This is a genomic window from Pseudomonas sp. SED1 (assembly GCF_034044025.1).
Lineage (GTDB): Bacteria > Pseudomonadota > Gammaproteobacteria > Pseudomonadales > Pseudomonadaceae > Aquipseudomonas.
This window is the reverse complement of record NZ_JAXCIS010000060.1, coordinates 1-55,125: the sequence shown is the minus strand read 5'-3', so window position 1 is coordinate 55,125 and position 55,125 is coordinate 1. Positions and strand designations below refer to the sequence as shown.

60 protein-coding genes and 1 tRNA gene (1 of these 61 only partly in view) are annotated in these 55,125 nt (G+C 60.2%); 24 read left to right on the top strand and 37 right to left on the bottom strand.

Annotated elements, in window-relative coordinates; all coding sequences use genetic code 11:
- The 11 genes in view from sctW to sctU are tightly spaced (at most 10 nt apart) and all read left to right on the top strand, a layout consistent with a single transcriptional unit that may run on beyond the window.
- A protein-coding gene (sctW, locus tag SNL23_RS09060; RefSeq protein WP_318302065.1) for a type III secretion system gatekeeper subunit SctW crosses the window boundary here: on the top strand, positions 1-710 show its 3' portion. The gene continues 385 nt to the left of window position 1, outside the view; the window shows 710 of its 1,095 coding nt (coding positions 386-1,095); the start codon falls outside the window, past its left edge; the stop codon is at positions 708-710.
- Entirely contained in the window at positions 707-2,803 is a 2,097-nt protein-coding gene (sctV, locus tag SNL23_RS09055; RefSeq protein WP_318302064.1) for a type III secretion system export apparatus subunit SctV, read from the top strand. The genes sctW and sctV overlap by 4 nt, the downstream gene beginning before the upstream one ends.
- 10 nt (positions 2,804-2,813) lie before the next feature.
- Positions 2,814-3,713, top strand: a complete 900-nt coding sequence (locus SNL23_RS09050; protein WP_178124300.1) for an FHA domain-containing protein — start codon at positions 2,814-2,816, stop codon at positions 3,711-3,713.
- Positions 3,710-5,068, top strand: a complete 1,359-nt coding sequence (locus SNL23_RS09045; RefSeq protein WP_318302063.1) for a FliI/YscN family ATPase — start codon at positions 3,710-3,712, stop codon at positions 5,066-5,068. The genes SNL23_RS09050 and SNL23_RS09045 overlap by 4 nt, the downstream gene beginning before the upstream one ends.
- Positions 5,055-5,495 (top strand): type III secretion system stalk subunit SctO, encoded by a 441-nt coding sequence (gene sctO, locus SNL23_RS09040; RefSeq protein ID WP_318302062.1) that lies wholly within the window; start codon positions 5,055-5,057, stop codon positions 5,493-5,495. Before SNL23_RS09045 ends, sctO begins: the two co-directional genes overlap by 14 nt.
- Positions 5,467-5,919 (top strand): type III secretion system HrpP C-terminal domain-containing protein, encoded by a 453-nt coding sequence (locus SNL23_RS09035; protein WP_318302061.1) that lies wholly within the window; start codon positions 5,467-5,469, stop codon positions 5,917-5,919. The genes sctO and SNL23_RS09035 overlap by 29 nt, the downstream gene beginning before the upstream one ends.
- Positions 5,916-6,929 (top strand): FliM/FliN family flagellar motor switch protein, encoded by a 1,014-nt coding sequence (locus SNL23_RS09030; RefSeq protein ID WP_318302060.1) that lies wholly within the window; start codon positions 5,916-5,918, stop codon positions 6,927-6,929. Before SNL23_RS09035 ends, SNL23_RS09030 begins: the two co-directional genes overlap by 4 nt.
- Positions 6,926-7,579: a type III secretion system export apparatus subunit SctR gene (gene sctR, locus SNL23_RS09025; protein WP_076014952.1), complete on the top strand. Its 654-nt coding sequence runs from the start codon at positions 6,926-6,928 to the stop codon at positions 7,577-7,579. Before SNL23_RS09030 ends, sctR begins: the two co-directional genes overlap by 4 nt.
- Before the next feature lie 7 nt (positions 7,580-7,586).
- Positions 7,587-7,850 (top strand): type III secretion system export apparatus subunit SctS, encoded by a 264-nt coding sequence (gene sctS / locus SNL23_RS09020; RefSeq protein WP_010177045.1) that lies wholly within the window; start codon positions 7,587-7,589, stop codon positions 7,848-7,850.
- A 10-nt stretch (positions 7,851-7,860) separates the two neighbouring features.
- Positions 7,861-8,649, top strand: coding sequence for a type III secretion system export apparatus subunit SctT (sctT, locus tag SNL23_RS09015; RefSeq protein ID WP_318302059.1), 789 nt, complete (start codon positions 7,861-7,863; stop codon positions 8,647-8,649).
- Positions 8,646-9,743, top strand: a complete 1,098-nt coding sequence (sctU, locus tag SNL23_RS09010; protein WP_076014954.1) for a type III secretion system export apparatus subunit SctU — start codon at positions 8,646-8,648, stop codon at positions 9,741-9,743. Before sctT ends, sctU begins: the two co-directional genes overlap by 4 nt.
- Here sctU and SNL23_RS09005 read toward each other — a convergent pair.
- The 19 genes from SNL23_RS09005 to SNL23_RS08915 all read right to left on the bottom strand — a co-directional run bounded on the left by SNL23_RS09005 (position 9,740) and on the right by SNL23_RS08915 (position 24,259).
- Positions 9,740-10,102 carry a transcriptional regulator gene (locus tag SNL23_RS09005; RefSeq protein ID WP_076014955.1) on the bottom strand — a complete coding sequence of 121 codons (363 nt, stop codon included), beginning with the start codon at positions 10,100-10,102 and terminating at the stop codon, positions 9,740-9,742. The two genes, sctU and SNL23_RS09005, sit on opposite strands and share 4 nt — an antisense overlap.
- Before the next feature lie 5 nt (positions 10,103-10,107).
- On the bottom strand, positions 10,108-10,311 hold the full coding sequence (gene hrpT / locus SNL23_RS09000; RefSeq protein WP_167665416.1) for an HrpT family type III secretion system protein: 204 nt from the start codon (positions 10,309-10,311) through the stop codon (positions 10,108-10,110).
- Positions 10,308-12,446 (bottom strand): type III secretion system outer membrane ring subunit SctC, encoded by a 2,139-nt coding sequence (gene sctC, locus SNL23_RS08995; protein ID WP_167665417.1) that lies wholly within the window; start codon positions 12,444-12,446, stop codon positions 10,308-10,310. Before sctC ends, hrpT begins: the two co-directional genes overlap by 4 nt.
- A gap of 15 nt (positions 12,447-12,461) precedes the next feature.
- Entirely contained in the window at positions 12,462-12,866 is a 405-nt protein-coding gene (locus SNL23_RS08990; protein WP_318302058.1) for a type III secretion protein, read from the bottom strand.
- A complete protein-coding gene (locus SNL23_RS08985; protein ID WP_076014959.1) occupies positions 12,853-13,089 on the bottom strand; it encodes a hypothetical protein in 237 nt (78 codons plus the stop codon). The genes SNL23_RS08990 and SNL23_RS08985 overlap by 14 nt, the downstream gene beginning before the upstream one ends.
- Before the next feature lie 104 nt (positions 13,090-13,193).
- Positions 13,194-13,784 (bottom strand): type III secretion system stator protein SctL, encoded by a 591-nt coding sequence (gene sctL, locus SNL23_RS08980; RefSeq protein ID WP_167665465.1) that lies wholly within the window; start codon positions 13,782-13,784, stop codon positions 13,194-13,196.
- Positions 13,762-14,247 carry a type III secretion protein gene (locus SNL23_RS08975; protein ID WP_178106615.1) on the bottom strand — a complete coding sequence of 162 codons (486 nt, stop codon included), beginning with the start codon at positions 14,245-14,247 and terminating at the stop codon, positions 13,762-13,764. Before SNL23_RS08975 ends, sctL begins: the two co-directional genes overlap by 23 nt.
- 88 nt (positions 14,248-14,335) lie before the next feature.
- Positions 14,336-15,115 (bottom strand): type III secretion system inner membrane ring lipoprotein SctJ, encoded by a 780-nt coding sequence (gene sctJ / locus SNL23_RS08970; protein WP_076014962.1) that lies wholly within the window; start codon positions 15,113-15,115, stop codon positions 14,336-14,338.
- Positions 15,116-15,119: 4 nt separating this feature from the next.
- On the bottom strand, positions 15,120-15,491 hold the full coding sequence (locus SNL23_RS08965) for a hypothetical protein (RefSeq protein WP_178124299.1): 372 nt from the start codon (positions 15,489-15,491) through the stop codon (positions 15,120-15,122).
- A gap of 78 nt (positions 15,492-15,569) precedes the next feature.
- On the bottom strand, positions 15,570-15,737 hold the full coding sequence (locus tag SNL23_RS08960; RefSeq protein ID WP_159442634.1) for a hypothetical protein: 168 nt from the start codon (positions 15,735-15,737) through the stop codon (positions 15,570-15,572).
- Between the two features lie 268 nt (positions 15,738-16,005).
- On the bottom strand, positions 16,006-16,929 hold the full coding sequence (locus tag SNL23_RS08955) for a sigma 54-interacting transcriptional regulator (protein WP_167665419.1): 924 nt from the start codon (positions 16,927-16,929) through the stop codon (positions 16,006-16,008).
- 420 nt (positions 16,930-17,349) lie between these two features.
- Positions 17,350-18,450 (bottom strand): redox-regulated ATPase YchF, encoded by a 1,101-nt coding sequence (gene ychF / locus SNL23_RS08950; protein WP_076014965.1) that lies wholly within the window; start codon positions 18,448-18,450, stop codon positions 17,350-17,352.
- Positions 18,451-18,473: 23 nt separating this feature from the next.
- Entirely contained in the window at positions 18,474-19,058 is a 585-nt protein-coding gene (pth, locus tag SNL23_RS08945; RefSeq protein ID WP_318302057.1) for an aminoacyl-tRNA hydrolase, read from the bottom strand.
- 165 nt (positions 19,059-19,223) lie between these two features.
- Positions 19,224-19,823, bottom strand: coding sequence for a 50S ribosomal protein L25/general stress protein Ctc (locus SNL23_RS08940; RefSeq protein ID WP_076014966.1), 600 nt, complete (start codon positions 19,821-19,823; stop codon positions 19,224-19,226).
- Positions 19,824-19,961: 138 nt separating this feature from the next.
- A complete protein-coding gene (locus SNL23_RS08935) occupies positions 19,962-20,903 on the bottom strand; it encodes a ribose-phosphate pyrophosphokinase (protein ID WP_003208392.1) in 942 nt (313 codons plus the stop codon).
- A gap of 45 nt (positions 20,904-20,948) precedes the next feature.
- Positions 20,949-21,023 (bottom strand) — tRNA-Gln (locus SNL23_RS08930).
- A 36-nt stretch (positions 21,024-21,059) separates the two neighbouring features.
- On the bottom strand, positions 21,060-21,911 hold the full coding sequence (gene ispE / locus SNL23_RS08925; RefSeq protein WP_076014967.1) for a 4-(cytidine 5'-diphospho)-2-C-methyl-D-erythritol kinase: 852 nt from the start codon (positions 21,909-21,911) through the stop codon (positions 21,060-21,062).
- A gap of 1 nt (position 21,912) precedes the next feature.
- Positions 21,913-22,530, bottom strand: coding sequence for a lipoprotein insertase outer membrane protein LolB (gene lolB, locus SNL23_RS08920; RefSeq protein WP_318302056.1), 618 nt, complete (start codon positions 22,528-22,530; stop codon positions 21,913-21,915).
- Between the two features lie 4 nt (positions 22,531-22,534).
- Complete coding sequence (locus SNL23_RS08915) at positions 22,535-24,259, bottom strand: tetratricopeptide repeat protein (RefSeq protein WP_076014968.1); 1,725 nt, start codon at positions 24,257-24,259, stop codon at positions 22,535-22,537.
- A gap of 303 nt (positions 24,260-24,562) precedes the next feature.
- On the opposite strand from SNL23_RS08915, the gene hemA reads away from it, so the two are divergent.
- The 6 genes from hemA (at position 24,563) to SNL23_RS08885 (ending at position 29,928) form a co-directional block, all read left to right on the top strand.
- Complete coding sequence (gene hemA, locus SNL23_RS08910) at positions 24,563-25,852, top strand: glutamyl-tRNA reductase (protein WP_076014969.1); 1,290 nt, start codon at positions 24,563-24,565, stop codon at positions 25,850-25,852.
- Complete coding sequence (prfA, locus tag SNL23_RS08905; RefSeq protein ID WP_003208405.1) at positions 25,849-26,931, top strand: peptide chain release factor 1; 1,083 nt, start codon at positions 25,849-25,851, stop codon at positions 26,929-26,931. Before hemA ends, prfA begins: the two co-directional genes overlap by 4 nt.
- On the top strand, positions 26,932-27,762 hold the full coding sequence (gene prmC / locus SNL23_RS08900) for a peptide chain release factor N(5)-glutamine methyltransferase (RefSeq protein ID WP_318302055.1): 831 nt from the start codon (positions 26,932-26,934) through the stop codon (positions 27,760-27,762).
- Positions 27,756-28,511 carry a molybdopterin-synthase adenylyltransferase MoeB gene (locus SNL23_RS08895; protein WP_318302054.1) on the top strand — a complete coding sequence of 252 codons (756 nt, stop codon included), beginning with the start codon at positions 27,756-27,758 and terminating at the stop codon, positions 28,509-28,511. Before prmC ends, SNL23_RS08895 begins: the two co-directional genes overlap by 7 nt.
- Positions 28,504-29,298: a glutamate racemase gene (gene murI / locus SNL23_RS08890; protein WP_318302053.1), complete on the top strand. Its 795-nt coding sequence runs from the start codon at positions 28,504-28,506 to the stop codon at positions 29,296-29,298. The genes SNL23_RS08895 and murI overlap by 8 nt, the downstream gene beginning before the upstream one ends.
- A gap of 111 nt (positions 29,299-29,409) precedes the next feature.
- Positions 29,410-29,928: an acyloxyacyl hydrolase gene (locus SNL23_RS08885; RefSeq protein WP_076014973.1), complete on the top strand. Its 519-nt coding sequence runs from the start codon at positions 29,410-29,412 to the stop codon at positions 29,926-29,928.
- Positions 29,929-30,064: 136 nt separating this feature from the next.
- On the opposite strand, the gene SNL23_RS08880 is transcribed toward SNL23_RS08885, so the two are convergent.
- From SNL23_RS08880 to SNL23_RS08825, 12 genes are all read right to left on the bottom strand, one after another.
- The gene (locus SNL23_RS08880; protein WP_063033124.1) at positions 30,065-30,370 is read right to left on the bottom strand and encodes a YkgJ family cysteine cluster protein; all 306 of its coding nucleotides are present in this window, start codon (positions 30,368-30,370) and stop codon (positions 30,065-30,067) included.
- Positions 30,371-30,424: 54 nt separating this feature from the next.
- Positions 30,425-30,916 carry a DUF2878 domain-containing protein gene (locus SNL23_RS08875; protein ID WP_076014974.1) on the bottom strand — a complete coding sequence of 164 codons (492 nt, stop codon included), beginning with the start codon at positions 30,914-30,916 and terminating at the stop codon, positions 30,425-30,427.
- Positions 30,909-32,180: a cyclopropane-fatty-acyl-phospholipid synthase family protein gene (locus SNL23_RS08870; RefSeq protein ID WP_318302052.1), complete on the bottom strand. Its 1,272-nt coding sequence runs from the start codon at positions 32,178-32,180 to the stop codon at positions 30,909-30,911. Before SNL23_RS08870 ends, SNL23_RS08875 begins: the two co-directional genes overlap by 8 nt.
- On the bottom strand, positions 32,167-32,973 hold the full coding sequence (locus SNL23_RS08865) for a DUF1365 domain-containing protein (protein ID WP_318302051.1): 807 nt from the start codon (positions 32,971-32,973) through the stop codon (positions 32,167-32,169). The genes SNL23_RS08870 and SNL23_RS08865 overlap by 14 nt, the downstream gene beginning before the upstream one ends.
- Positions 32,970-34,217 (bottom strand): NAD(P)/FAD-dependent oxidoreductase, encoded by a 1,248-nt coding sequence (locus tag SNL23_RS08860; protein ID WP_318302050.1) that lies wholly within the window; start codon positions 34,215-34,217, stop codon positions 32,970-32,972. Before SNL23_RS08860 ends, SNL23_RS08865 begins: the two co-directional genes overlap by 4 nt.
- Positions 34,214-34,996, bottom strand: coding sequence for an SDR family NAD(P)-dependent oxidoreductase (locus tag SNL23_RS08855; RefSeq protein WP_076014978.1), 783 nt, complete (start codon positions 34,994-34,996; stop codon positions 34,214-34,216). The genes SNL23_RS08860 and SNL23_RS08855 overlap by 4 nt, the downstream gene beginning before the upstream one ends.
- Positions 34,993-35,415 carry a nuclear transport factor 2 family protein gene (locus SNL23_RS08850; RefSeq protein WP_076014979.1) on the bottom strand — a complete coding sequence of 141 codons (423 nt, stop codon included), beginning with the start codon at positions 35,413-35,415 and terminating at the stop codon, positions 34,993-34,995. The genes SNL23_RS08855 and SNL23_RS08850 overlap by 4 nt, the downstream gene beginning before the upstream one ends.
- Entirely contained in the window at positions 35,408-36,853 is a 1,446-nt protein-coding gene (phrB, locus tag SNL23_RS08845) for a deoxyribodipyrimidine photo-lyase (protein WP_318302049.1), read from the bottom strand. The genes SNL23_RS08850 and phrB overlap by 8 nt, the downstream gene beginning before the upstream one ends.
- Positions 36,854-37,783 carry a MerR family transcriptional regulator gene (locus SNL23_RS08840; RefSeq protein WP_076014981.1) on the bottom strand — a complete coding sequence of 310 codons (930 nt, stop codon included), beginning with the start codon at positions 37,781-37,783 and terminating at the stop codon, positions 36,854-36,856.
- 3 nt (positions 37,784-37,786) lie between these two features.
- Positions 37,787-38,758 carry a YbgA family protein gene (locus SNL23_RS08835; protein ID WP_318302048.1) on the bottom strand — a complete coding sequence of 324 codons (972 nt, stop codon included), beginning with the start codon at positions 38,756-38,758 and terminating at the stop codon, positions 37,787-37,789.
- A 112-nt stretch (positions 38,759-38,870) separates the two neighbouring features.
- Positions 38,871-39,086 carry a TIGR02450 family Trp-rich protein gene (locus SNL23_RS08830; RefSeq protein WP_003208432.1) on the bottom strand — a complete coding sequence of 72 codons (216 nt, stop codon included), beginning with the start codon at positions 39,084-39,086 and terminating at the stop codon, positions 38,871-38,873.
- Positions 39,083-40,069, bottom strand: coding sequence for an NAD(P)/FAD-dependent oxidoreductase (locus SNL23_RS08825; protein WP_076014983.1), 987 nt, complete (start codon positions 40,067-40,069; stop codon positions 39,083-39,085). The genes SNL23_RS08830 and SNL23_RS08825 overlap by 4 nt, the downstream gene beginning before the upstream one ends.
- Before the next feature lie 209 nt (positions 40,070-40,278).
- On the opposite strand from SNL23_RS08825, the gene SNL23_RS08820 reads away from it, so the two are divergent.
- Together SNL23_RS08820 and hemH are read left to right on the top strand one after the other, a co-directional pair.
- Complete coding sequence (locus SNL23_RS08820) at positions 40,279-41,178, top strand: TIGR01777 family oxidoreductase (RefSeq protein ID WP_318302046.1); 900 nt, start codon at positions 40,279-40,281, stop codon at positions 41,176-41,178.
- Between the two features lie 14 nt (positions 41,179-41,192).
- Positions 41,193-42,218, top strand: coding sequence for a ferrochelatase (gene hemH / locus SNL23_RS08815; protein WP_076014985.1), 1,026 nt, complete (start codon positions 41,193-41,195; stop codon positions 42,216-42,218).
- Positions 42,219-42,358: 140 nt separating this feature from the next.
- Here hemH and SNL23_RS08810 read toward each other — a convergent pair whose 3' ends face one another.
- The 3 genes from SNL23_RS08810 to algW form a co-directional block, all read right to left on the bottom strand.
- Complete coding sequence (locus tag SNL23_RS08810; protein WP_318302044.1) at positions 42,359-43,078, bottom strand: DUF4198 domain-containing protein; 720 nt, start codon at positions 43,076-43,078, stop codon at positions 42,359-42,361.
- Between the two features lie 12 nt (positions 43,079-43,090).
- Positions 43,091-45,202, bottom strand: a complete 2,112-nt coding sequence (locus tag SNL23_RS08805; protein WP_167665429.1) for a TonB-dependent siderophore receptor — start codon at positions 45,200-45,202, stop codon at positions 43,091-43,093.
- Positions 45,203-45,310: 108 nt separating this feature from the next.
- Complete coding sequence (gene algW / locus SNL23_RS08800) at positions 45,311-46,465, bottom strand: Do family serine endopeptidase AlgW (RefSeq protein WP_063033109.1); 1,155 nt, start codon at positions 46,463-46,465, stop codon at positions 45,311-45,313.
- A 102-nt stretch (positions 46,466-46,567) separates the two neighbouring features.
- On the opposite strand from algW, the gene SNL23_RS08795 reads away from it, so the two are divergent.
- The 3 genes from SNL23_RS08795 (at position 46,568) to cysN (ending at position 50,441) form a co-directional block, all read left to right on the top strand.
- On the top strand, positions 46,568-47,326 hold the full coding sequence (locus tag SNL23_RS08795; RefSeq protein ID WP_010177002.1) for a Nif3-like dinuclear metal center hexameric protein: 759 nt from the start codon (positions 46,568-46,570) through the stop codon (positions 47,324-47,326).
- Positions 47,327-47,615: 289 nt separating this feature from the next.
- Positions 47,616-48,533: a sulfate adenylyltransferase subunit CysD gene (gene cysD / locus SNL23_RS08790; RefSeq protein WP_016971196.1), complete on the top strand. Its 918-nt coding sequence runs from the start codon at positions 47,616-47,618 to the stop codon at positions 48,531-48,533.
- 9 nt (positions 48,534-48,542) lie between these two features.
- Positions 48,543-50,441 (top strand): sulfate adenylyltransferase subunit CysN, encoded by a 1,899-nt coding sequence (gene cysN / locus SNL23_RS08785; RefSeq protein ID WP_318302043.1) that lies wholly within the window; start codon positions 48,543-48,545, stop codon positions 50,439-50,441.
- Positions 50,442-50,615: 174 nt separating this feature from the next.
- Here the strand turns inward: cysN and SNL23_RS08780 are convergent, their stop codons facing one another.
- From SNL23_RS08780 to SNL23_RS08770, 3 genes are read right to left on the bottom strand one after another with little or no spacing between them, the layout of a single operon-like run.
- Positions 50,616-51,509, bottom strand: coding sequence for an acyltransferase (locus SNL23_RS08780; protein ID WP_076014989.1), 894 nt, complete (start codon positions 51,507-51,509; stop codon positions 50,616-50,618).
- Positions 51,510-53,609: a phosphate acetyltransferase gene (gene pta, locus SNL23_RS08775; protein ID WP_017476010.1), complete on the bottom strand. Its 2,100-nt coding sequence runs from the start codon at positions 53,607-53,609 to the stop codon at positions 51,510-51,512.
- Between the two features lie 60 nt (positions 53,610-53,669).
- Entirely contained in the window at positions 53,670-54,008 is a 339-nt protein-coding gene (locus tag SNL23_RS08770) for a DUF3565 domain-containing protein (protein WP_167665432.1), read from the bottom strand.
- Here SNL23_RS08770 and SNL23_RS08765 point away from each other — a divergent pair.
- Both SNL23_RS08765 and SNL23_RS08760 read left to right on the top strand, forming a co-directional pair.
- The gene (locus SNL23_RS08765) at positions 53,977-54,462 is read left to right on the top strand and encodes an FKBP-type peptidyl-prolyl cis-trans isomerase (RefSeq protein ID WP_003208457.1); all 486 of its coding nucleotides are present in this window, start codon (positions 53,977-53,979) and stop codon (positions 54,460-54,462) included. The two genes, SNL23_RS08770 and SNL23_RS08765, sit on opposite strands and share 32 nt — an antisense overlap.
- 135 nt (positions 54,463-54,597) lie before the next feature.
- On the top strand, positions 54,598-55,080 hold the full coding sequence (locus SNL23_RS08760; RefSeq protein WP_076014991.1) for a glutathione peroxidase: 483 nt from the start codon (positions 54,598-54,600) through the stop codon (positions 55,078-55,080).
- Positions 55,081-55,125: the final 45 nt, after the last annotated feature.

Here is a 55,125-nt window from a genome sequence, read left to right as displayed (position 1 = left end):
CCGAGGTGCGCAGCAACGAGGCGAAGCTGGCTCGTGAGGCGCTGGTGAAGCTGGAGATGCGCTTCAAGCCGCAGATCCAGGCGGGCCTGAACACGGCATTGGCGCTGCAGGCCAGCAGTGATGACCCTCAACTGCGGCAGGCGGTGCGCGGTGTGTATTACGCCAGCGTGGTTACCCGGCAATCTCTGGCAACAATGTTGCAGGCGCTGCTGGGGTTGTTCGGTGGCGATGAATTTGGCTTGGGGCTGAAGCTGATGCGCCGTGCCCTGGCCGACGATATTGCGGCGCTGACTCCTTCGATTGCTTCGGCAAAATTACTCACGCTGCTGGTGGGGTTGCGCGGCTGCGACCAACTGGGTGGCATCTTATGTAATTGCCGGGACCTGATCGAGCGCCTGGCCCTCACCTATCCCGCGGTGACACGGGACGCGGTGGCGCTGCTCCAACGCTTGCTGGCCTACTCGAACACCGGGATTGCGGCTGCCGAGATCCAGCGTCTGGCCAATGAATTGGGCGGTGCTGACGTACTCAATCAAGTGATTTCACTCAATAGCGTTTACCCCGTTCTCAAGAGCCTGCCGCTGGCAGTGTGGCGTGATACGAGGGGCCGTGAAGAGTGCCTGAACAGCTTTTTGCTGGTGATGGACGAGTACGCACGCACCGAGCGCGGCGTCCGGCAGGGTATGGCCTTGCAGGGCCCCGATGCATGAGCGCGTTACGGGTCATCAATGGCGTGCTGCTGAAGGTTGCACAACGTGCCGAAGTCTTGGGCGCGGTGGTCATCATGGCCATTGTGTTTATCTTTATTGTGCCGCTGCCCACCTGGCTGGTGGACATCCTGATTGCCCTCAATATCTGTATCTCGTGCCTGTTGATCGTGCTGGCGTTGTACCTGCCGGGGCCGCTGGCGTTTTCCTCGTTTCCGTCGATCCTGTTGCTGACCACGATGTTTCGCCTGGCCCTCTCGATTGCCACCACGCGATTGATTCTGCTGGAGCAGGACGCCGGCGATATCGTCGAGGCCTTCGGCAATTTCGTGGTGGGCGGCAACCTGGCGGTGGGGTTAGTGATCTTCATGATCCTGACCATCGTCAACTTCCTGGTGATCACCAAAGGTTCCGAGCGTGTTGCTGAAGTGGCGGCGCGGTTCAGCCTGGACGCCATGCCCGGCAAGCAAATGTCCATCGACAGTGATTTGCGTGCCGGCCTGATCGATGGCGAGCAGGCCCGGGACAAACGTGAGCAGTTGTCCCGCGAGAGCCAGCTGTTCGGGGCCATGGACGGGGCCATGAAATTCGTCAAGGGCGACGCGATTGCCGGGCTGATTATCGTGGTGATCAACTTGCTGGGCGGTTTCTCCACCGGCATGTTCCAGCACGGCATGAGCGCCGGCGATTCCATGGCGTTGTACTCGGTATTGACCATCGGTGACGGCCTGATTGCGCAGATTCCCGCGCTGCTGATTTCCTTGACCGCCGGCATGATCATCACCCGTGTGGCACCGTCCGGGCGTAACAAGGGCTCCAATAACATGGGCGCCGAGATCGCCCGGCAAATGACCAGCGAACCCAAGAGCTGGATCATCGCCTCGGTCGGGATGCTCGCGTTTGCGGCGCTTCCCGGGATGCCGACGATGGTATTCATCCTCATTTCATTGATCACCGGTTCCCTGGGTTATTACCTGGTACGCAAGCGCCAGCGGCTAGAGCAGCCGGAGCAAACGAATGCCGATACGGTCGCCCCGCAAGACAATGGTGAAGAAGACTTGCGCGGCTTTGATCCGTCGCGGCCTTACCTGTTGCAGTACCCCGCAGCTTTGCACGGCAGTGCGCAGGTGGCGCAGGTCACCCATGGCATTCGCCAGGCGCGCAATGGCCTGGTCACGCAAATCGGCCTGACGCTGCCGCCGTTTGAAGTCGAGTTCGCACCGGCACTGGCCGACGATGAGTTCCGCTTTTGCGTGCATGAAGTGCCGATGATCAAGGCCACTCTTGGCAATCGCATGGCGGTGGTCCGTGACACCCTGGCCGCTGAGCCCGAAGACGGCGCCAAGGGACTGCCTGAGCGCGACGAACAGGAATGGGTGTGGTTGGCGCCCGATGATCCATTGCTTGACGATGAGCAATTGGAGCGCTTCACCGCAGAGAGCTTGATCATCGAGCGCATGACCCGCGCGATGCTGCTGAGCGGGCCGCAGTTCCTCGGGATTCAGGAGAGCAAGTCGATCCTCAGTTGGCTCGAATTCAACCAGCCGGAACTGGTGCAGGAACTGCAACGCATCATGCCGCTTTCACGTTTCTCGGCGGTGTTGCAGCGCCTGGCCAGCGAGGGTGTTCCGCTGCGTGCCGTGCGTCTGATCGTCGAGGCCTTGATCGAGTACGGCCAGCATGAACGTGAGCCGGACGCCTTGGCCGACTACGCGCGCATCGCCCTCAAGTCGCAGATTTTCCATCAGTACAGCGAAGCCGATGGCCTGCATGCCTGGCTGTTGTCGCCCCACACCGAAAACGTGCTGCGCGATGCATTGCGCCAGACCCAGACCGGAGTGTTCTTTTCCCTCGACAACGACAGCAGTGCGGTGCTGGTCAGCCTGCTCAAACAAGCCTTTACCGTGCGGGCCAAGAGCAAGAGCGTGCTGTTGGTCGCGCAGGATTTGCGCAGCCCTTTGCGTACCTTGCTGCTGGAAGAATTCAACCATGTGCCGGTGCTGTCGTTTGCCGAGTTGGGCAGCTCCTCGAAGGTGAAGGTACTGGGGCGTTTTGATCTGGGTCAGGATGATCTGTTGCACGGCGCAGTGGCATGAGGGCTTGATGATGTTTGAGTTGCGCGTGCTGGATGGCCAGCACCAGGGGGCGGCGTTGCCGCTGTTTGGCGAGCAGTGGAGTATTGGTGCCGCTCCTGACGCGGACCTTTCGCTGTTCGACCCGGGCATTGCCGAGTGGCACGTGTGGTTGCGCCTTGCAGGCGGGCAATGGTTGCTGCAGGCCGAGCAAGGGCTGGTGCAGAACGCCGAGGGTCAGCTCGTCGCTCAGATCAGTGACTTGCCACTCAACGTGCCTTTTTCGATTGGCCAGATTCGGCTCTGCGTCACCCGGGCCGATCAGCCCTGGCCCAAGGCGCCTGTCGTTACGGCGACGGAGCCGGCATCCGTCAGTGAGACGCCGCCGACGCTGACGTTGTCCTCGATTTCGAGGTCGCAGCAGAAGCGTTTGATCAGCCTGGTGGTGGTGGGGGCGGTCATCATCACGGCGATCGGTATGGCTACCAATGGTGAACGCCAGGCACAGGCATCGCTGATGCCACCAGAGGTCCGCAAGCCCGAATTGGGCTCGCCCTACGAGGTGCGTCAGCAGTTGCTCAAGATGCTCGGCGAGCGAGAGTTGGGCCACCGTGTGAGCCTGCAAGTGATCAATGGCCAGGTCAGCCTCAACGGCGATGTGTCCCGGGACGACGTGGAATTGGTATCGCGCATGCTCAGCCGTTTTGGTGAGCAGTTCGAAACCTCGGTGCCGGTGCTCAGCCGTGTCAGCGAACGCAACAGTGAACTGCCCTTCAAGATTTTGCAGATCGTCGGCGGGCCTCATGGGCATGTGGTTCTGGAGCAGGGCAACCGGCTGTTCGTCGGTGACGAGGTGGAGGGTCTGCGGCTGGTGCTGATCGACAACACCAAAGTGGTATTCGATGGCAAGCAACGGTTCGAGGTGCGCTGGTGAGTGAGCAGATACAGGCCCGTCTTGAGGCTTGGCAGCAGCGCCAGTCGAGTGCGCTGGCCAGCTTTGCGCCGGTGGCGGTGCGCGGTCGTATCCAGCGGGTCAACGGCATGTTGCTGCAATGCCGGCTGCCTCAGGCGCGCATCGGCGATTTGTGCCAGGTCGAAAAAACCGTGGGCGATTACATGCTCGCCGAGATTATCGGGTTCGATCAGCAGGATGCCGTGCTCAGTGCCCTGGGCAACCTGGAAGGCGTGCGGGTGGGCGCCAGCGTGCAGCGCCTTGGGGTGCCGCATCGGGTGCGGGTCGGGGACGATCTTTTGGGGCAGGTACTGGATGGCTTTGGCCGGCCGATTGCGGGCGAAGGGCCGAGCGCCTTTGTCGAGGATGACGCGGAGGATGCGAGCCCTGTGTTGTGCGAGGCACCCTTGCCCACCGAGCGGCCGCGGATCAACCGGGCGCTATCCACCGGGGTGCGCTCGATCGATGGGTTGGTGACGCTGGGGGAAGGTCAGCGTGTCGGCCTGTTCGCCGGAGCGGGCTGTGGCAAGACCACCTTGCTGGCCGAGATCGCCCGTAATGTGGAGTGCGATGTGATTGTGTTTGGCCTGATCGGAGAGCGAGGTCGCGAGCTGCGCGAGTTTCTCGACCATGAGTTGGACGATCAGCTACGCGCCAAGGCAGTGCTGGTGTGTGCGACTTCCGATCGTTCCAGTATGGAGCGGGCGCGCGCCGCCTTCACGGCGACCGCATTGGCCGAAGGGTTTCGACGCAAGGGCAAACGTGTGTTGCTGCTGATTGACTCCCTGACCCGGTTCGCCCGGGCCCAGCGCGAGATCGGCCTGGCCGCCGGTGAGCCACTGGGCCGTGGCGGCCTGCCGCCGTCGGTGTACAGCCTGATGCCGCGCTTGGTGGAGCGCGCCGGGTTGACCCGCGACGGGGTGATCACCGCGATCTACACCGTGCTGATCGAGCAGGACTCGATGAACGACCCGGTGGCCGATGAAGTCCGCTCGCTGCTCGATGGCCATATCGTGTTGTCCCGCAAGCTGGCCGAGCGCGGCCACTACCCGGCGGTGGACGTGTTGGCCAGCCTTTCCCGAATTTTAAGCAACGTGGCTGAGCCCGTGCACATCAAGGCCGGCACCGCATTGCGGCGTTTGTTGTCGGCCTACCAGCAGATCGAGCTGATGCTCAAGCTGGGCGAATACCAGCCTGGCAGCGATGCCCTGACAGACCTGGCGGTGAACAGCCGCCAGGCAGTCGATGGTTTCCTGCGCCAGGACTTGCGTGAGCCGGCGCCGATGCAAGCCACCCTTGATCTGCTGATGGAGCTGACCTGCGATGTCCCTTTCTGAAATAGACACCCTGCGGCGCCTGCGCAAGCATCGGGCTGATCGCGCCGAGCGCACGTTGCGGGCGGCCAAGCGGCTTCAGCAAGCGCTGCTGTTGCAGATCCAGCAGGCACAGGAAGCGCTTGAACACACCCGCCAGGAGGAGGCGCGCAAAACCGCAGAGCTGTTGGGCAAGCATCAAGGGCAAGTGATCTCGTTTCGCGACCTCAAGTCCTGGAATACCCAAGAGCGCACGTTCTCGGCCGAGACCCGGCGCGAGGAAGGGCAGTTGCATGCGTTGCACGGTCAGCGCGAGGAACAACTCACCCATGTCGACAGCGCACAGCGGCACGTTACCCAGTGTTTGCGCGAAGTTGAAAAACTCCAGGAGCTATCCCTTTTGTTGGTGCAGGAAGAGAGCGATGACGCAAGTTCCAGTGAACAAACCTGAGCGTCCGCGTGAGCCCCGGGAAGAACGTGAGCCCGGCACGGGGGCGTTTGTGTCCGTAGAGCAGAGACTGTTATTTACCCAGCTGTTTACCCGCGACCGTGACGGGGGGGGCTATGGCTCCTCCCGCACGGCACTGATGGCGCCAACCGAAGCGCTGATGATCGAGGCGATGACCGAACAATTGGCGCCCCGTTTACAGGCCGCTACGCAGTGGCCGTTGCAAGCGATGTTGTACCTGCCGCGTTTGGGGCGGATCAACGCGAGCGTGCGTCGCGAACAAGGCGCCTGGAACGTTGAGCTGACGGCTGAGGAAACCCACACCGCACATTGGCTGCCCGGCGTGCGGCAACGGCTTGAAGATGGCCTGGCCGGTGCACTGGCGCAGCCAGTGCACGTGCATCTGGCAGACAGGGTCCCGGCATGATCATGCCGGTCTTGAATGTGCCTGTGGTCAACGCAAAAACAGTGGCGGCGCGGCGCAGATTAGGGCGTGGCATGCGCATGCCGTTTCGGGTCTCGGGGCAGCACGGCGAGTTGTTGATGGTGCCCGGCCGTGCGCCTGAGGGTGTTAAACCGTTGTGTTTCGAGAGTGCCAGCGGGGTGCTGGCGTTTGCCGAGCCTGGGCCGTTGTTCAGCCTGCTGGGGGAGTGCCCGGTGACACTGGCAGAGGCCGGCAACGACCCGGATTCCTGGTTCTGGGAATTGTTCCAGCACCACCTGAGTCCCGAGGTGCGAGCGCTGTTCGGTTACCTGCGGTTGTTGCCTGTCCCCAGGAAGTTGACGTTCGGCTGCCGGTTGACGGTGACGCTGGGTGCGTCCCGCGTGGTGGGTTACCTGTGGCTGGCGCCCGAGACCTTGCTGGCGCTGTGCGACGCCGGCCCCTGGCGGCCCATAGCTGCGCCGCTGCCCGCGTCGTTTCAACTGGCGCTTGCGGTGACGCTGGGGTGCCTGCGGCTGCCGATTCTCCAGGTGCGCCACCTGCGTGCCGGTGATGTGGTGATGCTTGAACAACCCACGTTCGACCCTCAGGGAAACGGCCTCCTGCACGTTGGCAGGCACCGGCTGCACGGCCGTATTGATGATGAATCCGGGCCGTTGTGCCTGACGCTTATTTCGATTGAGGAAACGTCCGTGGACGAGGATTTTGCAACACAACAATACCCTGGACATGCGGATGATCAGCCCGTGGTGGACGTCTTCGGCCATGAGCCCTTCGACGAGTTGAGCATGGCTCTGAATGTGCGCTGTGGCACCCTCAGCCTGACCCTTGGCGAACTGCGCAACTTGGCCCCCGGCGCGGTATTGGGCATCTCCGGTTACGCCCCCGGCATGGCGGGGCTCTATTACGGCGATCGGCCGATTGGCCAGGGGCAGTTGGTGGAAGTGGACGGGCGCCTGGGGTTGCAGTTGTCTCGCGTGGTTTTTGCCCGATGATGTTCCAAGGGATTGACCCCCTGATTCTCGCGGTTTTTTTCGGTGCGCTGTCGTTGATGCCGATGCTATTGATCATCTGCACGGCCTTCTTGAAGATCGTCATCGTGCTGATGATTACCCGCAACGCCATTGGCGTGCAGCAGGTGCCACCGAGCATGGCTATCAACGGTATAGCACTGGCCGCGACGTTGTTTATCATGGCGCCCGTGGGGTATGAAATTGCTCAGAACGTGAAAGCCTCCCCTGTGGACACGAGCAATGTGCAGACGCTTATGGACACAGGGGTTGAGGCCATCGCGCCGTTGCGCGCATTCATGCTGCGCAACACCGATCCGGATGTGTTGACTCACCTGCTGGAAAACAGCGCACGCATGTGGCCGCCTGAAATGGCACAAAGCACTCAACGCGAAGACCTGATCCTGTTGATCCCGGCGTTTGTGCTTTCCCAGTTGCAGGCGGGGTTCGAGATCGGCTTCCTGATCTATATTCCGTTCATCGTCATCGACCTGATTGTCTCCAATCTGCTGTTGGCCCTGGGGATGCAAATGGTTTCGCCCATGACCATTTCCCTGCCGCTCAAACTGCTGTTGTTCGTCATGGTTTCCGGGTGGTCGCGATTGCTCGACAGCCTGTTCCTTTCTTACCTCTGAGTGACCTATGGAACCGATCGTGCTGTTCAAGCAGGGCATGCTGCTGGTGGTGGTGCTGTCGGCACCGCCGTTGATCGTAGCGGTGATTGTCGGCGTGCTGACGTCACTGGTGCAGGCCCTGATGCAGATCCAGGACCAGACGCTGCCCTTCGGCATCAAGCTGGTGGCGGTGGGCATTACCCTGGTGTTGACCGGTCGCTGGATCGGCCTGGAGTTGATCCAGCTGATCAACCTGATGTTCGACATGATCGCCCGTTCGGCATTGAACTGAGGGACTGCGCGTGCTGCTTTATCTTGAATATTTGCCAAGCCTGCTGGTGGCCATGGCGCGCATTTATCCCTGTGCGTTCCTGGTGCCGGCGTTCAGTTTTCAACATATCCGCGGCCTGCCCCGGCACGTGATTGTGATGGTCATGGCGTTGATTCCGGCGCCCGGTATTCATGCCGTCATGAGTGGCCAGGACTACTCCGCGCTGATGATCTGCGCGCTGCTACTCAAGGAAGCGGCCCTGGGTATTTTGCTGGGTGTCTTGCTGGCCATGCCGTTCTGGATGTTCGAGTCGGTGGGCGCGCTGCTGGATAACCAGCGCGGCGCCTTGGCGGGTGGCCAACTCAACCCGTCGCTGGGGCCGGATGCCACCCCCATCGGGCACCTGTTCAAACAGTTGGTGATATATCTGCTGATCGTCATGCTGGGGCTGAGCGTGTTGACCCAAGTGATCTGGGACAGCTACCTGATCTGGCCGGCCACCGCCTGGCTGCCGTTGCCGGCCACCAATGGCTTCAGCGTTTTCCTCGGCGTGCTGGGCGACACCTTTACCCACATGATGCTGTATGCCGCACCGTTTATTGCGGTGCTGCTGTTTCTGGAATTCGGCTTCGCGGTGCTGGGCTTGTACAGCCCGCAGCTGCAGGTTTCCACCTTGGCAACGCCGGTCAAGAGCCTCGCCGGGCTTGGGATTTTGCTGCTGTATTTTCCATTGCTGCAGGATTTGATCGTCACCCGTATGGCGCAGCTGGCAGACCTTAAACATTCCATCGGCCTGATGTTTCAGGGGGTTGCACCATGAGTGATTCGGGGGAGAAAAAACACGCCGCCACCCCCAAGAAGCTCAAGGACCAGCGCAAGAAAGGCCAGGTCGCGCAGAGCCAGGATGTCGGCAAGTTATTGGTGCTGACCGCCTTGAGTGAAATCGCCTTGCTCACCGCTGAAACCAGCATGCAGCGCCTCCAGCAATTGATCATGCTGGCGATGTCGGGCATCGGCCGGCCCTTCGTGCGGGCCCTGGAAGAAGTGCTGATGGAAGGCCTGCTGATGTTTTTCTCGTTCGCCCTGTTGATGGCCGGGGTGGCGATTGCCGTGAAGCTGATCAGCGGCTGGTTGCAGTTCGGCTTCCTGTTCGCGCCGGATAACTTGGCACCGAACTTCAGTCGCCTTAACCCGCTCAGCCAACTCAAGCAGATGTTCTCCGCCCAGTCGGTGATGAACCTGTTGATGGGGCTGGCTAAGGCGCTGCTGCTGACCCTGGTGTTGTACGTGGTAATCGAGCCGTCGTTGGCGGCGTTGATCAACCTGGCCACCAGCGATTTGCAAAGCTACATCCTGGCACTGATCACCTTGTTCCGGCACTTGCTGCATGCCTGCCTTGGATTGTTGCTGGTGCTGGCGCTGATCGACATGGCGATGCAGAAGCACTTCTTCGCCAAGCGCATGCGCATGACCCAGGTGGAGGTGATGAAAGAATACAAGGACATGGAAGGCGACCCCCACGTCAAGGGTCAGCGGCGTCAGCTGGCGTATCAACTGGCCCAGGAAGAGCCGAAGGTCAAGCTGCCCAAGCTTGAAGAGTCCGACATGCTGGTGGTCAACCCGACGCATTTTGCCGTCGCGCTCTACTACCGCCCCGGGAAAACCCCGCTGCCAATGTTGGTAGACAAGGGTACGGATGCCGAGGCCCGCAAACTGATCGACCGCGCCAAGGCGGCCGATGTACCGGTGATCCAGTGCGTATGGCTGGCGCGTACGCTCTATGAGAAGAAACTGGGGGCGCCCATTCCACGGGAGACACTGCAGGCGGTGGCCCTCATCTACCGTACGCTGCGTGAGCTGGATGATGAGGCCAAGCGCGACACCCTGCATTTGCCGGAGCTGGAACAGCGTTAACGCGTGCGGCGTACATCCAGCGCTTCGAGCCTGGCCAGGGACAGTATTCGGCTGACGATGTCACTGAGCGCAGCGTCGCCCACCGGCAACGCGTGCCAGATTACCAGCGCACCCTTGGCATCAAGGTAGACAAAGCACCCGTCGAACGCCTGCGCATGTTCAAAGCGCCGTTCAAGCACGTGTTGCAACTGCCTGGCCTGTAAAGTCTCGGGTGTTATCTGCAAGGCCAGGCCCCGCTGGGTACCGGCCTTGATGGGGAGCAGGGTAATACCTGGAGACAGGGGCAGGTGAGCGTCATTGCCGCTCACCAGCTGGTCCAGGAAAACCTGGCGATGTTGATCATCGTCGGGTAATCCCATGGGGTTCACCGCTCCAGGGATATGGTCTGATAATCCGACCGCTCGCCGGCCGGGCCGGCTTCTACGCGCATCTGTGGCGGCCACCAGACCACCATTTTATCGGCGCTGGATTGCGGGCGTGAGCAGGAGTCGCCCTTGCACGTTGGCGTGCAACCGACGACGAGCAGGGCGAGGCCGATCAACGTGGCGCAGGACAGTTGTCGTTTCATTGTGGGTTGCTCCGGGCAGGCGTGAGCAGGGAAGGGCGGGGCACGCCGATGTGCTCGTCTTTGATGACAGGGCGGATGGCGATAAACACTTCAGCCTCTTCGCCCGGCTTGAGCCAGGCACGTGGCCAGACGCTGACTGCCAGGGTCTGGGAGTTGCTGCATTCCTTTTCATCAATGCGCACGTGGCGATTGAACTGGTTGCGCAACACCACCACCGCTACGTTGAACTGCGGGCCGGCGTACCACTGGCTGCGCTCGGTATTGAGGGCCAACAGGTCCCGGGTGGCGCACAAGGTATTCAGGCCAAGTGGCATCGGCGCGGCCTTGAACCCCCTGGGCACTTGCCCGCTGACGAGGTGAGCCAGGGTGCTGGTGATGTCGCTGCGCTTGATCACCGGTTGATGCTCGGCATAGCGCCTGGCCAGAGGCTTGAGCGCCGCCTGCAGTTCGGCCTGGTCTTCCTGTGGCAAGTAGCGTGAAGGGTCGGCCTGATCTCCGATGACCCGCGGGGTCAGGATAAACAGGCGCTCGCGCCGGTTGTTCTGGCGTTCGGTGGAGGAAAACAGCGCTTTGCCCAGCAGCGGTATGTCGCCCAGCAGCGGTATTTTGTTCTGCTTGTCGGTTCTTTCGGTGACATGGAAACCACCGACCACCAGCGAGCGCTTCTCCGCCATCACCGCCTGGGTACTGACCTTGCCCCGGCGCACATCGGGGCCGATACGCTCGGGGTTCGATTCATCGAAGTTACCGTCTTCGATGTCCACCACCAGATGAATCTGGTGTTGACCCCGGCTTGTGATCACCCTGGGCACAACCTGAAAACTGGTGCCAACGGTGATGGGCAGGATGGTTGCGACTTCCGCGCCGGCAGTCAGGTATTGAGTGCGATTGAAATCAATCACCGCCGGTTGGTTTTCCAGGGTGAGCACCGACGGGTTGGACACCATCGTCGCCAGACCACGCTGCTCCAGGGCGCGTACATCGGCATAGAAGCGGTCGCGGTTTTCGATCGACAGTTGCGATGACGTTCCGGGGGCCATGTTCACGCCGCCACGAAAGCGGCTGTTTTGAAAGCCCCAATTGACCCCGAATTCGCGTAATTGAGTGCGTTCGATATCGAGGATGATTGCGTCGATTTCTACCAGCTTGCGCGCTACGTCGAGCCGGGCGATCAGATCGCGGTACATCGCCTGGCGTTCCGGCAGGTCATAGATCAGCACGGCGTTATTGCGCACATCGGCTTCGACCCGGATTTTACTGCTGGGAGCCGGTGCCCGTGGAGTGAGCGACATGCCGCTGTCCAATTGCCCCGGGTTGATTGCCGTGCCGAGCATCTGCCCCAGCATCGGGTTGCCCAACCTTGGAAAGCTCGGCGTGATGGGCGAGGGTTGTGAGGCTGAGGTGGGGCGTTGGCTCAGCGTCGAGAGCGTAGAGGCGGGGCGAGGCTCCAACAAACCGCGCAGCATGGTGGCGACGCCGGGAATGATCAGTTTTTCACCGCGATAATCAATCGGACGGTCCGCGGCATTGGCGAATTTCAGCGGGTAACTGAGGATGCTCTGCTTTTCATCGGGAGATTTGCGCTGGCTGCTGAATTGCTTGATCTGCTCGATATAGCGCTTGGGGCCCGAGACCAGCACCACGCCATCGTCGGACAACTCTCCCCAGCCAAACCGGCTGTCGAGCAGGCCAATATCGGTCAGGGCCTGCTTGAGGTCGGCGAGGGTCTCGGAAGAGACTTCCAGTCGCGCTGACTCTTGTTGGTCCAGGGTGCTGATGTACAGCGTGTTGTTGTACAGGTACCACTGGAAGCGATGCTCTACGCCAAGCCTGTCGAGCAGCGATTGCGGGGTATTGGCGCGTATCTTGCCATTGACGTTGCCTTCCAGCAGGCCGTCGATTTGCAGTTGCGTGCCAAACGACTGGGCGAAGTCTTCCAGCACATCCCGCAGCGGCTTGTGTTCGGCTTCATACGCGAAGGCGGTGTTTTTCCATTCGGCGGGGACGGCGGCGAGGGTGCTTTCCAGGGGGGCCAAGCAGAGCAGCGCGAACAGGCAACGCCAGTGAGCGCGTTTGGCTACACCAATGGGCGAGCGTAATCGCAAGACAGTGCGCTTGTGGGTCTTGTTATACATGACGGACTCTCTGTTTCAGTGCGGCAGTTTACGTAATGAGGTGGGCTGGAACTTGCGCTCGGGCCTTGTCAGGCGCGCAACGACACTGCGCCAGGTGTCGCGTTGGTTGAGAAGGGCTTCAAGGGATTTCAACACGTGTTCCTGGCTGCAATCCCGTGGCAGGGATTGCTGCAACCAGAGGTAGCCGGTTGTGGGAGCCAAGGCCAGCGCGCCCTGGAAATGTGCCAGGCTGGACTGGCCCAGGCGGCTCCAGGATTGCAGCGGGATTTCGAGGTGCGGTTCGGTCAGCTGAACACGTAGCAATACGTGTTGTTCATCGCGATACATGTTGACCTCGTCATTCTCCTCAAGCAGCAGAACCTGCTGTTCGCGACCACGCGAGCAGTCGAACAACGTTTGGTGCCAGCTACTGGACGACATTGATGGCAGCTTTCAGCGTTTCTTGCCTGTAGCTGGAATAGGTCGAACTCAGCGAATAGTTGGTAACAAGGTTGGACTTCGTTTCAAGCAACTGTTCGAAGAGTTGCATGCTTTCTTCGTGCCCTTGACTATTCAGCGCATCGGCCTTGATTTGATCGAGGTGTTTTTCGCTATGGACTTGTTGCCTGTAGAGCTTTTTGAGCAAGTAGTCATTGCTATTCATCGATGTATCTCCGGTGGGTTTCTCCCTCTGTGTGGTGCCTGATTTGTGACCGGTTCCATCGATGGACCTATTTATTTACAAAACGCTTTTACGCAGAAAAATCCTCACTTGGTTTTTGCCTTGGCGGGAGGTGCCATCAGGTTATTCAGGGCATCCGTCCAATTGATGTGAAACCCACCATCGTCGGTTTCAAGCACCAGCGACCGGGCGGGCAGCCCGTTTTCAACCCGAAGCGTCCATGGCACACCGCAATGGCGACCGAGCCATTGCTCGACATGTTCGCGGTCCAACGGATTGCACAGCAGGCTTGCCTTGACCGTTGGCAATTGGGCATCCAGCAGTTTATTGAGCAGCGCACTAACACATTGAGCGGGCAGGGTGTCTTCCAGCAAGTTTCGAATGGCGCTGTTAATGACTGAGGTGGCGGTGTGTTCCAGGTTGTCGTGCATCGCCTGGCGTTCTAACTCCCAGTGAAGCAGCTGGGCATTGGCGCGTTGCCAGAACGCGTTGCCTGCGCTTTCCAGTATGTGCTCGCAATGGGCTTCGGCTTGGCTTATGAGCGTTTGCGCCTGGGCTTCGGCGCGTTCGAGCAGGTGACGGGCCTGGGCATGCTCAGCCAGCATTTCTTTAGGAATCAGGGCCGCCGGAAGGTTGGAGGGTACGGTGTGCAGCTCAATCTTGCGGGTACAAAACATGGTCGGCGTTCTCGCTACGCGCCCGCAGGGCATCATCGGAAGGGTTGGAGGCGGTGCGCCAAAGCGCGGCTTGCCAAAGGGTATCCAGGCGGCCATGGGGGTCTGTCAGCTTGGGATGCTGCTCCACCTGAAGTATCCGTGAGCGGGCAAAGCTCAAGCGCAGTCGCTGCCAGATCACGGGGGCCACCCATGCACGCAGGTACTGCAACGGATCGTCGACGTTGACGGGTATTGGGTCTGGTCCCAGGGCTTTGGCCAGTCGCTGGCACCAAATAAGCTGTTCCTGATTCAACCCACTGTCGCCGGGAGCGTTGCACACCTCATTGACCAGTATCAGGACGAGGTCGCGCTGTTGTGCGCAGATCAGCACCAGTTGCAGCAAGGTCGGAGAAGGGGACGGGGGGAGTTCGGGGTTTATGCCGAACAGGTGACTCACCCGTGCATGGTGGCTGCGTGAAAGCACCGCTGTTTCCACAAAGCCTGTTTGCGTGCGCCAATCCTGGTGGGCCTTCTCCCAGGGGGAAGCCCACCACCGTACCCAAGTGAGATTTTCACTCATGGGCATGGGCTATTGCGGGCGCGGGTGCGCGCGTTGCCCTGCGGCGCCAGACCAGCCACGCAATGCCTCCCAGCACAAGGGCCACCAGAGGCGCCATGATGCTGGTGCGCCAGAATCCAAGGTCTTGCTCCGGTACCAGAAAAGGGCCGAGGTAGGTGAGCTTTTGCTTCTCGGTATAGGCGGTGGCCGGTACGAAAATGACGGTCAGTTTTGTCGTGTTTTCGAGGGCTGAGGCCATGCCGGGAATACCGCTGGCTACCATCCTGCGCACCCGCGCATTGATATTGTCAGGGTCCAGCCGCAGATCGTGCTTGATGAACACGGAAGCGGATGCCGGCTGTACCGGCTCGCCGGGCGCCACCCGCTCAGGCAGCACCACATGTACGCGTGCAACGATCACACCGTCTATATTTGACAAGGTCGCTTCCAGTTCCTGGGACAGCGCATAGATGTAACGTGCGCGCTCCTCCAGCGGCGTGGAGATCACGCCTTCCTTGCGGAAGATGTCCCCCAATGTCGAGCGGGCCACCTTGGGCAGTCCGACAGCTTCCAGAGTACGCACAGCCCGGCTGATGTCCCCCGTCCTGACGCGAACAGTTACTCCGTCCTTTGCCGGAACCTTCTGGGCACGGATCTGTTTGTCTGCCAGTTCCGCGATGACTTCATTGGCTTCCTGCTCGGATAGATTGCGGTGCAGCTCTACACTTTCTCCGCAGCCTGCCAGCATCAGCAGTGCCGAAAAAAGTAATGTGGTGCTTAGACGGCGGTACATGCACCTACCCCATGTTCGAGACTTTTTCGATGCCTTTTGTAACCGCGCTCAGTACCTTCACCTTTGCCGTCACCTCGAGGTGCCCGTCGACAAGCGACTGGGGAAACTCGTTGGCTTCCCTGGTGTTCTTGTTCTGGCTCGCATCCCGAAACCCCTTGGCGATGCGGCTTGGCAGCGTCGTCGACGCCGTGGCGCCCAAGAGTGAAAGGGGCGCCGCCAGGGTAGTCGCGCTTTCTCTTCCAGGCGGTTTGGTCTGGCTTAGCTCTGCGTTGAAAAAATGAGTGTCGGAAGTCCGGTTGATTGCGGTTGGCGTATCAGGCCACGTGGTGATGTTCCTGCGTTGTGAAAACTCTATGTCGGTGTGGGGAATATCCACATGAACCTCCAGCGAATGTATCGATTGCTGCTCCTGTGAAGATCTCCTCAGCCGTTGAGCTGAGGAGAGCTTCCTTACTTAGGCGAATCTCAATGATTTAACGCGCCCTGCTTTCGCTGTAGTAAGTTCTTGCTCGGCCGTTTTTGCAGCTTCTTCGACAATTTTCTTTTCTTTATCTGCGTTGAGCCGGTCCAGTTGTGCTTGGTTGCCGGCACTAAGGCCGCCTGCGGAACCGATTGTGGACATATGTCACCTTTCGTATGTGTTAAGAAAAGATTCAGATAGCGCGCATACTCGCTATCGTAACGGGGTGAGCGACGATGTTGCTCAATTTATAGGTGGTTGAGGAGGTATGGAGCGTTCCAGTTTGACTGAGTGGACTTGTTTTAAATTGTTTCTTGTATAGATTGAGGCCGATGGTTTATACAGGTTTGCGAGTGACGGCCGAGCCGATATTATTTCTGCATTTGTGCAAAAAGTTACGAAGAGAGCACTTCCGTCACGCTCCAGACGCTCATGCCAGGGATATTTCGAGCTGCTTCATCCGGTAGTAGAGCGTTCGCTTGGCAACCCCCAATTCGACGGCGACTACGTCCACATTGCGCCCGTGCCGTCGTAAGGCATCTTCAATCAATGACTTCTCGATTTGTTGCAGCCGTTCCTTGAGGCCTGTTTCTGTCTCCTGGTGGTCCTGTGTCGACTCTGAAAGCGGCGGCAGGCCCAACACAAATCGCTTGGCCGTCGAGCGCAGTTCACGGACGTTGCCAGGCCAGGGATGGCACAGTAATCGTTGCAGCAGCGCGCTGGGCGGCGAGGGAGCGGGGCACTTAAAGTGCTCTGACTCTTCGCGGATCATGTTCAGAAACAACGGCACAATCCGCTCACGGCGTTCGCGCAATGGCGGGAGCTTGATATCGACTACGTTCAGGCGAAAGTAAAGGTCGCGCCTGAACGCTCCCTGTTCGACCATTTCATGCAGTGACTGCTGTGCAGAGGCGATGACCCGCATGTCCACCGGGATAAACCGCGTGGAGCCCAGGCGTTCTACACCCCGGCACTCCAATACGCGCAGTAGCTTGGCCTGCAGGTTGAGCGGCATGCTGTCAATTTCATCAAGATATAAGGTACCCAAGTGGGCGGCCTCGACAAATCCGGCCCGGGATTGCATCGCACCGGTATAGGCCCCGCTGTTGACACCAAACAGTTGGCTTTCAGCCAGGCTTTCCGGTATCGCCGCGCAGTTGACGGCAACAAAGTTGCCCTTTCTCCGAGACAGGATATGTATGCGGTGTGCCAACGTGTCTTTACCTGTTCCGGTTTCTCCCAGCAGTAGCATATCGATATTAAGGGTGGCGGTATTACGGAGAGTGGCTTCTATACAAGGGCATTCGGTAAGGGGTGAGTTTGATACATCCTCAGTGTGATAGGAGACCGACATATTGTTATTACTCCAATATTGGATCGCATCACTGTTGTTAGACTTTTTGAGTCCTTTCGAACGTCCGGAAGTAAATCGGAAAATATCGGGTTTGTCATCTTGAGCGGGTAGTTAAGCCGTAGCGCTCGATGCGCAAGAAAGGTTAAGGGTGGGCGAGGTAATAAGAAGGCAAGTAACGGTGTGAGTTATATTTCTCATTGTGTTAAGGATAAATCCGAAAGTGACTGCGGATTTTTGAATCTGAAGATCTTTTTTGCTACCTATTGGTTGTCAATTAGTGTTGTGAGTGTTTTTGTTTTTTAATATATAAAGTTAATAACTGTGTCGCCGCGCCTTTTATCTATTCAAAAGCGTTTGTCCACAAAAAAGCCGATGCAGTGCATCGGCTTTTTGTTTTGCGGCATAGGCCGCAGGTGTCGCTTACACGTTGAAGCGGAAGTGCATCACGTCGCCATCCTTGACGATGTATTCCTTGCCTTCCAGGCGCCATTTACCGGCTTCCTTGGCACCGGCTTCACCCTTGAACTGGATGAAGTCGTTGTAGGCGATGACTTCGGCACGGATGAAGCCTTTTTCGAAGTCGGTGTGGATCACGCCAGCCGCTTGCGGGGCAGTGGCACCGACCTTGACGGTCCAGGCGCGGACTTCTTCAACACCGGCGGTGAAGTAGGTCTGCAGGTGCAGCATTTCGTAGCCGGCGCGGATCACGCGATTCAGGCCAGGCTCTTCCAGGCCCAGGGCCTCGAGGAACATGTCTTTCTCTTCGCCGTCTTCCAGCTCGGCGATTTCCGCTTCGATCTTGTTGCAGACCGGAACAACGATCGCGCCTTCTTCTTCGGCAATGGCCAGGACCACGTCGAGCAGCGGATTGTTCTCGAAACCGTCTTCAGCGACGTTGGCGATGTACATCACAGGCTTGGTGGTCAGCAGGTGGAAGCCCTTGATCACGGCCTTTTCGTCGGTGCTCATGCTCTTCATCAGGCTGCGTGCCGGCTTGCCCAGGGTGAAGTGGGCAATCAGCTGCTCCAGCAAGGCTTTCTGGACCACTGCGTCCTTGTCGCCGCCCTTGGCGTTGCGCGTGACCTTTTGCAGTTGCTTTTCGCAGCTGTCGAGGTCGGCGAAGATCAGTTCCAGGTCGATGATCTCGATGTCGCGTTTCGGGTCGACGCTGTTGGAGACGTGAATCACGTTCTCGTCTTCAAAGCAGCGGACCACGTGCGCGATGGCATCGGTCTCACGGATGTTGGCGAGGAACTTGTTGCCCAGGCCTTCACCTTTCGACGCGCCGGCTACCAGGCCTGCGATGTCGACGAACTCCATGGTGGTCGGCAGGATGCGCTTTGGATTCACGATGGCCGCCAGAGCGTCCAGGCGTGTATCGGGCATCGGCACGATACCGGTGTTCGGCTCGATGGTGCAGAAGGGGAAGTTCTCCGCCGCAATACCGGATTTGGTCAGGGCGTTGAACAGGGTGGACTTGCCGACGTTAGGTAGGCCGACGATGCCGCAATTGAATCCCATGGTGTTTCCCCTCGGGTAAAGAGTCAGGCCTTCTGGCTGTGCAGGTTTTTCATCGCACGGTTCCATTCACCGGCGAAGATATCCGGCAGCACGCCGAGGGCAAAATCGATGCTGGCATCGAGTTTTTCCTGTTCGGCGCGTGGCGCACGACCCAGGACGAAATTTGAAACCATACTGGCAACGCCCGGGTGGCCAATGCCAAGCCGCAAGCGGTAAAACGTATTCTGATTGCCCAACTGCGCGATGATGTCCCGCAGGCCATTATGCCCGCCATGGCCGCCGCCTTGCTTGAGCTTGGCAACGCCGGGTGGCAGGTCAAGTTCGTCATGGGCCACCAGGATTTCTTCGGGTTTGATCCGGAAGAAGCCCGCAAGCGCCGCGACAGCCTGGCCGCTGCGGTTCATGTAGGTGGTGGGAATCAACAGACGAACATCCTGACCCTTATGCGAAAAGCGTCCGGTCAGGCCAAAATATTTGCGATCGGCCGTAAGGTTTACACCTTGTGCGTGGGCGATGCGCTCAACAAAAAGGGCCCCCGCGTTATGCCGGGTCTGTTCGTATTCGGCGCCTGGATTTCCCAGGCCAACGATCAGTTTAATGGCAGTCACGACAGGGGCCCTTCCTTTGGAGTTGTGGATAACATCGCCGTTGGTGCGGCGAAAGTGGACGACAAAAGCTTAGTAACCGTTAGAGGCCAACTTCGCATTCTCGCCCGCTTTCTCGCTACGTTCCGGTCCGCGATGTTTCCTCAAGCTCCGGCATTACAGAGTGAATTACTCTGCAGCGCCTTCTTCAGCTTCTGGTGCAACGCGTGGAGCGTGTACGTTTGCAACAGCTTTGTCGTCACCGTGAGCCAGTGCAACGAACTCAACGCCTTTAGGAGCCTTGAGGTCGGACAGGTGAACGATCGCGCCGATTTCCAGAGCCGACAAGTCGACTTCGATGAACTCAGGCAGATCTTTCGGCAGGCAGGTCACTTCGATGTCGGCGATAAGGTGCGAAACTTCGCCGCCTTTCTTGACCGGAGCCTCTTCACCAACGAAGTGCACAGGCACGATAGCGGTCAGTTTCTGACCAGCTACTACGCGTACGAAGTCAGCGTGCAGCACGTGGCCTTTAGCTGGGTGGCGTTGCAGTGCCTTGATGATGACGTTCTGCTTGGTGCCGCCAACGTTCAGCTCGATGATGTGGCTGTAAGCCGCGTCGTTTTCGAGCAGTTTGGCGACTTCTTTAGCCAGCATGCTGATGGATTCAGGGGCTTTTTCGCCACCGTAAACTACAGCTGGAACCAGGCTTGCGAGACGACGCAGGCGGCGGCTCGCACCTTTCCCCAGGTCGGAACGCAGTTCAGCATTCAAAGTAAAATCGTTCATGTTGTATCTCCAAAATAACCACATTCGCCCTAGCGTTTGCGACCAGCGCTAAAGGCGATATGGGCAAAAAAGCCCCGCCCCAACAGAATGCTGGGGCGGGGCGCTTTTCGTCAGGTTGATGTCGCTAAGGTTTTACCCTTAACGGAACATCGCGCTGATCGATTCTTCGTTGCTGATGCGGCGAACCGCTTCGGCAACTACCGGTGCGATATCCAGTTGACGGATACGCGAACAGGCTTGAGCGGCAGCGGACAACGGGATGGTGTTAGTCACCACCAGTTCGTCCAGCATTGAGTTCTCGATGTTCTCGATCGCTCGGCCCGACAGCACAGGGTGTGTGCAGTAGGCGAAGACTTTTGCTGCACCGTGCTCTTTCAAGGCTTTCGCCGCGTGGCACAGGGTGCCGGCGGTGTCGACCATGTCATCAACCAGAATACAGGTACGCCCTTCGACATCACCGATGATATGCATCACTTCAGAGTGATTGGCTTTCTCACGGCGTTTGTCGATGATCCCGAGATCCACGCCCAGGGATTTGGCAACAGCCCGTGCACGCACGACGCCACCAATGTCCGGGGACACGATCATCAGGTTTTCAAAGCGCTGGTCTTCGATGTCATCCACCAGGACGGGGGAGCCGTAGATGTTATCTACTGGAATATCGAAGAACCCCTGGATTTGGTCAGCGTGCAGGTCAACCGTGAGAACACGGTCGATGCCTACCACGGTCAGCATGTCAGCAACGACTTTCGCGCTGATAGCCACACGTGCGGAACGCGGACGGCGATCCTGACGGGCATAACCAAAGTAAGGGATTACAGCTGTGATTCGAGTCGCTGAGGAGCGGCGGAAGGCATCAGCCATCACGACGAGTTCCATCAGGTTATCGTTGGTCGGAGCGCAAGTCGGCTGAATAATGAAGACGTCTTTACCGCGAACGTTTTCATTGATCTCGGCTGTAATTTCGCCGTCGGAGAATTTACCGACAGAGATGTCACCGAGAGGGATATGCAGCTGACGTACAACACGCCGAGCCAGATCGGGGTTGGCATTCCCCGTAAAGACCATCATCTTGGACACGCGCAGTACCTAGAGGCTGAGGGTAACCTGGATGAGTATAGAAAATGGCAGGGGCGGCTGGATTCGAACCAACGCATGGCAGGATCAAAACCTGCTGCCTTACCGCTTGGCGACGCCCCTGTATCTGTTGCAACGAGTACCCAGTACTCGGTTCCTTTAGAGCAGACTTTGCAGCTTGCGATGCAACATCGAAACGTTGCTTCCCTTTGCTACAAACCCTGTAAGGGTCTCTGTAAGAAGGGCCGAGACTTTATCAGCTTCAGCTTTGCTTGGGAAGCCCCCAAACACACAACTTCCAGTTCCGGTTAATTTTGCTTCGGTAAAATTACCTAGCAAATTCAAAGCGTTACGTACATCTGGATAACGCCTTGCTACAACCGGTAAGCAGTCATTTCGACTGTTTCCCTTGGGAACGGGGCGCACTTTAATGGGAGGAGAGTTACGTGTCAACAGTGGATCTGAAAAAATTTCTGCTGTACTTACAGATACTTGCGGAACAAGCACCACATACCACGGCTCTTCGGGGTCTACAGGGGTGAGTTTCTCCCCCACGCCTTCGGCAAAAGCGGCGTGCCCACGCACGAAAACCGGGACGTCCGCGCCCAGTGTCAGGCCCAGCGCCGCCAGGCGATCGTGGTCCCAGCCCAGCTGCCACAAGTGATTCAGGCCGAGCAACGTTGTCGCGGCATTCGAGCTGCCGCCACCGATGCCGCCACCCATGGGCAGGATTTTTTCGATCCAGATGTCGATGCCCAATGGGCAACCGGATTGTTCCTGAAGTTTTTTTGCGGCCTTCACAATCAGGTTGCTGTCGTGAGGCACGCCTTCGAATTCGGTGTGCAGTTGAATCACGCCGTCATCACGAACGGCGAAAGTCAGCTCATCGCCGTAGTCGAGAAATTGAAAAATAGTCTGCAGCTCGTGATAGCCGTCTTCACGGCGACCGAGAATGTGCAGCATCAAATTCAGTTTGGCCGGGGAGGGCAGGGTCAGACGTTGCGCGGTCATGTCACTGCCCCAGTTTGCGAGGTTGCCAGTCCTTGATCACCAGCGTGACGTCAAGGTCGGTGCCGTGCAGCTTGATGCGCTCGGGCAGCCAGTAACCGTTCTGTTGCACATAGCTCAGGTACTCGACCTGCCAGCCATCCTGCTCCAGCGAAGCCAGGCGGCTGTCGCCATTGAGGCTCAGGCGGCTCTTGCTGTCTGGCGCGGGAAGACCGCGCACCCACCACACCAGGTGCGATACGGGGAGTTTCCAGCCCATCTGTTCTTCCAGCACGGCTTCCGGTGTCGGCGCCTCAAAGCGGCCCTGATTGGCCACTTCCAGGCTGACTTGCCCCGGTCGGCCGGTCAGGCGTGCTGCACCGCGGCCCAGCGGGCCGGACAGGCGAATGTCGTAATAGTCCTGGCGTTGCAACCAGAACAGGGTGCCGCTGCCCGAATCTTTCGGGGCGCGAATGCCGACCTTGCCCTCGATCTGCCAGCCATCAAGGCTGCTCAGTTGATCCTTGTGCTGCTGCCATTGCGCCGGGTTGCCCGGGCCTTCGACAGATTCACGGGTGCCAAGGCCTGAACAGCCGGCGAGCAGGGCGATAAAGCTGAAAACGATGACGTGGCGCAAAAACATAAAATTAAAGGGTCTCGGATCCGGTCAGGCGCTTGATGGTGCTGCGCAGGATTGGGCTTTCGGGTTGTTCCTTGAGGAACTTCTCCCAGATTTGTCGCGCTTCGCGCTGTTTGCCATTGGCCCAGAGCACTTCGCCCAGGTGTGCGGCCACTTCCTGGTCGGGGAAGCGCTCCAGCGCCTGGCGCAGCAAGCGTTCGGCTTCGTCCAGGTTGCCCAGGCGGTAATTTACCCAGCCGAGGCTATCGAGTACGGCCGGGTCTTCCGGGTTCAGCTGGTGAGCCTTTTCAATCAGCTCCTTGGCTTCGGCGTAGCGCGTTGTACGGTCGGACAAGGTGTAGCCCAGGGCGTTCAGTGCCATGGCGTTGTCCGGGTCGCGCTTGATGATCAGGCGCAGGTCTTTTTCCATCTGCGCCAGGTCATTGCGTTTTTCCGCCTGCATGGCGCGGGTGTACAGCAGGTTCAGGTCGTCCGGGTATTGCAGCAAGGCTTGCTGGAGGATTTTCCAGGCGCGATCGCCTTGCTTGTTGGCCGACAAAGTCTCGGCCTGGATCAGGTACAACTGAATCGCGTAGTCCGGCTCGGCATCCCGTGCGGCAGCCAGGCGTTTTTCCGCCTCGTCGGTGCGGCCGTTGTTCATCAGGATATCGGCCTGGCGCAGTTGCGCCGGCAGGTAATCATTGCCGGGGCCAACCTGGGCGTACTCAAGCAGTGCGGCCTGCGGGTCGTTACGCTCTTCAGCGATGCGGCCAAGGTTCAGGTGCGCCGAATCGACGTGGCTCTCGCGGGCGATCAAGTCTTCCAGGTAACCCTTGGCCTCATCCCACGCCTTGGCTTCCAGGCACACCAGCGCCAGGGAGTAACGCAATTCATCATCGTCCGGGTATTGCTGGACGAGATTGGCGAACTGCACTTTGGCGTCTTCCATGCGGTCCTGTTCAACCAGCATGCGTGCATAGGTCAGCAACAGGCGTTTGTCGCCCGGGTACTTCTTGATGCTTTTTTCCAGCAGCGGAATCGCTTCCTTGCCGCGGTTGAGGTTTTGCAGCAGGCGGGCACGCAACAGGATCGGCGCTATCTCGCCGTCTTCCGGTGGATGCTGCTCCAGCAGCTTCAACGCGGCCTCGGGCTCGTCATCCTGTTGCAGCAACAGCGCCTTGCCGAAAATCAGCTGGCTGTTGTTCGGGTGTTTCTGCAGCAGGCGGTCGAAACTCTTCATCAGGCCGTTGCGGGTGTCCTGATCGGTGTCGGCGGCCGACAGCGCGAGGAAATCGAAATGCGTGTCGCCCTTGCCCTGCAGGACTTTCTCCATATACACCATGGAGTCGTCATAGCGCCCGGCGCGGGCCAGTTGAATGGCGGCTGCCCGTTGCGCTTCGAGATCGTCCGGCGCGTTTTTCGCCCAGATCAGCGAGGTGTCCAAGGCGGCCTGATCGGCGCCCAGGTACTCGGCGATACGAAATGCGCGCTCGGAAATCCCCGGATCCTGAGTGTTGATGGCCTGGGTCACGTAGTTGTCCAGTGCAATGTCGAAACGATTGCGCTGGCCGGCCAGCTCCGCGCTCAGCAGACTGAAGACCGTCTCTTCACTGAACGAGGAATAAACCTTGGGCTTTTCAGGGGCGGGGGTGCTGTCTTCTACCGGCGGCGTACCGTCCGGCGACACGGGTGCCATGGCCTGGCAGCCGCTGAGGAAGACAAAAGCAAGGAGCAACGCGGAAGATCTATTCATATAGGAAGAGGACGACTAACCTGCGGTCGGATCATCATGACACAAGCCTTCGGCCAAACATAACCGGGGCGCCCGTAATACGCTTATTGCTTTCCCTGTAGGAGCGAGCTTGCTCGCGAAGATCGTCAACGATAACGCGTTCATTCTGGATTGACGCGTTGTGTGAGCGTTTTTCGCGAGCAAGCTCGCTCCTACAGGATGCCTTTATAGACACAAGGCATTAGGACAATAGCCTACGGTGGTTGTTCTGAATCATTCGAAGTAGGACAATTGTCGGCTTCCCGACATCATCAGCGATATTGAATGGCCTTCCTTGCACTCGGTATTAACCACAAGACTGCTTCTGTAGACGTCCGCGAGCGCGTGGCTTTTACTCCCGAGCAGTTGGTTGAGGCCTTGCAGCAGCTCTGCCGGCTCACCGACAGTCGCGAAGCTGCGATCCTTTCGACCTGCAATCGCAGCGAGCTCTATATAGAGCAGGAACATCTTTCAGCGGATGTGGTGCTGCGCTGGCTTGCCGATTACCACCATTTGAGCCTCGATGAGCTGCGCCAAAGCGCCTATGTGCACGAAGAGGATGCGGCAGTTCGTCACATGATGCGCGTCGCCTCCGGGCTCGATTCGCTGGTGTTGGGCGAACCGCAGATTCTCGGCCAGATGAAATCGGCCTACGCCGTGGCCCGCGAGGCCGGCACTATCGGCCCGCTGCTGGGGCGCTTGTTCCAGGCTACCTTCAATTCCGCCAAGCAGGTGCGTACCGACACGGCCATCGGTGAAAACCCGGTGTCCGTGGCGTTTGCCGCCGTCAGCCTGGCCAAACAGATTTTCAGTGACTTGCAACGCAGCCAGGCCCTGCTGATCGGCGCCGGCGAGACCATCACCCTGGTCGCCCGCCATCTGCATGAGCTGGGGGTGAAGCGCATTGTCGTCGCCAACCGCACCCTGGAGCGCGCCAGTATCCTCGCCGAACAGTTCGGTGCCCATGCGGTGTTGCTCTCGGACATCCCGGCCGAGCTGGTGCGCAGCGACATCGTCATCAGTTCCACCGCCAGCCAGTTGCCGATCCTCGGCAAGGGTGCGGTGGAAAGTGCCCTGAAACTGCGCAAGCACAAGCCGATCTTCATGGTGGATATCGCCGTTCCCCGGGATATCGAGCCTGAAGTCGGCGAGTTGGACGACGTTTATCTCTACAGCGTCGACGACCTGCACGAAGTGGTCGCCGAAAACCTCAAGAGTCGTCAGGGCGCAGCCCAGGCCGCCGAGGAAATGGTCAGCACCGGTGCCGACGATTTCATGGTGCGCCTGCGTGAACTGGCAGCGGTGGATGTGCTCAAGGCCTACCGTCAGCAAGGCGAACGCCTGCGGGACGAGGAATTGATCAAGGCCCAGCGTATGCTCGCCAATGGCAGCAGCGCCGAAGACGTGCTGATGCAACTGGCGCGCGGCCTGACCAACAAATTGCTGCACGCCCCCAGTGTTCAGTTGAAAAAGCTTACCGCCGAAGGCCGCCTTGATGCGCTGGCCATGGCCCAGGAACTCTTTGCCCTCGGTGAGGGCGCGACAGAAAGCTCTTCGGATAAAAAACCGCAATGAAAGCGTCACTGCTCAATAAACTGGACGTCCTTCAGGACCGTTTCGAAGAACTGACCGCCTTGCTCGGCGATGGCGAGGTCATCTCCGATCAAACCAAGTTCCGCACTTATTCCAAGGAATACGCGGAAGTTGAACCGATCGTGGGCACCTATAAACAGTTGCTCAAGGTTCAGGCTGACCTCGAAGGCGCCCAGGCGCTGCTCAAGGATAGCGACCCGGACATGCGTGAAATGGCCGTTGAAGAAGTGCGAGAGGCCAAAGACAAGCTGATCGAACTGGAAGGCGACCTGCAACGCATGCTGCTGCCCAAGGACCCGAATGACGGGCGCAACGTGTTCCTCGAAATCCGCGCAGGCACCGGTGGCGACGAGGCGGCGATTTTTTCCGGCGACTTGTTCCGTATGTACTCGCGGTATGCCGAGCGTCGCGGCTGGCGGGTCGAGATCCTGTCCGAGAACGAGGGCGAACATGGCGGCTATAAAGAAGTCATCGCCCGGGTTGAAGGCGAGAATGTCTACGGCAAGCTGAAGTTCGAGTCTGGCGTGCACCGCGTGCAGCGGGTTCCGGCGACGGAATCCCAGGGTCGCATCCACACTTCCGCCTGCACCGTGGCCGTATTGCCCGAGCCGGACGAACAGGAAGCCATCGAGATCAACCCGGCAGACCTGCGGGTCGACACCTACCGCTCATCGGGCGCCGGTGGCCAGCACGTCAACAAGACCGACTCCGCGATCCGCATCACTCACTTGCCTTCGGGCATCGTGGTGGAATGCCAGGAAGAACGTTCCCAGCACAAGAACCGTGCGCGGGCCATGTCCTGGCTGTCGGCCAAGCTGAATGACCAGCAAACCAGCGCCGCCGCCAACGCGATTGCCAGCGAGCGTAAATTGCTCGTCGGTTCGGGCGACCGGTCCGAGCGTATCCGTACCTACAACTTTGCCCAGGGTCGGGTCACCGACCACCGCGTCAACCTGACGCTGTACTCCCTGGACGAAATCCTCGCCGGTGGCGTTGACGCGGTGATCGAGCCGTTGTTGGCCGAATACCAGGCCGACCAGCTCGCGGCGATAGGTGAATAAATGACCATTATCGCCAGCCTGATACGCGCCGCCGACCTGCCAGACTCACCCACAGCGCGCCTGGACGTGGAATTGTTGCTGGCCGCAGCCTTGGGCAAGTCCCGCAGCTACCTGCATACCTGGCCGGAAAAAATCGTCAGCAGCGAAGATGCACTGACCTTTGCCGCCTACCTGCAACGCCGCCGTACCGGCGAGCCTGTGGCCTACATCCTCGGCCAGCAAGGCTTCTGGAAGCTGGACCTGGAAGTGGCGCCGCACACATTGATCCCGCGTCCGGAAACCGAGATGCTGGTGGAAGCCGCCCTGGAATTGCTGCCTGCCACACCGGCCGAAGTCCTCGACCTCGGCACCGGCAGCGGCGCGATTGCCCTGGCCCTGGCCAGCGAACGCCCGGCCTGGAAAGTCACGGCTGTCGACCGCGTGCTGGAAGCCGTGGCCCTGGCCGAACGCAACCGCCAGCGCCTGCACCTGAATAACGCCACGGTGCTGAACAGCCATTGGTTCAGCGCCCTTGAAGGCCGCACCTACAACCTGATCATCAGCAACCCGCCTTATATCGCCGACACCGATCCGCATCTGGTGGCCGGTGATGTGCGCTTTGAGCCGGCCAGCGCGCTGGTGGCCGGCCATGACGGCCTGGACGACCTGCGGCTGATCATCGCCCAGGCGCCCGCGCACCTCGACGCTGCGGGCTGGCTGTTGCTGGAACACGGTTACGACCAGGCGCCCGCCGTGCGCGACCTGCTGCTGGGGGAAGGCTTCGAAGAAGTCCACAGCCGCATCGACCTCGGTGGCCACGAACGCATCACCCTGGGGCGTCGACCGTGCTGAATGATCAGGAGCTGTTGCGCTATAGCCGACAGATTCTGTTGCAGCATGTCGACATCGAAGGCCAGTTACGTCTGAAAAACAGCCGTGCGCTGATCGTCGGGCTCGGTGGCCTTGGTTCGCCGGTGACGCTGTATCTGGCGGCGGCGGGTGTGGGTGAGCTGCATTTGGCGGATTTCGACACCGTCGACCTGACCAACCTGCAACGCCAGATCATCCATGACACCGACAGCGTCGGCCTGAGCAAGGTCGATTCGGCGATTCGTCGCCTGAGTGCGATCAATCCTGAGATACAGCTGGTCGCTCATCGCCGCGCGCTGGATGTCGATTCCCTCGCGGCTGCCGTGACGGCGGTCGACGTGGTGCTCGATTGCAGTGACAACTTCTCCACCCGCGAAGCGGTCAACGCTGCCTGTGTTGCCGCCGGAAAACCTCTGGTCAGCGGCGCCGCGATTCGGCTTGAAGGCCAGCTGTCGGTGTTCGACCCGCGCCGCGCCGAAAGCCCTTGCTACCACTGTTTATACGGGCACGGCAGCGAAGCCGAACTGACCTGCAGCGAAGCCGGCGTCATCGGCCCGTTGGTGGGCCTGGTCGGCAGCCTGCAGGCCCTGGAAGCGTTGAAGTTGCTGGCTGGTTTCGGTGAGCCGTTGGTGGGAAGGTTGTTGTTGATCGACGCCCTGACCACGCGTTTTCGCGAGCTGCGGGTCAAGCGTGATCCCGGTTGCAGCGTCTGCGGTAGCCACCATGGTTAAGGACGCGCCGATTGGTGTGTTCGACTCCGGCGTCGGTGGCCTGTCGGTGCTGGACGAAATCCAGCGCCTGCTGCCCCATGAATCGCTGCTGTACGTGGCGGATTGCGGGCACATCCCTTACGGCGAGAAAACCCCGGCCTTCATCCTTGAGCGCTCGCGTCGGGTGGCGGAATTTTTCCGGGAGAAGGGCGCCAAAGCCTTTGTGATTGCCTGCAACACGGCGACTGTCGCTGCGGTCGCCGACTTGCGCCAGGACTATCCCGAATGGCCGCTGGTAGGTATGGAGCCGGCGGTCAAACCCGCCGCCGCCGCGACCCGCAGCGGCGTGGTCGGAGTGCTCGCGACCACCGGCACCCTGCAAAGCGCCAAGTTCGCCGCCTTGCTCGACCGCTTCGCCACCGATGTACGGGTGATTACCCAGCCGTGCCCGGGCCTGGTGGAACTGATCGAGACCGGCGATCTGGGCAGCCCGGCCTTGCGAGTGATGTTGCAGGGTTATGTCGAACCGTTGATCGCTGCCGGTTGCGACACCATTATCCTCGGCTGCACCCACTACCCATTCCTCAAGCCTCTGCTCGCCGGGATGCTCCCGCCGACGATCATTCTGATCGACACGGGCGCTGCGGTAGCGCGTCAATTGCAGCGCCTGCTAAATGATCGTGAGCTGCTTTCCACAGGCAGTCCGCAGCCTGCAAAGTTCTGGACCAGCGGCGATCCAGAGCACTTCAGAAATATCCTACCGACCCTATGGAAATTCCCCGGCGTTGTGCGTAGTTTTGGCGTGTGAAAAAAACGTGAAATAGCACTGTTTTTCGCTGAACTTCCGCCTATGCGGCAGCTTCTATAGCAAGTTAGCCTGTACAAAACCATACAACTTCGTTCGGAAAGGATGTTTCTTATGAAGCGCTTGTTCTGTTTGGCTGCGATTGCGGCCGCCATGTTGGGGCACTCTTTTTCCGCTCAGGCAGCGGGTCTGGAATTTGGAGTGGGGAGCACCAGCGATTCGACCATGACCTATCGCCTGGGGCTGACGTCGGATTGGGATAAAAGCTGGTTGCAGAGCAATACTGGTCGTCTCACGGGTTACTGGAGCGGCGCGTATACCTATTGGGACGGTGACAAGCGCGCCAGTGTCAGCAGCCTGTCGTTCTCGCCGGTGTTTGTGTATGAGTTTGCCGGGGAGAAGGTGAAGCCATACATAGAGGCCGGGGTCGGCGTGGCGGTATTCTCCCGCACGCGGGTTGAAGACAACAACATCGGCCAGGCTTTCCAGTTTGAAGACCGACTGGGCTTTGGCCTGCGCTTTGTCGGTGGGAGTGAAGTGGGGATTCGGGCCACCCATTACTCCAATGCCGGGATCAGCAGCAACAACGATGGTGTCGAGAGCTATTCGCTGCACTACACGATGCCGCTGTAATTCTTCAGAACACCGCAAAACCATTGTGGGAGCGGGCTTGCTCGCGAAAGCGGTGTATCAGCCACGAATCAGTTGACTGACACACCGCTTTCGCGAGCAAGCCCGCTCCCACATTTGCTCATCGTTGGTTTCAAAATCAGCGATACACCGTCGCAAGCCCCTGGCGCTCATCGATGCACTCCGGGGCGCCCATCTCGAACTCCCGGCAGATCAGCGGCCGCTTCTCGTAAATCGTGCACATCATCGTGTCGCGATCCAGCGCCGCGCACCAACCATCATCCAGGCGCAGCATGACTTCGCCGCCCCAATCGTCGGTATCGATAAAGCGGTCAGGCACGCCGGTGTCGGTGATCAGCATGACTTCCAGCTGGCAGCAGCACGCGGCGCAGGTGGAGCAGGTGACGGCGGGTTCGGCGATTTGTGTGTGGGGGATGTTGGTCATAGGCGCGCAGTGTAAGGCAAGCGGCTTGCATGTGTGTAAAAGGCCTGACGGACGTCAGTGTGACAACTGCCTGGCGACCCAGTGCAGCAACGGGAAGATCATGCCCCAGAGCAACGCGAGACCGATGACGGTCGGCACCGTGCCATAGCCGAAACTGACTCCGGCCAACTGGCTGCCTGCGTAATAGGACAACGGTCCGCCCACCGCGCCCAACAGACTGGCGCGCCACCAGGGTTGGGCGCTCCAGGCCAGGCAATGGCGCAGGGTGGTTGCCAGTAGCGCCCACAACAGGATCAGCCACAAAGGCGCCAGCGGCCCAGGCAGGCTGAAATGAAACACACCAAAGGCGCGCAACGCGGTGTCGACCACCGTGCCCAGCAGGGTGACCGCGAGAATCACCTGGCCTTCCTCGGACCACGAACTTATCCACAGCAGGTGGACCGCCAGCACCGCCACTCCCACCAACAGCCACAGGCTGTCGCCGCCCAGCACACAGGCAAACCAGCCGCACTGGAACAGCACGGCATTCGCCAGTGGTTTAAGCATCAAAGCGCCCGAGCAGCGGCTGGGTCAACGCCGCCGGCTTGGCCAGCAGCATCTGGGCGGTGCCGATGGTGCGCTCCATAAAGCCGCCCTCGCAGTAGCACAGGTAAAACTCCCACAGCCGCAGGAAGTACTCGTCGTAGCCCATTTCCGTCAGGCGGCTGTGGGCGCGGCGAAAGTTCTCATGCCACAGGCGCAGGGTTCGTGCGTAGTGCAGGCCGAAATCTTCCATGTGCAGCAGGTTCATGTCGGTGTCGCGGCTGACGATCTCGAGCATCTTCTGCACACAGGGCAGGGCGCCGCCGGGGAAGATATAGCGCTGGATGAAATCCACGCTGCTCTTGGCCTGCTCGTAGCGCTGTTCACGAATGGTGATGGCTTGCAGCAACATCAGGCCGTTGCTCTTGAGCAACTGCGCGCATTGTTTGAAATAGGTCGGCAGGAAGCGATGGCCCACGGCTTCGATCATCTCGATGGACACCAGCTTGTCGTACTGGCCGGTCAGGTCGCGGTAGTCCTCCAGCAGCAACGTCACCTGATTCTGCAACCCCAGGGCCTCGATGCGTTTTTCGGTGTAGGCAAACTGCTCTTTGGACAAGGTGGTGGTGGTGACCTTGCAGCCATACTGCTGCGCGGCATAGATCGCCATGCTGCCCCAGCCGGTGCCGATCTCCAGCAGATGGTCAGACGGTTTCAGCGCGAGCTTCTGGCAGATGCGCTCCAGCTTGTTCAGTTGTGCCTGTTCCAGGGTGTCGTCGGCGGTGAGGAACTGCGCCGCCGAATACATCATGGTCGGGTCGAGGAATTCTTCGAACAGGTCGTTGCCCAGGTCGTAGTGGGCAGCGATGTTTTTCTCCGAGCCCTTGCGTGTGTTGCGGTTGAGCCAATGCAGCCCTTGGGTGAAGGGCCGTGCCAGTTTCGCCAGGCCGCCTTCCAATGCATCCAGCACGTCGAGGTTGCTGACCATCACCCGCACCACGGCGGTCAGGTCGGGGCTGCTCCAGTAACCATGAATAAATGCCTCGCCCGCGCCGATGGAACCGTTGGCCGCCACCAGCCCCCACACCGCCGAATCGAGGATCTGGATTTCCCCCAGCAGGTGCGCTTCCCGTGCGCCGAAGACTTGCCGCTCGCCGTCCTCGACCACCACCAACTGGCCGTGGCGCAGTTGGCCGAGCTGGCGCAGCACCGCTTTGCGCAGCAGCGCGGCGGTCATGCCGTTGACGTTCAAGCGATTGGATTTGACCGATAAGCTAGGGGATTTCATGGCGGCGATCCTTGGTGTACCCGACTGCGGTGCGAGAAGCGCCTTCGGCGGCGTGATGGGAAAAAATCGGCGTGCGTTTAAGCAGAAGGCGCAGGGCCTGCCAATAAATGGCCAGGCAGGTCTTGGCGGTCATCCACGGGAAGCGCCACAAATAACGGTGCAGGCTGGCGCGGTTCAAGTCTTCACGTTGCAGACTCAAGGTGGCGTCGAACACTTTCAGTTCGCCCTGCCAGTCGGCCATGTGCACGCCGAGTCTGGCGGCGGGCGGGCTGAAGCTCATGCGGTATTCCATGTCCCGGGGCAAAAACGGCGAGACATGAAAGGCCTTGGCCACGGCGAAGTGCTGATGCTCACCAGCAGGCAGCGCCATGGCCGGCAGCACGTAGTGATAGCGTTCGCGCCACGGCGTGTTGGTCACTTCACACAGAATCGCGGCCAAGGTGCCATCGGCCTCGAAGCAGTAGAAGAAACTCACCGGATTAAAAGCCAGGCCCCAACTGCGGGCCTGGGTCAGCAGGCAGATTGCGCCCTCGGGGATGCGCCCTAGGGCCTTGCCGACTTCTTGGCGTACGGCATCGGTCAAGCTCATGCCGTGACGGGTAAATTCGCGCAGGTAGTCCTGCTGGCGAAACGCGAACGGCGCCCAGCGGTCGCCGGCCAATGGCGACAAGCCGAAGACTTCGTCCTGTTCACTGAGGTCCAGGTACAGCAGGCCAATCCGATAACGGAAGGCGTGGCCCTTGGGCGTAAACCGCCGATGGGCAATCCAGCCGCTATACAGGGCGCTGTTCACAGCGCTTCCCCAAACGCCTTGGCCACGCGCAACGCGCTGACCACACCGTCTTCGTGAAACCCGTTGGCCCAGTAGGCGCCGCAGTAATAGGTGTGCTGCGCGCCGTGCAATTCTTCCCAGCGCGCTTGAGCGGCCACGGCGGCCAGGCTGTATTGCGGGTGGGCGTAGGTGTAGCGGGCGAGGATTTTTAGCGGGTTGATCATCGCCGTCTGGTTGAGGCTGACGCAAAAGGTGGTGGCGCTGTCGATGCCCTGCAGGATGTTCATGTCGTAGGTCACGGCAGCCTGTTTTTGCATGCTGCTGTCCAGGCGGTAATTCCAGCTGGCCCAGGCCAGTTTGCGCTCGGGCAGCAAACGGGTGTCGGTGTGCAGGACTACGTCGTTGTCGGCGTAGGGCAGGGCACCGAGGATCTGCTGCTCGGCCAGGCTCGCATCCCCCAGCAATGCCAGGGCCTGGTCGCTGTGGCAGGCGAACACGACTTTATCGAACGCCTCGCTGCCCGCCGCGCTGTGGATAAGTACGCCGCTCGGTGTGCGCTCAACCCGGGTGACGGGGCAATTGAGGCGAATTTTTTCACGGAAGGACTGGGTCAGCGGCTCGATATAGCGGCTGGACCCGCCTTCGATCACGCACCACTGCGGCCGGTTACTCACCGATAACAAACCGTGGTTCTTGAAGAACCGCACGAAGAATTGCAGGGGAAATCCGAGCATGTCAGCCAGCGACATCGACCAGATCGCCGAACCCATCGGCACGATGTAGTGCTGGATAAATCGCTGGCCGTAGCCGCCCGCTTGCAGGTACTCGCCCAGGGTCATCTCGGCGCTGATGCGTTGATCTTGCAGGTCCAGCGGCGCCTGGCGGTTGAAGCGCAGGATGTCGCGCAACATGCCCCAGAACCCCGGCGACAGAATATTGCGGCGCTGGGCAAACAGGCTGTTGAGGTTGTTGCCGTTGTACTCGAACCCGGCGTTCGGGTCGCACACCGAAAAGCTCATCTCGGTGGGCTTGAACGTCACGCCGATCTGCCCCAGCAGCTTGATGAAGTTGGGGTAGGTCCAGTTGTTGAACACGATGAAGCCGGTATCCACTGCGTAGCTTTTGCCATCCACCGTGACATTCACCGTGTGGGTGTGGCCGCCGATGCGGTCACCCGCTTCGAAAAGGGTGATGTCGTGGCGGCGACTGAGCAGATAAGCGCTGGTCAGCCCGGCTATGCCGCTGCCGATAATCGCGATCTTCACAGGTCGTCCTTCCTCGGCGGCGGGCTGCGCAGCATGCGTTTGCCGATGATCAGCTTGACGCGGTTTGGCAGTTTCGACAGCGGCCATAGCGCGGCAATAAACAGGGCCGGGAAGGCAATTTCCAATGGGCGGTTTTGCAGCTTGGCGAAGATATGCCGTGCGGCCTTGTCCGCCGGCCAGCTCAAGGGCATCGGGAAATCATTGCGGGCGGTCAGCGGTGTGTCGACAAAGCCCGGGCTGACCACGGTGACGTCAATGCCTTCGGGCGACAAGTCGATGCGCAGGGATTCGAACAGATAACGCAGGCCGGCCTTGGAGGCACCATAGGCTTCAGCCCTGGGCATTGGCAGGTAAGTCACCGCGCTGGCTACGCCGACCAGGTGGGGTGTATGGCCGGCACGCAACAGTGGCAGCGCGGCTTCGATGCAGTAACTGCTGGCCAGCAGGTTGGTGCGCACCACGTGCTCGATGATCGAGGAGTCAAACTGCTTGGCGTCTACGTATTCGCAGGTGCCGGCGTTGAGAATCACAGTGTCCAGCGAGCCCCAGACCACGGCGATATGCTCGCCGATTTCGCGTACGGTCTGGCTGTTGGTCAGGTCGCCTGCCACCACCAGCACTTGCCCGGGGTATTGCTGGGCGAGCTGTTCCAGCGGCTCTTTGGAGCGGGAGCTCACAGCCACGTGGGCGCCGCTGTCGAGCAGCGCTTTGGCCAGTTCGGCGCCGATGCCACTGCTGGCACCGGTCAACCAGTAACGACGAGGCGGCACGAGGTTCATCCCATTCTCCTTTTTAGCCAACTGACCACGCCGCCGAGGACCGGCACGTGTTCATACAACAGTGCACCCGCATCAAAATAATCCCGGTGGTGGTACACCTTCTCGCGCCATAGCAGGTGCGAGCAGCCTTCGACACGGATCACTTTACCCCCGCCCAGGCGGGGGTGGCAGAAGCTCATTTTCCAGCGCAGGTAGCCTTCGCCTTCAGCCACTTGATCGAAGCCATGGAAGTCAAAGCGCAACTGGGTCACGTTGTCGTACAGCTCGGCGAAGTAACGCTGCAGCGCCGGCAGCCCGTGCACTTCGTGCAGCGGGTCGGTGAAGCTGATGTCCTTGCTGTACAGGCTGTCGAGCAGGTGCAGATTGTGTTTGTCCACACTGGCAAAGGCCTGGGCGAAGCGGCGCAGGAAGTCACTCATAACCACCCCCGACTGCCTGGCGTGAAGGCAGACTGCGGAAGGCGGCGAGCGCGCGCTCGCGGGACTTTTTCAGATCGACGATAGGACGAGGATAGTCGGCCACGCCAAACAAGCCGCCCACGGCATCGGGGTTGTGCACTTCCTTTTTGTTCAGCGCCGACAACTGTGGCAGCCAGTGCTTGATAAACACGCCTTCGCCGTCGAATTTTTCCGACTGGCTCAAGGGGCTGAAGATCCGGAAGTACGGCGCCGAGTCGGTGCCGGTGGACGAACTCCACTGCCAGCCACCGTTGTTTGCTGCCAGGTCGCCATCGATGAGGTGGCGCATGAAAAATCGCTCGCCTTCGCGCCAGTCGATCAACAGGTTTTTGGTCAGGAACATCGCCACCACCATGCGCAGGCGGTTGTGCATCCAGCCGGTTTCGAGCAATTGGCGCATGGCCGCGTCGATGATCGGCAGGCCGGTGCGTGCTTCCTGCCAGGCTTTCAAGTCTTCCGGGCTGTTGCGCCAGGCCACGGCTTCGGTTTCCGGGCGGAACGCGCGGTGGCGCGAGACCCGTGGGTAACCCACCAGAATATGTTTGTAGAACTCGCGCCACAGCAGCTCGTTGATCCAGGTAATCGCGCCGATGTCGCCGCTTTCGAATTCACCCTGGTTGCTTTGCAACGCGGCATGCAGGCACTGGCGCGGCGAAACCACACCGGCGGCCAGGTAGGCCGACAGCTGGCTGGTGCCGGGCTTGGCCGGGAAATCGCGTTCGTCCTTGTAATAGCTGATTTGCGCGTCGGCGAATTGATCGAGACGGCGCCCGGCTTCGGCCTCACCCGCCGGCCACAGGGAGCGCAAGGCCTCGGTCGGCGTTGCAAAACCCTCGACGTGATCCGGGATCGGTTCGCTTTTGAGCTTGAGTGCCGCCTGTGCCTTGGGTGTGGCGACCAGGCGCGGCAAGGCGCCGTGCAGACGGTTGTAGCAGACCTTGCGGAACTGGCTGAACACCTGGAAGTACGTGCCGGTCTTGGTCAGGACGCTGCCGGGCTGGAAAAACAGCTGGTCCAGGTAATTGTGAAACGTGACGCCCCGGGCTTCGAGGGCCTTGGCCACCGCGGCGTCGCGGCGCTCTTCGTGGATGCCGTATTCGTCATTGACGTGTACCGACTGGATCGACAGCTCCTGGCACAGGTCAGCCAGGACGTTCGGTGCCTGATCCCAGGTCGAGGCATGGCGGATCAGTAGCGGGATGTTCAACTCCCCCAGTGCCACGCTCAAGCTCTTCAGGTTGCGCAGCCAGAAATCGACTTTGCACGGCGCGTCATCGTGGGCCAGCCATTGCTCCGGGCTGATCAGGTAGACAGCCACCGTCGGCCCGCGCTGTGCGGCGGCGGCGAGGGCGGTGTTGTCATGTAGGCGCAGGTCGGTGCGCAGCCAGATCAAGTGCATTTAAATAAGTCCACGCTGGATCAGTACCTGATGGGCCGACAAAGGGTCTTCGGCCAGGAGCAATTCAGGAATGTCTTGGGTTAATACGGACAGCTCCGCCTGGTGGATGCATACCGTTGGTCCGGTTATCAGTTTTGGGCAACTGAAGCCGCTCAACAGTTTGCCCAGTGCCGACACATGGAGTGCCTTGCTCGAATACAACAGCACCGCGCGGGGTTGCAGGTGTTCGACGGCCAGGGCCAGTTCGCCGGCCGGCAATGGCCAGTCGAAGACTTCCACCGGGCAATCGGCACTGCTGGCGAGCCAGGCGGTGAGCCACAGGTGCGGCTCCAGCGGCAGGTCGGAATGGTTGATCAGCAGCAGCGGGGCGCCGTTGAGCTGGCGGTTGTTGTGATACATCCGCGCGCCGAATTTGCTGCGCAGCCAGGAATAGAAAAATACCCGCTCCATCTGCGCACCGAATTGGCCTTGCCAGCGCAGCTCAAGTTCCTTGAGCAATGGAAGCAGAAGTTGCTCGCACAGGGTGCGCGGCGGGTACAGCGCCATCGCCTGGTTGAAGGCGTCATCCACCCGGCGCTCGGCCAGCTCGCTGACGGCCTGCAACAGGTGCTGGCGGCGGTTGTGCCATTCATTTTCCACCGGCGGTTCGCTGGCGGTTGGTGCGGTGTCGATCAGGCTCTTGACCTGGCTGACCGGCACCCCGCGGTTGAGCCAGGTCAGGATGGTGTGGATGCGTTGTACATGCTCGGCGCTGAACAGGCGGTGCCCCTTGGGCGTGCGCTGGGGCACGATCAAACCGTAGCGCCGCTCCCAGGCGCGCAGGGTCACAGCGTTGACACCGGTTTGCCGCGCCACTTCGCGGATCGGCAGCCAGCCTTGTTCGAGGGCCTCGGCGATGTCTTCCACAGGTTCTTGCAGGGGGAAAGTCATAGGTTAAATCGCATTACGCAGGCTGAGGTTTTCCGGGTGCGGTTGCAGGTAGGCCTGCTGCGCGATGTAGCGGTCCGGATGCTGGCGAAAGTGGTGCTTGAGCAGCGTCAGCGGCACCACCAGCGGCACGATGCCCTGGCGGTATTGGCTAATGATGGTCTGCATTTCCTGTTTGTCTTCGGCGCTGATGGCTTGCTTGAGGTAGCCGCTGATGTGTTGCAGCACGTTGGTATGGGTGCCGCGTGTGGCGCACTGGGTCAGGGCGCTCATCAGTTCGCTGAAGTAGCCGGCGGCCAAGGCGTCGAGGTCGACGTCCTTGGGCATGCTGCCCAGCAGGTTGCCCAGGCTTTTGTAATGCACCGGGCTGTGGGCCATCAGCAGGTATTTGTAGCGTGAGTGAAATTCCAGCAGGCGGTGACGGGTCAGGCCTCCGGCGAGCAGTTGCTGCCAGGTGGCGTAGACGAACACCCGGGTCAGGAAGTTTTCCCGCAGCACCGGGTCATTCAGCCGACCGTCTTCTTCCACCGGCAGGTTGGGATGGCGTGCGCAAAACGCTTGGGCGTAGATGCCGCGCCCGCCACCGTCGATGGGCATGCCGTTGTCCTGGTAGACCTTGACCCGCTCCAGGCCGCAGGACGGGGATTTCTGCATGAAGATGTAACCGCAGAGATCGGTGTGTTCAGCGGCCATTTGTTGGCCGTAGTCATCCAGTGGCTGGGTCACGTTGAGTTCGCGGTGCACGGTGCCGACAGCCTGCGGATTAAGCGGGTCGCCCACCAGGCGAATCGGCTCACGGGGAATGCCCAGGCCGATGGCGACTTCAGGGCACAGCGGCACGAAGTCGAAATAGTCGGCGAGGGTCTGGCTGCACAGTTGGGATTGTTTGTGCCCGCCGTTGAAGCGCACGTTCTCGCCCAGCAGGCAGGCGCTGATGGCGATTTTCGGTTTTCCGGTGGCGGGCAGGGTGCTGGACATGGCCAAACCTCAGTGAAATTCCTGTACAGAGTTAAATTTCTGTACAACTTGATCTCATCATAGGTTTGAAGCTGTACAAGTCAAATAATTTGTACAGGTATTTGCAGGATGGCTATTTCCAACCGATTTTCCAGTCTTCGGCGTTTTGCAGGGTTTGCCAGGCCAGGCGCTGAACCCGATGGCTCATCACCGCCTCCAGTTCGATTTCCTGCACATCGCCTTCGTCGTCGCGCAGCAGTTTGGTCACCAGGAAGTGTTTTTCCTTGTGCTGCGGACGGGCTGCTGTCCATTTCGACAGCAGCAACTTGGCGGGATTGATACGGTTCATTGCAGGTGCTCGATCAACCGCCGTGCCGCTTCCTGGCCGCTGAGCCAGGCGCCTTCCACGCGACCCGACAGGCACCAGTCGCCGCACACGTACAAGCCTAGGTCGGCGTCGGCCAGCACGCCAAATTCATGGCTGGTGGACGGCCGCGCATACAGCCAGCGGTGGGCGAGGGTGAAGGACGGTGCAGGCATGGCGCTGTGCAAAAGTTCGGCGAAGGCACCGTGCAAGTGCTCGACCACCGCTTCTTTGGACAGGTCCAGGTGTTGCTTGCTCCAGGTGCTGGTGGCGTGCAGTACCCAGGTGTCGAGGCGGGTGTCGCGCCCGGGTTTGCTGCGGTTGCGGGCCAGCCAGTCGAGCGGGCTGTCCTGCACGAAGCAGCCTTCCATGGGCGTATCCAACGGTTTGTCGAAGGCCAGGGCGACGGCCCAGGTCGGGTCCATTTTCACCCCGGCGGCGGCACTCGCCAGCTTGGGGGCGGCAGCCAACAGGGCGGTGGCTTGTGGTGCCGGCGTGGCGATAATCACGTGGCTGAACGGGCCGTGGTTTTCGCCGTCGGCGTCCAGCAGGTTCCAGTGGTGTTTGCCCTGGAACACTTCGGTGATGCGGCAACCGAACTGCACCGGCAAGTCATCCAGCAGGGCGCGGGTGATTGCACTCATGCGCGGCGTGCCGACCCAGCGGATCTGTTCATCGGGGGAGGGCGTCAGTTGCCCGGACTTGAAGTTGTACAGCTGCGGCTTCCATTGCTCGGCACAACCATCGGCCTGCCAGCGTTGCACCTCGTTGACGAAGCGCCGGTCGCGGGCGGTGAAGTACTGCGCGCCCATGTCCAGTGCTCCCGCATCGCTGCGCTTGCTGGACATGCGGCCGCCACTGCCGCGGCTTTTATCAAAGAGTTGTACAACGTGCCCCGCGTCTTTTAACGCTCGGGCGGCGGAGAGACCGGCAATGCCGGTGCCTATGATCGCGATGGGAACAGTCATGGGAGGCCTCGTTTTACCGTTGGGTACAGACTACGCCGACACCAATAGCTGTACAATATTGTTTTTTGGTATAAGTTTTGGCGTACCTGATCGTTTGGCGTGACCTATGGTTAACCCTGAGGGTTTAACCACCGTTGCGCCCGATTAGAACATCCCTGTCTATAAAATAGACTAACGGTGGTCGGCGAACGTTACACGAGGAACAACTCATGCACATTTTGCTGACCGGCGGTACGGGTTTGATCGGCCGCCAACTTTGCCAATACTGGCTTACTCAGGGCCATCGCCTTACGGTCTGGAGCCGCCATCCCGAACAAGTAGCCAAGTTGTGTGGCGCCCAAGTGCGCGGCGTTGCTCGCCTGCAAGACATAAACGAGGCGGTGGACGCGGTGGTCAACCTGGCCGGCGCGCCGATTGCGGATCGGCCCTGGACGCATAAACGCAAGGCGCTGCTGTGGAGCAGCCGCATCGGGCTCACCGAAACGTTACTGGCCTGGTTTGATGGGCTTGAGCAAAAGCCGGCGGTATTGATCTCCGGTTCTGCAGTTGGCTGGTATGGCGACGGCGGCGAGCGTGAGCTGACGGAAGACAGCGGCCCGGTACAGGACGATTTCGCCAGCCAGCTCTCTATCGCCTGGGAAGAAACCGCCCAGCGCGCCGAGGCTTTGGGGATCCGCGTAGTCCTGGTGCGTACCGGGCTGGTGCTGGCGGCCGAGGGCGGCTTTTTGTCGCGGCTGTTATTGCCGTTCAAACTGGCGCTGGGCGGGCCGATCGGCAATGGTCGGCAGTGGATGCCGTGGGTCCATATAAAGGATCAAATCGCCCTGATTGATTTTCTTCTGCACAAGAGCGATGCCCGCGGTCCTTATAATGCCTGCGCGCCACACCCGGTGCGCAACCTCGAATTCGCCAAGACCCTGGGCAAGGTCCTGCACCGCCCGGCGTTCATGCCCATGCCGGCGTTTGCCTTGCGCATTGGCCTGGGTGAGCTGTCCGGTTTGTTGCTGGGTGGCCAGCGGGCGTTGCCGCAGCGGCTGCTGGCCGCTGGTTTCACTTTTCAGTTCACTGAGTTGCACGCGGCCCTGGACGACTTGTCCAGCCGCCTCTAGAGATAGGATGTTGCATGACGGATCACGCGTTGTTACTGGTCAACCTGGGTTCACCAGCGTCCACTTCGGTGGCGGATGTGCGCAGCTACCTTAATCAATTCCTGATGGACCCTTACGTCATCGACCTGCCATGGCCGGTGCGGCGCTTGCTGGTGTCGCTGATCCTGATCAAACGCCCCGAGCAGTCGGCCCATGCCTACGCCTCGATCTGGTGGGACGAAGGCTCGCCGCTGGTCGTCCTCAGCCGCCGCCTGCAACAACAGATGACCGCGCAATGGACCCAAGGGCCGGTGGAACTGGCAATGCGTTATGGTGAGCCGTCGATTGAAAGCGTACTGACCCGCCTGGCGTCCCAGGGCATCAAGAAAGTCACCCTGGCGCCGTTGTACCCCCAGTTTGCAGACAGCACCGTGACCACGGTGATCGAAGAAGCCCGACGCGTGGTGCGGGACAAAAAGCTGGCGATCGAGTTTTCGATTCTGCAGCCGTTCTACGATGAGCCGGAATACCTCGATGCCTTGGCCAACAGTGCCAGGGCTTATGTGGAACAGGATTTCGATCACCTGCTGCTGAGCTTTCATGGATTGCCCGAGCGTCACCTGAAAAAGCTCGACCCTACCGGGCAACACTGTTTCAAGGACGCCAACTGCTGCCAGAACGCCTCACCCGAGGTGCTTGCCACGTGCTATCGCGCGCAGTGTTTCAGCGTTGCGCGGGACTTCGCGGAGCGCCTGGGGTTGCCGGATGGCAAATGGTCGGTGGCGTTCCAGTCGCGGTTGGGCCGGGCCAAGTGGATCGAACCCTACACCGAGGCACGCCTTGAAGCGTTGGCTCAACAAGGCGTGAAGAAGTTGCTGGTGATGTGCCCGGCGTTTGTCGCGGACTGCATCGAGACGCTGGAAGAGATCGGCGATCGCGGCCTGGAACAATTCCGCGAGTCGGGCGGCGAGGAGTTGGTGTTGGTGCCTTGCCTGAATGATGACCCGCAGTGGGCGGCGGCGCTCAATACCTTGTGTGAAAGAGCGCCGGTTGCACTGTAATCAAGCCGAGTGAGGACTAAATGTGGGAGCGGGCTTGCTCGCGAATACGGTGGGTCAGTTAATGAAGATGGCGACTGACACACCGCCTTCGCGAGCAAGCCCGCTCCCACATTGACTGTGCCCACTCTGAGTTTTCGGTGTTACTCGTGATGCGGCTCGCCCAGGAAGTTCAGGGAACTGAACAGTCCGCGAGTCGCGACATCAGCATTGTCTTTAAGCGGGATCTCCACCTGCGCCGCAATCACATTCAATCCTTCATTCCTCACCATCACTTGGGCGCGACCGTCTTTATCGGTCTCGGTGCTCAAGGTGTTCGGTGCATTGCGATAGTCCCCGATCAGCTTGATTCCTGCCGCCGGCTTGCCATCCAGCAGCACTCGTACGGGCAGTGATTTACCCGGGCCTACGGTCAGCGGATCAACTTCCGGCAAGATCAGCAGTTTGATCTGATCCAGCTTCGGCAGCTTCGCTCCCGGCTGGTAGATCGCCAGGCTGTACTTGAAGGTCTGGGTCGACTCAACCGCCCCCGGCACTTTGCTGCGGCCCTCGTTGATCCATTTCTTGTCAGCCGTCTGTGACCACATGCCGTTATCCAGCGCCACGGCCAGAACAGCCGGCGATTTGAGCGGCTTCAGGCGTGCATGGTCGGGCAGGCGTTCCACGGTCACCGGGATCATTTTGCCGCTGGCGTCATAGGCCCAGGCGCCGCTGATTTTCTGCGCCTTGAACGCGTTGTCTTCGGCGCCGTGGCCGTAGATCACTTCGATATTGCCGCGCCGTTGTTCGGTCCACAGCCCGTGGGCCGAGACTTGGGTGGCAAACAGCAGGCCGAGCACGGCCAGGGATTTGAAGGCTTGCATGGAGACGTCCTTTTACAGGTTGAGGGTCAGGCTGACGGTGAAATTGCGCGGCTCGCCGGGGTTGACCCAGTAATTGCTGTAGGAGCGCTCGTAGTACTTTTCATCGAACAGGTTGTTGAGGTTCAGGCCCACGGTGACGTTGTCGCTGGCCTTGTAATGGGCCAGCAAATCGACGGTATGGTAGGCCGGCAATTCAAAGCTTTTGCCGGCTTCGCCGGAGCGGTCGCCGACGTAGGTAAAGGCCGCACCGAGGTCGGAGCCACGCAACAGGCCGTCCTGGAATTCATACACCCCGAGTAAACTGCCGCTCCGTTTGGCCACGCCGAGAATCCGGCTGCCCGCGGGGATGTCTTTGTCACCTTTAGTCACTTCGGCGTCGATGTAGGCAAAAGCGCCGATCACCCGTACGGCGTCAGTCACTTGCCCGGTCAGTTGCAGGTCAAAACCCTGGCTGCGTGCCTTGCCCATGGCCCGCTGCATGTCGGTGGCCGGGTCTTTGGTCAGGACATTTTCCTTCTCGATATGGAAGGCGGCGAGGGTGGTGCTCAGGCGGTCGTCGAACAGCTCGCTCTTGATCCCGATTTCATAACCCACGCCTTCCTCCGGCTTGAAGGTTTTGCCGCCGGCGTCCAGGCCATTGTTGGGTTTGAACGAGGTGGAGGCGTTGGCGAACAGGCCCACTTCGGGCGTCAACTGATAGAGCAGGCCGGCGCGTTGGGTCAGGGCGTCATGAGTCTGCTGGCTTTTGGCGTGGTTGCGGGCGAAGTCGTCGGTGTGTTGCTCGAAGTGTTCGAAGCGCGCGCCGATCATCCCGCGCAAGCGGTCGGTGAAGATGATCTGGTCCTGCAGGTTCAGCGCCTGGCTTTTCACCTGTTCGAAAAAGTCGGTGCCCGAGCGTTCGCCGTTGGGTTTTGGCTTGCCGTAGACCGGCTTATAGATGTCGATGGTGTAGTCGCCGCCAGCAATCGCGGTCACTCGTTCTTTCTTGCGGTAATCCTCGTATTCGGTGCCGATCAGTAACTCGTGCTGCCAGCTGCCAATGTCGAACCGGCCGCGCAGTTCGAGCTGGGTGATGCTGTCGTGCCAACCGGTGGAGCGTTCGCGGTAGCGGCGGTTGAGGGTGTGGCCGTCTGCACTCAATGGGCGGTTTTCCGAAGCGTCGCCCCACAGGCTGCCCTGTTTGTAGTGGCTGGCCAGGCGCAGCTGCCAGGCATCGTTGAGGTGATGTTCGAGGGTAGCTTGCAGGCGGTTGTTGTGGTTGCGGATATCGCCGTCGTTGGGCTCGCCGAGGAAGGTCGAGCGGGAAACGCCGCTCCAGCGATTGTTCGGCGCGACGATGCCACGGTCGAAGGTGGAGCGGTGGCGCACGAATTCGCTTTCTACCAGCAGGCGCGTGTCCGGGTCCAGTTGCCAACTGATGGAGGGCGCGACGAAGACCCGTTTGGCCTCCACGTGGTCGCGGAAGCTGTGGTTGTCCTCCACCGCCAGGTTGACCCGTGACAACACGTTACCCTCGCTGTCGAGCGGCGTGTTCACGTCCAGCGCGGTGCGATAGCGGTCCCAACTGCCGGCGCTGGTCTGCACGGTGGTGAAGGCTTCGGGTTGCGGCTTCTTGCTGACGATATTCACCGTGCCGCCCGGGTCGCCACGGCCATACAGGCTGGCGGCGGGGCCCTTGAGCACTTCGATGCGTTCGATATTGGCCGCATCCGGCGTGCTCGGGTAACCGCGGTTGGCGCTGAAACCGTCCACGTAAAACTCAGAGGTGGTGAAGCCCCGAACACTGTATTCGTAAAGCGTCAGGCCGCCGAAGTTGTTCTGTCTGGATACGCCGCCGGCAAATTCCAGGGCGCGCTCGACGTTGGTACTGCCCAGGTCCGTGAGCACCGAGGCGGGAATTACGCTGATGGATTGTGGGATGTCTCGCAAGGCGGTGTCGGTTTTGGTAGCGCTGGCAGAGCGGGTGGCGCGATAGCCTTTGACGGGGCCAGTGGCGGATTCATACGCCTCACTGGTGATGCGGGTAGCCTCCAGTTCTAAGGTGGCAGTGTCTTCGGCGTAGACCGGGTCCACCAGCAAACCCAGGGCGATTCCCGCCAGCGGGGCAAATCTTCGAGACGGCATGATAGAACGTTCCAATAGCGATATTGAAACAATATAACATCTCTATTGAGAGTGATTTCCTTCTGAAACATTAGGTAACAGGAGCCCGCGAGCGGGCTCCTTCCCAGGTTATTCTTCTTCTTTCACCGGCGCCGGAGGCGGACGCAGGCCGATTTCTGCCGACAGCTTGATTTCTTTACCGTTGCGCATCACCTGGATCGCGACCTTGTCGGTCGGCTTGATCCGCGCCACCTGGTTCATCGACTTGCGGCCATCACCGGCCGGCTCGCCGTCGATGCTGAGGATCACATCTCCCAGTTGCAGGCCGGCTTTCTGCGCCGGGCCGTCGCGGAAGATCCCGGCGACCACGATGCCAGGGCGCCCGGTCAGGCCAAACGACTCGGCAAGTTCCTTGGTCAGCGGTTGTACTTCAATCCCCAGCCAGCCACGAATCACCTGGCCATGCTCGATGATCGACTTCATCACTTCCGTGGCGAGTTTTACCGGGATGGCGAAGCCGATGCCCTGGGAGCCACCGGACTTGGAGAAGATCGCGGTGTTGATGCCGGTCAGGTTGCCGTTGGCATCCACCAGCGCGCCGCCGGAGTTACCCGGGTTGATCGCCGCGTCGGTCTGGATAAAGTCTTCGTAGCTGTTGAGGCCCAACTGGTTACGCCCGGTGGCGCTGATGATACCCATGGTCACGGTCTGGCCGACCCCGAACGGGTTGCCGATGGCCAGCGCCACGTCACCTACGCGCAAGCCTTCGGAGCGGCCGATGGTGATCGAGGGCAGGCTTTTCAGATCAATCTTCAACACCGCGAGGTCGGTTTCCGGGTCGCTGCCGACCACGCGGGCGAGGGTTTCCCGGCCATCACGCAGGGCCACGACAATCTGGTCGGCGCCGGTGGTCACGTGGTTGTTGGTGAGGATGTAGCCTTCGGGGCTCATGATCACCCCGGAGCCGAGGCTGGATTCCATGCGTCGCTGCTTGGGCGAGTTGTCGCCGAAAAAGCGCCGGAATTGCGGGTCTTCAAACAGCGGATGCGCCGGTTTGTTGATGACTTTGGTGGTGTACAGATTCACCACCGCGGGCGCGGCGATCACCACCGCGTCGGCGTAAGTCACCGGGCCTTGTACCACCGCGCTGGTTTGCGGTGCCTGTTGCAGGTTGACATCGAGGGTCGGCAGGCCGACCAGTTGTGGATAACGCTGAATAATCAGCATCGCGATCAGCACGCCAGCCAACAATGGCCATCCAAAAAAACGCAGTGCCTTGAGCATTAAGAAAATCCTGACGGGTTGCAGGGGGCGGGAGAGCGCCCATAATGTCGCGCATTATACGAGGCCGTGAGCGCCTCTGAACGGGATATTTAGGAGTCTTTTATGGCCGTCGCCCTGAGCACCTTAGTCGAGGAAGCGGACCGCTACCTTAATAGTGCAAAAATCGCCGATTACTGCCCCAACGGCCTGCAGGTCGAGGGCCGGCCGCAGGTGCTGCGTATCGTCAGCGGCGTGACCGCCAGCCAGGCACTGCTGGACGCGGCCGTCGAAGCCCAGGCCGACCTGGTGCTGGTGCACCACGGTTACTTCTGGAAAGGCGAAAGCCCGTGCATCACCGGCATGAAGCAGCGCCGCCTGAAAACCCTGCTCAAGCACGACATCAGCCTGCTGGCCTACCACTTGCCCCTCGACCTGCACCCGGAAGTCGGCAACAACGTGCAACTGGCCAGGCAATTGGACATCACCGTCGAAGGCCCGCTGGACCCGGACAACCTCAAGGTCGTCGGGCTGGTGGGTTCCCTGGCCGAACCGGTGTCGCCCCGCGACTTCGCCCGCCGCGTGCAGGAAGCCATGGGCCGTGAGCCGCTGCTGATCGAAGGCAGCGAGATGATCCGCCGCGTGGGCTGGTGCACCGGTGGTGGCCAGGGCTACATTGACCAGGCGGTGCTGGCCGGCGTCGACCTGTACCTGAGCGGCGAAGCCTCGGAACAGACCTTCCACAGCGCCCGGGAAAACGACATCAGCTTCATAGCGGCCGGGCATCACGCCACCGAACGGTATGGGGTACAGGCGTTGGGTGATTACCTGGCGCGACGCTTCGCCCTGGAACACCTGTTCATTGATTGCCCCAACCCGATCTGACAAACACCGCCGGACACATGTGGGAGCGGGCTTGCTCGCGAATGCGGTGTGTCAGTCAATGCATGTGGCGACTGATGCACCGCATTCGCGAGCAAGCCCGCTCCCACATTTGACCGTGTTTTGCCTTGGTAACCCTCATTCATCCGCCCGACCCAGCCAAACCCAGCGGTATATTCATATACCGTTTCGATCTAGCCAGCTCCCTCAATAGAATCAGGTGCTGTGCTAGCATGCCCCGCTCGAACACGGCCCGCTGGCCGTCCATAAGATCGTTTTTCCGTGAGTAGCCATGGTCGACAAACTGACGCATCTGAAACAGCTGGAGGCGGAAAGCATCCACATCATCCGCGAGGTCGCCGCCGAGTTCGATAACCCGGTGATGCTCTACTCGATCGGTAAAGACTCCGCCGTGATGCTGCACCTGGCACGCAAGGCATTTTTCCCGGGCAAGCTGCCGTTTCCGGTGATGCACGTCGACACCCGCTGGAAATTCCAGGAGATGTACAAGTTCCGCGACAAGATGGTCGAAGAACTGGGCCTGGACCTGATCACTCATATCAACCCCGATGGCGTGGCGCAGAACATCAACCCGTTCACCCACGGCAGCGCCAAGCACACCGACATCATGAAGACCGAAGGCCTCAAGCAGGCCCTGGACAAGCATGGTTTCGACGCAGCATTCGGCGGCGCCCGTCGCGATGAAGAGAAATCCCGCGCCAAAGAGCGCGTGTACTCGTTCCGCGACAGCAAGCACCGCTGGGACCCGAAAAACCAGCGCCCGGAGCTGTGGAACGTCTACAACGGCAACGTCAACAAGGGCGAGTCGATCCGTGTGTTCCCGCTGTCCAACTGGACCGAGCTGGACATCTGGCAGTACATCTACCTTGAAGGCATCCCGATTGTTCCGTTGTACTTCGCCGCAGAGCGCGAAGTGATCGAGAAGAACGGCACGTTGATCATGATCGACGACGACCGCATCCTCGAGCACCTGTCCGACGAAGACAAAGCCCGAATCGTCAAAAAGAAAGTACGTTTCCGTACCCTTGGCTGCTACCCGTTGACGGGCGCGGTGGAGTCCGAAGCCGAGACGCTGACGGACATCATTCAGGAAATGCTCCTGACGCGAACTTCCGAGCGCCAGGGCCGGGTCATCGACCACGATGGCGCAGGCTCGATGGAAGATAAAAAACGTCAAGGCTATTTCTAAGGGGCTGTCATGTCGCACGTATCTGATTTGATCAGCGAGGACATCCTCGCCTACCTGGGCCAGCACGAGCGCAAGGAAATGTTGCGCTTCCTGACCTGTGGCAACGTCGATGACGGCAAAAGCACCCTGATCGGGCGCCTGCTGCACGACTCCAAGATGATCTACGAAGATCACCTGGAAGCCATCACCCGCGATTCGAAGAAGTCCGGCACCACCGGCGATGACATCGACCTGGCCTTGCTGGTCGACGGCCTGCAGGCCGAGCGCGAGCAGGGCATCACCATCGATGTTGCCTACCGCTACTTCTCCACCGCCAAGCGCAAATTCATCATTGCCGACACCCCCGGCCATGAGCAGTACACCCGAAACATGGCCACCGGTGCCTCCACCTGTGACCTGGCGATCATCCTGATCGACGCCCGCTACGGCGTGCAGACCCAGACCCGTCGCCACAGCTTTATCGCCTCGTTGCTGGGGATCAAACACATCGTGGTGGCCGTCAACAAGATGGACATCAACGGCTTTGACCAAAGTGTGTTCGAGTCGATCAAGGCCGATTACCTGAAGTTTGCCGACGGTATCGCGTTCAAGCCGAGCACCCTGACATTCGTGCCGATGTCGGCGCTCAAGGGTGACAACGTGGTGAACAAGAGCGAGCGTTCGCCTTGGTACACCGGCCAGTCGCTGATGGAAATTCTCGAAACCGTCGAGATCGCCAACGACCGCAACTACACCGACCTGCGTTTCCCGGTGCAGTACGTCAACCGTCCGAACCTGAACTTCCGTGGTTTCGCCGGCACCCTGGCCAGCGGCATCGTGCACAAGGGCGACGAAATCGTGGTGCTGCCGTCGGGCAAGAGCAGCCGCGTGAAATCCATCGTCACCTTTGAAGGCGAGCTGGAAAACGCTGGCCCAGGCCAGGCCGTGACGCTGACCATGGAAGACGAGATCGACATCTCCCGTGGCGACCTGCTGGTGCATGCCGACAACGTGCCGCAAGTGACCGACGCCTTCGACGCCATGCTGGTGTGGATGGCTGAAGAACCGATGCTGCCGGGCAAGAAGTACGACATCAAGCGCGCCACCAGCTACGTGCCGGGTTCCATCACCAGCATCGTGCATCGCGTTGATGTGAACACCTTGGAAGAAGGCCCGGCGAGCGCCTTGCAGTTGAACGAGATCGGCCGGGTCAAGGTCAGCCTCGACACGGTCATCGCCCTGGACGGTTACGCAAGCAACCGCACCACCGGTTCGTTTATCGTCATCGACCGCTTGACCAACGGCACCGTGGCAGCCGGCATGATCATCGCGCCGCCGGTGACTCACGGCAGCGCGGCGCAGCATGGCAAGTTGGCTCACGTGGCCACCGAAGAACGCGCCCAGCGCTTCGGCCAGCAACCGGCGACCGTGTTGTTCAGCGGCTTGTCGGGCGCCGGCAAAAGCACCCTGGCCTACGCGGTTGAACGCAAGCTGTTCGACATGGGCCGTGCAGTGTTTGTGCTGGATGGCCAGAACTTGCGCCATGACCTGAACAAGGGCCTGCCGCAGGACCGCGCCGGGCGTACCGAGAACTGGCGTCGTGCCGCGCACGTGGCGCGTCAGTTCAACGAAGCTGGCTTGCTGACTTTGGCTGCGTTCGTTGCCCCGGATGCCGAAGGGCGCGAACAGGCCAAGGCGCTGATCGGCGGTGATCGTTTGCTGACCGTCTACGTGCAGGCTTCGCCGCTGGTGTGTGCCGAGCGGGATCCGCAAGGCCTGTACGCGGCGGGCGGGGATAACATCCCGGGTGAGTCCTTCCCGTATGACGTGCCGTTGAATGCTGATCTTGTGATCGACACCCAGACGTTGTCGTTGGAAGACAGCGTCAAGCAAGTGCTGGAACTGCTGCGCCAGCGCGGCGCGATCTAAGCCTCACGCGCACAAAAAAGCCCGCCACCGATCACTCGGTAGCGGGCTTTTTCATGCGAACCGTGATCTCTGTAGGAGCGAGCTTGCTCGCGAAAAACCTGAGTGCGCCGCGTTGAATCAGGATGCCAACGTCATCGTTAACGACCTTCGCGAGCAAGCTCGCTCCTACAGGTGTCAGGCAGGAAAGTCGCGGTGAAGCTGTTCCAGCAACACATCCTTCTCTTCCCATAACCGGTTGATCCAGCCCTGGAACGCCAACCGATACTCCCCATCCTGCTCATAATTCTTGCCGATAAACTCGGCCGGAATCTGCACCTCCTCAAACTGCACGACAACCTCCTTCACATTCCCGCACAGCAAATCCCAGTAACCGGGGCGCCCACCAGGATAGTGAATGGTCACGTTCACCAGCGACTTCAGTTGTTCACCCATGGCATCCAGCACAAACGCGATACCACCGGCCTTCGGCTTGAGCAGATAACGAAACGGTGACTTCTGCTGTGCATGCTTGCCGGGGGTAAACCGCGTGCCTTCGGCAAAGTTGAAAATGCCCACCGGGTTGTGGCGAAACTTCGCGCAGGTCTTGCGGGTGGTTTCCAGGTCTTTGCCTTTCTTTTCCGGATGCTTTTCCAGGTACGCCTTGGTGTAGCGCTTCATGAACGGGAAGCCCAGTGTCCACCACGCCAGACCGATCACCGGGACCCAGATCAGCTCTTGCTTGAGGAAGAACTTCAGCGGGCGAATACGCCGGTTGAGCACGTATTGCAGCACCATGATATCGACCCAGCTCTGGTGGTTACTGGTCACCAGGTACGAGTGTTCATAGTCGAGGCCTTCCAGGCCCTTCAAGTGCCAGCGGGTGCGACATACCAGGTTCATCCAGGCCTTGTTGTTGCTGATCCAGGCCTCGTGGGTCTGGTTCATCAGCCATTCACTGAAGCGCTTGGCAAACGGCAACGCCTTGAACAGCGCCACGATAAACAGGAACGAGCACAGCAGGATCGTGTTCAACGCCAGCAACAGCGAGGCGATCACCCCACGCACGGCAGCAGGTAGAAAATCCAGCATTTAGACATCCATAGGTCGGTTGGCGGCTTGAATCGCGGTCAATGCGATGGTGTACACGATGTCGTCCACCTGCGCCCCACGGGGCAGGTCGTTCACCGGTTTGCGCAGGCCTTGCAGCATCGGCCCCAGGCTCACGCAATCGGCACTGCGCTGCACGGCCTTGTGGGTGGTGTTGCCGGTGTTGAGGTCAGGGAACACGAACACCGTGGCCTTGCCCGCTACCAGGCTGTTAGGCGCCAGTTGCCGGGCCACAGTTTCGTTGGCAGCGGCGTCATATTGCAACGGGCCGTCGATCAGCAGTGAGCTTTGGGCTTCGTGGGCCAGCAGGGTGGCTTCGCGGACTTTCTCGACTTCTTCGCCCGTGGCCGAATCACCGCTGGAATAACTGATCATCGCCACCCGTGGCGTGATGCCGAACGCGGCGGCCGAGTCGGCGCTTTGCAGGGCGATTTCCGCCAGCTCGGCGGCGCTTGGGTGCGGGTTCATCACGCAGTCGCCGTATACCAGCACTTGCTCCGGGAACAGCATGAAGAACACCGACGAGACCAGGGTGCAGCCCGGCGCGGTCTTGATCAGTTGGAGGGCCGGGCGAATCGTGTTGGCGGTGGAATGGATGACGCCGGAGACCAGGCCGTCGACTTCATCCAGGGCGAGCATCATGGTGGCGATCACCACCGTGTCTTCCAGTTGCTGCTCGGCCATCGGTGCGTTGAGGCTTTTGGTTTTGCGCAGGGCCACCATTGGCTCCACGTAGCGCTGGCGAATCAAGTCCGGGTCGAGAATCTCCAGGCCTTCGGGCAGCTCGATACCATGGGCGCGGGCCACCGCTTCCACGTCCGCCGGCTTGGCCAGCAGCACGCAGCGGGCAATTCCGCGTGCCTGGCAGATGGCGGCAGCCTGCACGGTCAGCGGCTCGCTGCCTTCCGGCAAAACGATGCGCTTATTGGCCGCCTGGGCGCGTTGGATCAGTTGATAACGGAATACGGCCGGCGACAGGCGCATCTCCCGCGGCGTGCCGCAGCGTTGATGCAGCCAGCGGGCGTCGAGGTGGCTGGCGACGAAATCGGTGATGATCTCCGCACGTTCGCGGTCATCAATCGGGATTTCCTTGTTCAGGCTGTTGAGCTGGTTGGCGGTGTCGTAAGAGCCGGTGCTCACCGACAGCACCGGCAGCCCGGCCTGGAACGCGCCCCGGCATAGGTCCATGATCCGTGGGTCGGGCAGGGTGTCGCTGGTCAGCAACAGGCCGGCCAGCGGCACGCCGTTGATGGCGGCCAGGCTGACGGCGAGGATGATGTCGTCGCGGTCGCCGGGCGTCACCACCAATACGCCGGGCTTGAGCAGCTCCACGGTGTTGCGCATGGTGCGGGCGCAGATGATGATTTTGGTCATGCGCCGGGTTTCGTAGTCACCGGCGTTGAGGATTTGCGCGCCCATCAGGTCGGCCACGTCGCGGGTGCGCGGGGCGTTGAGTTCCGGCTGGTACGGGATGCAGCCCAACAGGCGGAAATCGCCGCTGCGCAATAACGGCGAGTGCTCTTTGAGGCGCGCCGAGAACGCCTCCATGCTTTCATCGGTGCGCACCTTGTTCAGGATCACGCCCAACACTTTTGGATCTTTCGGGCCGCCGAACAACTGGGCCTGCAATTCCACGCGGCCGGAGAGTTCGGTGAGCACTTCGTTTTCCGGGGCCGAGACCAGGATCACTTCGGCGTCCAGGCTTTTGGCCAGGTGCAGGTTGACCCGGGCCGCATAGCTGGCGCTGCGGGTCGGCACCATGCCTTCGACAATCAGCACGTCTTTGCCCACGGCAGCTTGTTGGTAAAGGGTGATGATTTCTTCCAGCAGTTCATCCAGTTGGCCGTCGCCGAGCATCCGCTCTACATGGGCCAGGCCCAAGGGCTGGGGCGGTTTCAGGCCGTGGGTGCGGGCCACCAGTTCGGTGGAGCGCTCGGGGCCGGTGTCGCCGGGGTGCGGCTGGGCAATCGGTTTGAAGAAGCCGACTTTCAGCCCGGCCCGTTCAAGGGTACGCACCAGCCCAAGGCTGATGGAGGTCAGACCCACACCAAAATCGGTGGGCGCGATAAAAAAAGTCTGCATGCGAATTCTCTGGAGGTGCATGGCTTCGGTGGCGGCCTATGGCTGGCTGCCTACCGGGAATCAGGTGCCAAGGTTATCTCTATCTGAGCCTTGCGCACACCAGCCGCACGTAAAGGGCTTGTCTATTTTTTCAAGGCGTTGTGCCGGGTCTGTGACCCAGGCGCGGGATTGCCAGGGTGGCTGGTGGCGCAGGTGCTGGGTGTGGCCGCAGGAAAGCTCGACGACCCAGTGCTGGTCTTCGTCCTGGTGAAATCCGACGACCGTCGGGTCAGTTGTTCGACCCCGTCCGTCCGGGTTGTGTTCGCTTTCGGGCAAATCCTTGTTTAGACTTGTCCGTTCTTCATTCTTCTGCAAAAGGTCTCGCCCCATGCCGATCGCCGCCAATAAGGCTGTCTCCATTGACTATACCCTGACCAACGACGCTGGTGAGGTCATCGACAGTTCTGCCGGCGGCGCGCCGCTGGTCTACCTGCAAGGTGCAGGTAACATCATCCCGGGCCTGGAAAAGGCTCTGGAAGGCAAAGAGGTCGGTGACGAACTGACCGTTGCCGTAGAACCTGAAGATGCCTACGGCGAATACGCTGCCGAACTGGTCAGCACCCTGAGCCGCAGCATGTTCGAAGGCGTCGACGAGCTGGAAGTGGGCATGCAGTTCCACGCTTCCGCTCCGGACGGCCAGATGCAGATCGTCACTATCCGCGACCTGGACGGCGACGACGTGACCGTCGACGGCAACCACCCGCTGGCGGGCCAGCGCCTGAACTTCCAGGTGAAGATCGTCGCTATCCGTGACGCTTCCCAGGAAGAAGTGGCCCACGGCCACGTGCACGGCGAAGGTGGTCACCACCATTAATTGATAGAGCGACGCTCTGTCAGTTGGAAAAAGGCGCCTTCGGGCGCCTTTTTCATTTGGCGGCTATTCTTGCCGACTTGGCGGCTGTAATCTCGAATGGCCGTTACAAAGAACATAGGATATCTGGAGTTCGTCATGAGTGCTTTCCACGACCTTAAACTCAAAGCCCTGGATGGTCAGGAGCTGCCTCTGGCGCCCTTCAAGGGGCAAGTCGTGCTGGTGGTCAACGTCGCCTCCAAATGTGGTTTGACACCACAGTACGCCGCGCTGGAAAACCTCTATCAGCAATACAAAAGCCAGGGTTTCACCGTACTCGGGTTGCCGTGCAATCAATTTGCCGGGCAGGAACCGGGTACTGAAGAAGAAATCCAGGAATTCTGCAGCCTCAACTACGGCGTGACCTTTCCCCTGGGCAGCAAGCTCGACGTGAATGGTCACGATCGCCACCAGCTGTATCGATTGCTGGCGGGCGAGGGCGCCGAATTTCCCGGGGACATTACCTGGAACTTCGAAAAATTCCTGCTGGGTAAAGACGGCCGGGTCCTGGCGCGTTTCTCACCGCGTACACCGCCGGATGATCCCACCATCGTGCAGGCAATCGAAAAAGCCTTGAGCTGAGCGCGCTTGTCCTGTGGTGGGGGGGCTTATCCTGTGGTGAGGGGG

Excerpts from the sequence above, each read along its gene's own strand:
- SNL23_RS08780 (WP_076014989.1), bottom strand. The coding sequence starts at position 51,509 with ATGCTGGATTTTCTACCTGCTGCCGTGCGTGGGGTGATCGCCTCGCTG.
- cysN (WP_318302043.1), top strand. The coding sequence starts at position 48,543 with ATGTCGCACGTATCTGATTTGATCAGCGAGGACATCCTCGCCTACCTG.
- hrpT (WP_167665416.1), bottom strand. The coding sequence starts at position 10,311 with ATGAAACGACAACTGTCCTGCGCCACGTTGATCGGCCTCGCCCTGCTC.
- sctJ (WP_076014962.1), bottom strand. The coding sequence starts at position 15,115 with ATGTACCGCCGTCTAAGCACCACATTACTTTTTTCGGCACTGCTGATG.
- SNL23_RS08810 (WP_318302044.1), bottom strand. The coding sequence starts at position 43,078 with ATGCAAGCCTTCAAATCCCTGGCCGTGCTCGGCCTGCTGTTTGCCACC.
- pta (WP_017476010.1), bottom strand. The coding sequence starts at position 53,609 with ATGCAGACTTTTTTTATCGCGCCCACCGATTTTGGTGTGGGTCTGACC.
- SNL23_RS08835 (WP_318302048.1), bottom strand. The coding sequence starts at position 38,758 with ATGTCCAGCACCCTGCCCGCCACCGGAAAACCGAAAATCGCCATCAGC.
- SNL23_RS08795 (WP_010177002.1), top strand. The coding sequence starts at position 46,568 with ATGGCCGTCGCCCTGAGCACCTTAGTCGAGGAAGCGGACCGCTACCTT.
- sctO (WP_318302062.1), top strand. The coding sequence starts at position 5,055 with ATGTCCCTTTCTGAAATAGACACCCTGCGGCGCCTGCGCAAGCATCGG.
- SNL23_RS08940 (WP_076014966.1), bottom strand. The coding sequence starts at position 19,823 with ATGAACGATTTTACTTTGAATGCTGAACTGCGTTCCGACCTGGGGAAA.
- cysD (WP_016971196.1), top strand. The coding sequence starts at position 47,616 with ATGGTCGACAAACTGACGCATCTGAAACAGCTGGAGGCGGAAAGCATC.
- phrB (WP_318302049.1), bottom strand. The coding sequence starts at position 36,853 with ATGCACTTGATCTGGCTGCGCACCGACCTGCGCCTACATGACAACACC.
- hemA (WP_076014969.1), top strand. The coding sequence starts at position 24,563 with ATGGCCTTCCTTGCACTCGGTATTAACCACAAGACTGCTTCTGTAGAC.
- SNL23_RS08840 (WP_076014981.1), bottom strand. The coding sequence starts at position 37,783 with ATGACTTTCCCCCTGCAAGAACCTGTGGAAGACATCGCCGAGGCCCTC.
- SNL23_RS08760 (WP_076014991.1), top strand. The coding sequence starts at position 54,598 with ATGAGTGCTTTCCACGACCTTAAACTCAAAGCCCTGGATGGTCAGGAG.
- SNL23_RS08990 (WP_318302058.1), bottom strand. The coding sequence starts at position 12,866 with ATGTCGTCCAGTAGCTGGCACCAAACGTTGTTCGACTGCTCGCGTGGT.
- SNL23_RS08985 (WP_076014959.1), bottom strand. The coding sequence starts at position 13,089 with ATGAATAGCAATGACTACTTGCTCAAAAAGCTCTACAGGCAACAAGTC.
- SNL23_RS09030 (WP_318302060.1), top strand. The coding sequence starts at position 5,916 with ATGATCATGCCGGTCTTGAATGTGCCTGTGGTCAACGCAAAAACAGTG.
- SNL23_RS08880 (WP_063033124.1), bottom strand. The coding sequence starts at position 30,370 with ATGACCAACATCCCCCACACACAAATCGCCGAACCCGCCGTCACCTGC.
- SNL23_RS08765 (WP_003208457.1), top strand. The coding sequence starts at position 53,977 with ATGCCGATCGCCGCCAATAAGGCTGTCTCCATTGACTATACCCTGACC.
- murI (WP_318302053.1), top strand. The coding sequence starts at position 28,504 with ATGGTTAAGGACGCGCCGATTGGTGTGTTCGACTCCGGCGTCGGTGGC.
- SNL23_RS08805 (WP_167665429.1), bottom strand. The coding sequence starts at position 45,202 with ATGCCGTCTCGAAGATTTGCCCCGCTGGCGGGAATCGCCCTGGGTTTG.
- SNL23_RS08955 (WP_167665419.1), bottom strand. The coding sequence starts at position 16,929 with ATGTCGGTCTCCTATCACACTGAGGATGTATCAAACTCACCCCTTACC.
- SNL23_RS08770 (WP_167665432.1), bottom strand. The coding sequence starts at position 54,008 with ATGGAGACAGCCTTATTGGCGGCGATCGGCATGGGGCGAGACCTTTTG.
- prfA (WP_003208405.1), top strand. The coding sequence starts at position 25,849 with ATGAAAGCGTCACTGCTCAATAAACTGGACGTCCTTCAGGACCGTTTC.
- SNL23_RS08960 (WP_159442634.1), bottom strand. The coding sequence starts at position 15,737 with ATGTCCACAATCGGTTCCGCAGGCGGCCTTAGTGCCGGCAACCAAGCA.
- SNL23_RS08820 (WP_318302046.1), top strand. The coding sequence starts at position 40,279 with ATGCACATTTTGCTGACCGGCGGTACGGGTTTGATCGGCCGCCAACTT.
- prmC (WP_318302055.1), top strand. The coding sequence starts at position 26,932 with ATGACCATTATCGCCAGCCTGATACGCGCCGCCGACCTGCCAGACTCA.
- SNL23_RS09005 (WP_076014955.1), bottom strand. The coding sequence starts at position 10,102 with ATGGGATTACCCGACGATGATCAACATCGCCAGGTTTTCCTGGACCAG.
- hemH (WP_076014985.1), top strand. The coding sequence starts at position 41,193 with ATGACGGATCACGCGTTGTTACTGGTCAACCTGGGTTCACCAGCGTCC.
- SNL23_RS08875 (WP_076014974.1), bottom strand. The coding sequence starts at position 30,916 with ATGCTTAAACCACTGGCGAATGCCGTGCTGTTCCAGTGCGGCTGGTTT.
- SNL23_RS08870 (WP_318302052.1), bottom strand. The coding sequence starts at position 32,180 with ATGAAATCCCCTAGCTTATCGGTCAAATCCAATCGCTTGAACGTCAAC.
- SNL23_RS08850 (WP_076014979.1), bottom strand. The coding sequence starts at position 35,415 with ATGAGTGACTTCCTGCGCCGCTTCGCCCAGGCCTTTGCCAGTGTGGAC.
- SNL23_RS08825 (WP_076014983.1), bottom strand. The coding sequence starts at position 40,069 with ATGACTGTTCCCATCGCGATCATAGGCACCGGCATTGCCGGTCTCTCC.
- sctS (WP_010177045.1), top strand. The coding sequence starts at position 7,587 with ATGGAACCGATCGTGCTGTTCAAGCAGGGCATGCTGCTGGTGGTGGTG.
- SNL23_RS08885 (WP_076014973.1), top strand. The coding sequence starts at position 29,410 with ATGAAGCGCTTGTTCTGTTTGGCTGCGATTGCGGCCGCCATGTTGGGG.
- SNL23_RS09050 (WP_178124300.1), top strand. The coding sequence starts at position 2,814 with ATGTTTGAGTTGCGCGTGCTGGATGGCCAGCACCAGGGGGCGGCGTTG.
- SNL23_RS08915 (WP_076014968.1), bottom strand. The coding sequence starts at position 24,259 with ATGAATAGATCTTCCGCGTTGCTCCTTGCTTTTGTCTTCCTCAGCGGC.
- sctC (WP_167665417.1), bottom strand. The coding sequence starts at position 12,446 with ATGTATAACAAGACCCACAAGCGCACTGTCTTGCGATTACGCTCGCCC.
- SNL23_RS08830 (WP_003208432.1), bottom strand. The coding sequence starts at position 39,086 with ATGAACCGTATCAATCCCGCCAAGTTGCTGCTGTCGAAATGGACAGCA.
- lolB (WP_318302056.1), bottom strand. The coding sequence starts at position 22,530 with ATGTTTTTGCGCCACGTCATCGTTTTCAGCTTTATCGCCCTGCTCGCC.
- algW (WP_063033109.1), bottom strand. The coding sequence starts at position 46,465 with ATGCTCAAGGCACTGCGTTTTTTTGGATGGCCATTGTTGGCTGGCGTG.
- sctU (WP_076014954.1), top strand. The coding sequence starts at position 8,646 with ATGAGTGATTCGGGGGAGAAAAAACACGCCGCCACCCCCAAGAAGCTC.
- SNL23_RS08855 (WP_076014978.1), bottom strand. The coding sequence starts at position 34,996 with ATGAACCTCGTGCCGCCTCGTCGTTACTGGTTGACCGGTGCCAGCAGT.
- SNL23_RS09035 (WP_318302061.1), top strand. The coding sequence starts at position 5,467 with ATGACGCAAGTTCCAGTGAACAAACCTGAGCGTCCGCGTGAGCCCCGG.
- ychF (WP_076014965.1), bottom strand. The coding sequence starts at position 18,450 with ATGGGATTCAATTGCGGCATCGTCGGCCTACCTAACGTCGGCAAGTCC.
- ispE (WP_076014967.1), bottom strand. The coding sequence starts at position 21,911 with ATGACCGCGCAACGTCTGACCCTGCCCTCCCCGGCCAAACTGAATTTG.
- sctL (WP_167665465.1), bottom strand. The coding sequence starts at position 13,784 with ATGTTTTGTACCCGCAAGATTGAGCTGCACACCGTACCCTCCAACCTT.
- sctV (WP_318302064.1), top strand. The coding sequence starts at position 707 with ATGAGCGCGTTACGGGTCATCAATGGCGTGCTGCTGAAGGTTGCACAA.
- sctR (WP_076014952.1), top strand. The coding sequence starts at position 6,926 with ATGATGTTCCAAGGGATTGACCCCCTGATTCTCGCGGTTTTTTTCGGT.